This window comes from Bifidobacterium callitrichos DSM 23973 (assembly GCF_000741175.1).
In the GTDB taxonomy this organism is placed as follows: Bacteria; Actinomycetota; Actinomycetes; order Actinomycetales; family Bifidobacteriaceae; genus Bifidobacterium; species Bifidobacterium callitrichos.
Window position 1 is genome coordinate 1 of record NZ_JGYS01000017.1, and the last position, 57,671, is coordinate 57,671.

At 64.7% G+C, this 57,671-nt stretch carries 41 protein-coding genes, 1 tRNA gene and 2 pseudogenes (1 of these 44 running past the window's edge); 23 read left to right on the forward strand and 21 right to left on the reverse strand.

Annotated features, from left to right (window positions below; all coding sequences use genetic code 11):
- Both BCAL_RS09035 and BCAL_RS09040 read left to right on the forward strand, forming a co-directional pair.
- A partial coding sequence (locus tag BCAL_RS09035) for a thioredoxin family protein (RefSeq protein WP_043260082.1) occupies window positions 1-890 on the forward strand: 890 nt, incomplete at its 5' end.
- A gap of 313 nt (window positions 891-1,203) precedes the next feature.
- Window positions 1,204-1,821, forward strand: coding sequence for a hypothetical protein (locus BCAL_RS09040; protein WP_043260084.1), 618 nt, complete (start codon window positions 1,204-1,206; stop codon window positions 1,819-1,821).
- Here the strand turns inward: BCAL_RS09040 and BCAL_RS09045 are convergent.
- Window positions 1,769-3,061 carry an OFA family MFS transporter gene (locus tag BCAL_RS09045; protein ID WP_043166657.1) on the reverse strand — a complete coding sequence of 431 codons (1,293 nt, stop codon included), beginning with the start codon at window positions 3,059-3,061 and terminating at the stop codon, window positions 1,769-1,771. The genes BCAL_RS09040 and BCAL_RS09045 overlap by 53 nt on opposite strands.
- 431 nt (window positions 3,062-3,492) lie before the next feature.
- A complete protein-coding gene (locus BCAL_RS09050) occupies window positions 3,493-6,249 on the reverse strand; it encodes a phosphoenolpyruvate carboxylase (RefSeq protein ID WP_043166655.1) in 2,757 nt (918 codons plus the stop codon).
- A 533-nt stretch (window positions 6,250-6,782) separates the two neighbouring features.
- On the opposite strand from BCAL_RS09050, the gene BCAL_RS13805 reads away from it, so the two are divergent.
- Together BCAL_RS13805 and BCAL_RS09060 are read left to right on the forward strand one after the other, a co-directional pair.
- Window positions 6,783-8,921 carry a threonine/serine exporter family protein gene (locus BCAL_RS13805; RefSeq protein WP_238549680.1) on the forward strand — a complete coding sequence of 713 codons (2,139 nt, stop codon included), beginning with the start codon at window positions 6,783-6,785 and terminating at the stop codon, window positions 8,919-8,921.
- A 177-nt stretch (window positions 8,922-9,098) separates the two neighbouring features.
- On the forward strand, window positions 9,099-10,760 hold the full coding sequence (locus tag BCAL_RS09060) for a sodium/proline symporter (protein WP_152600388.1): 1,662 nt from the start codon (window positions 9,099-9,101) through the stop codon (window positions 10,758-10,760).
- Between the two features lie 380 nt (window positions 10,761-11,140).
- Here BCAL_RS09060 and BCAL_RS09065 read toward each other — a convergent pair whose 3' ends face one another.
- Window positions 11,141-12,721 carry an amidohydrolase gene (locus BCAL_RS09065; RefSeq protein WP_052119235.1) on the reverse strand — a complete coding sequence of 527 codons (1,581 nt, stop codon included), beginning with the start codon at window positions 12,719-12,721 and terminating at the stop codon, window positions 11,141-11,143.
- Between the two features lie 309 nt (window positions 12,722-13,030).
- Between BCAL_RS09065 and BCAL_RS09070 the strand changes: the two genes are divergently transcribed.
- Window positions 13,031-14,080: a DUF559 domain-containing protein gene (locus BCAL_RS09070; protein ID WP_052119234.1), complete on the forward strand. Its 1,050-nt coding sequence runs from the start codon at window positions 13,031-13,033 to the stop codon at window positions 14,078-14,080.
- A gap of 317 nt (window positions 14,081-14,397) precedes the next feature.
- Here BCAL_RS09070 and trpS read toward each other — a convergent pair whose 3' ends face one another.
- A complete protein-coding gene (gene trpS, locus BCAL_RS09075) occupies window positions 14,398-15,498 on the reverse strand; it encodes a tryptophan--tRNA ligase (RefSeq protein ID WP_043166651.1) in 1,101 nt (366 codons plus the stop codon).
- A gap of 194 nt (window positions 15,499-15,692) precedes the next feature.
- Here trpS and BCAL_RS09080 point away from each other — a divergent pair, with 194 nt between their 5' ends.
- Window positions 15,693-16,118, forward strand: coding sequence for a DUF3073 domain-containing protein (locus tag BCAL_RS09080; protein ID WP_043166649.1), 426 nt, complete (start codon window positions 15,693-15,695; stop codon window positions 16,116-16,118).
- Here BCAL_RS09080 and BCAL_RS09085 read toward each other — a convergent pair.
- Window positions 16,099-16,542 carry a sterol carrier family protein gene (locus tag BCAL_RS09085; protein WP_043166647.1) on the reverse strand — a complete coding sequence of 148 codons (444 nt, stop codon included), beginning with the start codon at window positions 16,540-16,542 and terminating at the stop codon, window positions 16,099-16,101. The two genes, BCAL_RS09080 and BCAL_RS09085, sit on opposite strands and share 20 nt — an antisense overlap.
- A gap of 330 nt (window positions 16,543-16,872) precedes the next feature.
- Between BCAL_RS09085 and BCAL_RS09090 the strand changes: the two genes are divergently transcribed.
- Complete coding sequence (locus BCAL_RS09090; protein ID WP_043166645.1) at window positions 16,873-19,317, forward strand: glycogen/starch/alpha-glucan phosphorylase; 2,445 nt, start codon at window positions 16,873-16,875, stop codon at window positions 19,315-19,317.
- Window positions 19,318-19,532: 215 nt separating this feature from the next.
- Here the strand turns inward: BCAL_RS09090 and BCAL_RS09095 are convergent, their stop codons facing one another.
- Complete coding sequence (locus tag BCAL_RS09095; RefSeq protein WP_043166644.1) at window positions 19,533-19,778, reverse strand: hypothetical protein; 246 nt, start codon at window positions 19,776-19,778, stop codon at window positions 19,533-19,535.
- 128 nt (window positions 19,779-19,906) lie between these two features.
- Between BCAL_RS09095 and BCAL_RS09100 the strand changes: the two genes are divergently transcribed.
- Window positions 19,907-20,632 (forward strand): rhomboid family intramembrane serine protease, encoded by a 726-nt coding sequence (locus tag BCAL_RS09100; RefSeq protein ID WP_043166643.1) that lies wholly within the window; start codon window positions 19,907-19,909, stop codon window positions 20,630-20,632.
- Window positions 20,633-21,353: 721 nt separating this feature from the next.
- Here BCAL_RS09100 and crgA read toward each other — a convergent pair.
- Entirely contained in the window at window positions 21,354-21,758 is a 405-nt protein-coding gene (crgA, locus tag BCAL_RS09105) for a cell division protein CrgA (RefSeq protein ID WP_043166641.1), read from the reverse strand.
- A gap of 195 nt (window positions 21,759-21,953) precedes the next feature.
- Between crgA and BCAL_RS09110 the strand changes: the two genes are divergently transcribed.
- The 3 genes from BCAL_RS09110 (at window position 21,954) to BCAL_RS09120 (ending at window position 24,734) form a co-directional block, all read left to right on the forward strand.
- Window positions 21,954-22,784: a DUF881 domain-containing protein gene (locus BCAL_RS09110; RefSeq protein ID WP_052119233.1), complete on the forward strand. Its 831-nt coding sequence runs from the start codon at window positions 21,954-21,956 to the stop codon at window positions 22,782-22,784.
- 72 nt (window positions 22,785-22,856) lie between these two features.
- A complete protein-coding gene (locus tag BCAL_RS09115; RefSeq protein ID WP_238549676.1) occupies window positions 22,857-24,032 on the forward strand; it encodes a class E sortase in 1,176 nt (391 codons plus the stop codon).
- Window positions 24,033-24,089: 57 nt separating this feature from the next.
- Entirely contained in the window at window positions 24,090-24,734 is a 645-nt protein-coding gene (locus BCAL_RS09120) for an anthranilate synthase component II (RefSeq protein ID WP_043166639.1), read from the forward strand.
- 295 nt (window positions 24,735-25,029) lie between these two features.
- Here BCAL_RS09120 and pknB read toward each other — a convergent pair whose 3' ends face one another.
- The 7 genes and pseudogenes from pknB to BCAL_RS09155 all read right to left on the reverse strand — a co-directional run bounded on the left by pknB (window position 25,030) and on the right by BCAL_RS09155 (window position 34,489).
- Window positions 25,030-27,216, reverse strand: coding sequence for a Stk1 family PASTA domain-containing Ser/Thr kinase (pknB, locus tag BCAL_RS09125; RefSeq protein ID WP_081887399.1), 2,187 nt, complete (start codon window positions 27,214-27,216; stop codon window positions 25,030-25,032).
- A pseudogene (locus BCAL_RS09130) lies at window positions 27,209-28,257 on the reverse strand (serine/threonine-protein kinase). The gene pknB and the pseudogene BCAL_RS09130 overlap by 8 nt, the downstream one beginning before the upstream one ends.
- On the reverse strand, window positions 28,254-29,723 hold the full coding sequence (locus tag BCAL_RS09135) for a peptidoglycan D,D-transpeptidase FtsI family protein (protein ID WP_043166699.1): 1,470 nt from the start codon (window positions 29,721-29,723) through the stop codon (window positions 28,254-28,256). Before BCAL_RS09135 ends, BCAL_RS09130 begins: the two are co-directional and overlap by 4 nt.
- A gap of 5 nt (window positions 29,724-29,728) precedes the next feature.
- On the reverse strand, window positions 29,729-31,261 hold the full coding sequence (locus BCAL_RS09140; RefSeq protein WP_043166637.1) for an FtsW/RodA/SpoVE family cell cycle protein: 1,533 nt from the start codon (window positions 31,259-31,261) through the stop codon (window positions 29,729-29,731).
- Window positions 31,258-33,156 carry a PP2C family protein-serine/threonine phosphatase gene (locus BCAL_RS09145; protein WP_081887400.1) on the reverse strand — a complete coding sequence of 633 codons (1,899 nt, stop codon included), beginning with the start codon at window positions 33,154-33,156 and terminating at the stop codon, window positions 31,258-31,260. Before BCAL_RS09145 ends, BCAL_RS09140 begins: the two co-directional genes overlap by 4 nt.
- Before the next feature lie 7 nt (window positions 33,157-33,163).
- The gene (locus tag BCAL_RS09150) at window positions 33,164-33,748 is read right to left on the reverse strand and encodes an FHA domain-containing protein FhaB/FipA (RefSeq protein ID WP_043166636.1); all 585 of its coding nucleotides are present in this window, start codon (window positions 33,746-33,748) and stop codon (window positions 33,164-33,166) included.
- Between the two features lie 39 nt (window positions 33,749-33,787).
- Window positions 33,788-34,489: an FhaA domain-containing protein gene (locus BCAL_RS09155; protein ID WP_043166634.1), complete on the reverse strand. Its 702-nt coding sequence runs from the start codon at window positions 34,487-34,489 to the stop codon at window positions 33,788-33,790.
- Window positions 34,490-34,751: 262 nt separating this feature from the next.
- On the opposite strand from BCAL_RS09155, the gene BCAL_RS09160 reads away from it, so the two are divergent.
- The 6 genes from BCAL_RS09160 (at window position 34,752) to BCAL_RS09185 (ending at window position 43,358) form a co-directional block, all read left to right on the forward strand.
- Entirely contained in the window at window positions 34,752-37,286 is a 2,535-nt protein-coding gene (locus BCAL_RS09160; RefSeq protein ID WP_043166632.1) for a prolyl oligopeptidase family serine peptidase, read from the forward strand.
- 52 nt (window positions 37,287-37,338) lie between these two features.
- Window positions 37,339-38,403 carry an alpha/beta fold hydrolase gene (locus BCAL_RS09165; RefSeq protein ID WP_043166696.1) on the forward strand — a complete coding sequence of 355 codons (1,065 nt, stop codon included), beginning with the start codon at window positions 37,339-37,341 and terminating at the stop codon, window positions 38,401-38,403.
- Window positions 38,404-38,523: 120 nt separating this feature from the next.
- Window positions 38,524-40,284 (forward strand): vWA domain-containing protein, encoded by a 1,761-nt coding sequence (locus BCAL_RS13410; protein ID WP_043166630.1) that lies wholly within the window; start codon window positions 38,524-38,526, stop codon window positions 40,282-40,284.
- Window positions 40,284-41,024 (forward strand): hypothetical protein, encoded by a 741-nt coding sequence (locus BCAL_RS09175; protein ID WP_238549677.1) that lies wholly within the window; start codon window positions 40,284-40,286, stop codon window positions 41,022-41,024. The genes BCAL_RS13410 and BCAL_RS09175 overlap by 1 nt, the downstream gene beginning before the upstream one ends.
- Before the next feature lie 2 nt (window positions 41,025-41,026).
- On the forward strand, window positions 41,027-42,136 hold the full coding sequence (locus tag BCAL_RS13415) for a hypothetical protein (protein ID WP_043166629.1): 1,110 nt from the start codon (window positions 41,027-41,029) through the stop codon (window positions 42,134-42,136).
- 40 nt (window positions 42,137-42,176) lie between these two features.
- Window positions 42,177-43,358, forward strand: a complete 1,182-nt coding sequence (locus BCAL_RS09185) for a toxic anion resistance protein (protein WP_238549678.1) — start codon at window positions 42,177-42,179, stop codon at window positions 43,356-43,358.
- Between the two features lie 6 nt (window positions 43,359-43,364).
- Here BCAL_RS09185 and BCAL_RS09190 read toward each other — a convergent pair whose 3' ends face one another.
- Window positions 43,365-43,622, reverse strand: a complete 258-nt coding sequence (locus tag BCAL_RS09190; protein WP_043166691.1) for a hypothetical protein — start codon at window positions 43,620-43,622, stop codon at window positions 43,365-43,367.
- Between the two features lie 119 nt (window positions 43,623-43,741).
- Between BCAL_RS09190 and BCAL_RS09195 the strand changes: the two genes are divergently transcribed.
- The 5 genes and pseudogenes from BCAL_RS09195 (at window position 43,742) to BCAL_RS09215 (ending at window position 50,639) form a co-directional block, all read left to right on the forward strand.
- Window positions 43,742-44,665: a DMT family transporter gene (locus BCAL_RS09195; protein WP_043166627.1), complete on the forward strand. Its 924-nt coding sequence runs from the start codon at window positions 43,742-43,744 to the stop codon at window positions 44,663-44,665.
- 494 nt (window positions 44,666-45,159) lie between these two features.
- Complete coding sequence (locus tag BCAL_RS09200; RefSeq protein WP_420796827.1) at window positions 45,160-46,614, forward strand: alpha/beta hydrolase-fold protein; 1,455 nt, start codon at window positions 45,160-45,162, stop codon at window positions 46,612-46,614.
- 8 nt (window positions 46,615-46,622) lie between these two features.
- On the forward strand, window positions 46,623-49,271 hold the full coding sequence (locus tag BCAL_RS09205; RefSeq protein WP_081887405.1) for a bifunctional lysylphosphatidylglycerol flippase/synthetase MprF: 2,649 nt from the start codon (window positions 46,623-46,625) through the stop codon (window positions 49,269-49,271).
- A gap of 9 nt (window positions 49,272-49,280) precedes the next feature.
- A pseudogene (msrB, locus tag BCAL_RS09210) lies at window positions 49,281-50,248 on the forward strand (peptide-methionine (R)-S-oxide reductase MsrB).
- A 58-nt stretch (window positions 50,249-50,306) separates the two neighbouring features.
- A complete protein-coding gene (locus BCAL_RS09215; RefSeq protein ID WP_043166621.1) occupies window positions 50,307-50,639 on the forward strand; it encodes a putative heavy metal-binding protein in 333 nt (110 codons plus the stop codon).
- Between the two features lie 39 nt (window positions 50,640-50,678).
- Here the strand turns inward: BCAL_RS09215 and BCAL_RS09220 are convergent, their stop codons facing one another.
- The 5 genes from BCAL_RS09220 to tgt all read right to left on the reverse strand — a co-directional run bounded on the left by BCAL_RS09220 (window position 50,679) and on the right by tgt (window position 54,404).
- Entirely contained in the window at window positions 50,679-51,059 is a 381-nt protein-coding gene (locus BCAL_RS09220) for a type II toxin-antitoxin system PemK/MazF family toxin (RefSeq protein WP_043166619.1), read from the reverse strand.
- On the reverse strand, window positions 51,056-51,316 hold the full coding sequence (locus BCAL_RS09225; RefSeq protein WP_043166617.1) for an AbrB/MazE/SpoVT family DNA-binding domain-containing protein: 261 nt from the start codon (window positions 51,314-51,316) through the stop codon (window positions 51,056-51,058). The genes BCAL_RS09220 and BCAL_RS09225 overlap by 4 nt, the downstream gene beginning before the upstream one ends.
- 253 nt (window positions 51,317-51,569) lie before the next feature.
- A tRNA-Leu gene (locus BCAL_RS09230) sits at window positions 51,570-51,655 on the reverse strand.
- 401 nt (window positions 51,656-52,056) lie between these two features.
- On the reverse strand, window positions 52,057-52,983 hold the full coding sequence (locus tag BCAL_RS12370) for a nitroreductase family protein (RefSeq protein ID WP_052119230.1): 927 nt from the start codon (window positions 52,981-52,983) through the stop codon (window positions 52,057-52,059).
- Between the two features lie 47 nt (window positions 52,984-53,030).
- The gene (gene tgt, locus BCAL_RS09245) at window positions 53,031-54,404 is read right to left on the reverse strand and encodes a tRNA guanosine(34) transglycosylase Tgt (protein ID WP_238549679.1); all 1,374 of its coding nucleotides are present in this window, start codon (window positions 54,402-54,404) and stop codon (window positions 53,031-53,033) included.
- 540 nt (window positions 54,405-54,944) lie between these two features.
- Between tgt and BCAL_RS09250 the strand changes: the two genes are divergently transcribed.
- Window positions 54,945-56,960: a S1C family serine protease gene (locus BCAL_RS09250; protein WP_043166615.1), complete on the forward strand. Its 2,016-nt coding sequence runs from the start codon at window positions 54,945-54,947 to the stop codon at window positions 56,958-56,960.
- Window positions 56,961-57,188: 228 nt separating this feature from the next.
- Here the strand turns inward: BCAL_RS09250 and BCAL_RS09255 are convergent, their stop codons facing one another.
- Window positions 57,189-57,671, reverse strand: the 3' portion of a protein-coding gene (locus BCAL_RS09255) for a GNAT family N-acetyltransferase (protein WP_043166613.1). 81 nt of this gene lie beyond the right edge of the window; the window shows 483 of its 564 coding nt (coding positions 82-564); its start codon lies beyond the right edge, outside the window; it ends in the stop codon at window positions 57,189-57,191.

Sequence of the window (57,671 nt, forward strand, 5' to 3'; positions counted from 1 at the left end):
CCCCCGCGCCGGTCAAGCGCAGCGCCGATGCGGCGGCGGCCGCGTCCGCCTCGCGCAAGCCCGGCGAGCTGTTCTCCGACGCGATCAAGCAGCAGCTCGGCGTCGTCTTCGGACGCATGAGCCGTCCGGTCACGCTCGCGCTGGAGCTGGATGACACCCCGCTTTCGGCGGAATTGCAGGGATTCGTCGGTGAGATGGTCGCGCTGTCCAATGGCAAGTTGAACTCCGTGGCGATCGATGCGGCCGGACTTGTCACGGCGGTCGACGGTTCGTCCGCGCCGGAATCGCTGGTCGTCGGCGAACCGGCTCAGATCGTGCTGCCGGCGGAGGCCGATGGCGATGCCTCTGTGCTGCCGACGTACGGCACGCTGGACGACACCGGCCGCGCCGAGTTCGACGCGGCGGGACTGCTGCCCGGCGCTCGTCCGGCCGCGCGCCTGTGCGTCGCCGGTGATGACGGGCGACTGGTGTTCACCGGCCTCGCGTTCCATGGCGTGCCCTCCGGCCACGAGTTCAACTCGTTCGTGCTGGGCCTGTACAACGCGGCCGGCCCCGGCCAGCCTCTGGACGACGATCTGCGCTCGCGCGCGGAGGCGATCGACAAGCCGACCGATGTGATGATCCTCGTGTCGCTCACCTGCACGATGTGCCCGGAGACGGTACTCGCCTCCCAGCGCATCGCCTCGCTCAACCCGAACGTACGCGCCGAGGCCTACGACATCTCGCACTTCCCGGAGCTCAAGGACCAGTACGGTGCGATGAGCGTGCCCTGCATCGTCATCAATCGTGGCGCTGGAGCCGGCGCGGATGGCGCTGCGGCCGCAGGTGAGCAGAAGGTCGAGTTCGGCAAGAAGAGCATTCCCCAGATGCTCGCCCTGCTCGGCGCGTAGCCTGCGCTCCGCGAGTCACGCCCGGTCGCCGGCGGTTCGGATTCCGGCGACCGGGCGTTTCCGGCTGCCAACTGCGTTTGCAGGGGTGGATCTTCCCGCCTCCGGATATCCATCTTGCTTAGGAGGGGTGCTCATTCAGCGTAGACATGCCCTTATCGGGGCGGAATGTGCCGTTTGTTCGCAGGATACGCCCCGTCGGCAACCCCTTGTAACGTCGATGGATGTCGGCAGGGCGGCGGATGTACCCCTGCGAACCAGGATTGCGGATGCCATGGTGTGTATCAATGGCGAAGGCTCGGCGAAGGAGCTTCACATGCGCGACGATGCGATGGGTGGTGCAGCAGGTTCTCCCGACATGCGCGGTCGGGAGCATGGACGGGATTGGATTCACATCGGATGTGTGGTGGCCGTGTGCGTCCTGTACATGCTGTTGCTGATGTGTGTTGCGATGGGCGAATTGCCTTGGGCCGACTACGAGACGCGCGGCGCATTCTCCATGGGCACCGCATTGATGATCAACTTCCTGTTCCCGCCCGTGCTGTTGGGCGTGGGCATGATATACGGGCTGAGACCGCAATCGCTGCCGGAACCGGAATCAGAGCCGCTGCCGAATCCACAATCCGGGGCGTCGCATCGCGTGGCCGACTGGGCGACGGTCCGCGGTGCCTTGCGTGCGTTCCTGTTCCCCCTGATCTCCGCGCTTCCCGCGTTCCCGCTGATATTCATGCTTGCCGTGGCGAGTGATTTCTGCGCGGTAAACTCCGTGTGCACGCAGGTCGGACCGTGGATACTGAACTGGATCAGTCTGGGGCAGGTGTGGTGGTTCATGGAGCTGTTCGCCGCTTCCGGTTGCATCGGCCTCGCCGCGACCCTGCTGGTCAGGCTCGCGGCGCGTCTGGTTCGTGGCCTGCGTGCTTGCCGGCGACTGTGACGAGCGTCGCGCACAGCAGCGCCACTGTGAACAGCACGGCGAGCACCGGAATCAGTGCGGAGTAACGATGCGTCTGGTCGGGGGAGTGGGTGACCACGAACGAGGCGAGCTGGTTGCCGGACAGGCCGGCGAACGCCCACGCGCTCAACGTCAGCCCATGCGTGGTGGAGACGGTTTTCGTACCGAAATGCTGGTCGAGCAGCACCGGCAGCGTGGAGAATCCGCCGCCGTAGCCCGCGTTGATGAGGAACAGCATGGCTAGCACCGCCCACAGCAGCGCGTTGCCGATGCTGTTGAGCGCGACCTGCAGCAGACATACCAGAATCGACATGATGAAGATCACCTGATACACGGTCTCACGGCGCTTGAGGTGATCGGACAGCGTTGAGAAGCCCATACGTCCGGCCGTGTTGAACACGGAGTCGATGGCGAGCACCAGCCCGATGACGCCTGCAGTGGCGGCGGCGAAATCGGACGGAGCCAACGCGGCATACTGCGGGAGGGCGGCCAGCACGTCGTGCAGGATGTCCTTCTCCTGGCTGATGAGCGCCAGGCCGCAGGTGATGTTGAGATAGAAGGCGATCCAGATGCCCCAGAACACCGGCTTCTTCAAGATCGAGACGCGGCTGACGTGCGAGGTGGCCGGATCGTAGGTCCAGCCGGCCGGACGGCGGATGAGCAGGAATCCGACCAGCATCATGACCGCGTAGACCGCGGCGAGCACGAAGAACATGCTCACCAGACCGACCGTGCCGATCAGGTATTCCATCAGCGGACTGGCTATGGCCTTGGCGAGTCCGAACCCGGCGACCGCGATGCCAGTGGCGAGGCCCTTGTTGTCGGAGAACCACAGCATCAGGTTCTTGACCGGGGTGAGGTAGCCCACGCCAAGTCCGACGCCCATGATCGCGCCGTAGCAGATGAACACGCCCGGCAGGAATCCGGCGGCGATGCTCACGCCCGTGCCGGCGAAGCCGACCACGAAGCAGACCATGGAGACGAAGGCGGACCGCTTGATGTTCCTCTCCACCATCGGGCCCGCGAACGCGGCGGACATGCCGAGGAAGAAGATGGCGAGGGAGAACGCCCACTCCACCGAGGCGGGCGCGGCGTGGAGACGGTCGGCGATGAGCTGTTTGAAGACGCTCCAACAGTAGACCGTGCCGATTGGAATGTGGATGAGAAGAGCCGGGATGATCGCGCTGGTCCAGCGGTTCCCGGCGGAAGCGATTCGTGCCATAGGCGGATGTCCCCTTTCACTGCCGATGCCGGTTGCCCGACGATTCCGCAAGAGACGCCTCACCCGAATCCGCACCAACCTACGTGGCACATGACGGTACTGCCCGCACATGCGAACATCGTTGGTGTAAGGTTCATCGGCGCTACTGGCTCTCGTCGATGCCGACAATGCAGCATTCTAGCAGGGTGGCGTTTCGGTACCCGCGGCTGGGATGGGGGATTTCGGTGAGATGGTTCACATCGGACGGTTGGATGGGAGGCGGAGTGCGGGATTGCACCGGTCGGGCGGACGGGAAACGACAAACTCTGCAAGGTCCGGAGGTCTTTTTCGCGTTACGGGGGTTTCGCGCGCCAAGACGTGCTAAACGGGGGAGCCCCGCAACCTGACAGAGGTTGCGGGGCTCCCCGATGATTCGACGGCGCGGACCGGAATCAGCCCGTGTTCTGCAGGCCTGCGGCGACGCCGGAGACCGTGCAGAGGATGAGATAGATGAACCCGGCCTGCTGGCTCTTGGAGAGCTCTTCCTTGTCCACCTTCTTACGCAGCGAACGCAGCGCCAGCACCTGGGTGACGGACAGCGCGTCCACGTACGGGGAGCGGATTCGGATGGCCTGGCCGAGCACGTGACGGTGCTGCAGCGGCCACTTGTCGCCGACGATGTCGAGCACCCACTTGCGGGTGAGCTCCATCTCGTGCATGACCTTCTCCGGCAGATCCGTGCGATCGTCGAGCGCCAGATACATCTTGGCGATGCGCTCGTCGGTCTTGGCCAGCGACATCTCGATGTTGTCGATGAACGTGGAGAACAGCGGCCATTCCTCGTAGGCCTGACGCATCGTCTCCAGATCGCCGAACTGCTCGCATGCGGTGCCGAGGCCGTACCATGCGGCCAGGTTGATGCGCGCCTGAGCCCAGGAGAAGATCCACGGGATCGTACGCAGATCGTCGAGCGACTTCGCGCCGAGGCCACGCTTGGCCGGACGGGAGCCGATCGGCAGCAGGCCGATCTCCGTCAGCGGCGTCACGGTGGAGAACCACTGCGCGAAATCGGGCGTGTGCAGCAGGTCGAGGAAGCGGTTGTGCGCGGCCTCGTCGAGCTCGTGCGCCATCTCGGCGTACTTGGCGGTCATGTCCGTGTTGCGCTTCTCGACGCTCGGCGCGGACTGGAGCAGGGTCGCCGCCGCAACGGACTCGACGTGGCGGATGGCCAGCACCGGGTTGCCGTAGCGGGCGAAGATGACCTCGCCCTGTTCGGTGAGCTTGAAGCGGCACTTGACCGATCCGACCGGCTGGGCAAGCACCGCGCGGTTGGCGGGGCCGCCACCACGACCGACGGCACCGCCGCGGCCATGGAACAGGGTCAGGTCGATGTCGTGCGATTCGGCCCACTTGGCGATGCGCTCCTGCGCGGAGTGCAGGGCCAGCGTGGCGGAGGTCGGGCCGGCGTCCTTCGAGGAGTCGGAGTAGCCGAGCATGACCTCGAGCTTGTTGCCGGTGGCCTTCAGACGAGCCTGCACCTCGGGGATCTTGATCATTTCCTCGAGCACGTCCACCGAGTTCTGCAGATCCTCGAGCTGCTCGAACAGCGGGATCACGTCGATGGTCGGCACGTCCTCCGGATGCGCGAAGGCGAGACGGTTGAGCTCGTAGACATCCTTGATGTTCTGCGCGCTCTTCGTGAACGAGATGATGTAGCGGCGTGCGGCCTTGAGTCCGTTGCGCTTCTGGATCGAGCCGAGGGCGCGGAAGGTGTCGAGCACCTCCTGAGTCATCGGCTGCAGCTCGCCGCGCTCGCCGTGCAGGCCGTGCTCGCGGATATCCGCGAGGGCGCGGGAGTGCACGACCGAGTGCTGACGGAACTCCATCTCGACCATGTGGAAGCCGAAGGTCTCGGCCTGCCAGATCAGGTCCTGCAGCGGGCCGTAGGCGGAGCGCTTGGCGCCCGCGTCGGCCAGCGACTGCTGCACGGTCTTGAGATCGGCGATGAAGTCGTCGCAGGTGTGGTACATCAGGTCGGCGTCGCGCAGGATCGTGTAGTGCAGGCGATCGGCGATCACCAGCATGACGGCGCGGTGCAGCTCCTTGGTGGAGATCAGCGCGGCCTTGTCGGTGAGCCTCTCGCTCATCTCCTTCTGGTGGCTCCACAGCACCTTGAGCGCAGCGCTCGGCGGCGTGGTCTCGGCCTCCATCGTCAGGTTCTTGCCGACGGTGCGGGTGGCCTCCTCGAGGGCGGCCAGCACATGGTCGGAGAACTTGCGCGCGACCTGACGGCTGACCTTCGCGGTGACGTTCGGGTTGCCGTCGCGGTCGGAGCCGATCCAGCTGCCCGGGTGGAAGAACGCGGGGCAGACGGGCTCGACGAGTCCGGCCTTGTCGCCCAGGATCCAGTCGTCGAAGCGACGGTAGACCTTGGGGATCGTGTGGAAGAGCGTGTTGTCGAAGATGTCGAGAATCGTGTCCGCCTCTTCGACCGGGGTCGGCTTCTTGAGCGCGATCGGCGAGGTGCGGAACAGCGCGTCGATCTCGTTGTAGAGACGGCGCAGGTTCTCCTTCTTGTCGGAGCCGCCCAGCAGCTTGTTGGCCGTCAGCAGCTCGGAGATGCGGCGGATCTTGCCTTCGACCGCCTTACGGCGGGCCTCGGTGGGGTGCGCGGTGAACACCGGGTGGAACTCGAGTTGGTCGAGCAGCTCCTTGGCTTTCGCCGGGCCCATCTCGTTGATGAGCTGGTGGTAGGCGACGGTGAGCTCGTTGATCGGGTCCACGGCGCTGTCGTCGCTCACCTTGGCCTCACGTGCGTGCAGCACGGAGACGCGGTAGTCCTCCTCGCACAGGTTGGCGAGGTGGAAGTAGGTGGCGAATGCGCGGGCCAGAAGCTGGGCGTCGTGAAGCTTCATGGCGTCGATGACTTCCACGGCCTTCTTGAGACCATCGTGATCCGGATCGGGATCGACCATCACGCCTTCGAAATGCTCGGCGCTGGCCTCGACGGCGTACTTGCGTACTTCGTCGAACGTGGAAAGCAATTTGGGATCGAATTCGCCGAGTACATCACGCAGGATGTGCAGACACAGATCCATGTCGTTGGCGAGTGATTCGGGCAGAGCACGCTCTTCGGGACCCTTGGTTCCCGTACCGGTCGAGACTATCGTCGCGTCGGCTGGCGTGATCTGCTGATCGTTATCTGTCATCAGACCTCCTTCTGCCGTACCTCAGGTTGCCCGGTCTGACGGTCGCCCGCGGCTCCTCCGCGGTTGTTGAGGCCGTCCGTTGCGAGCCCACAGCCCGTATACGGCGTTTGGTTGTGGTCAGCATTCTATCGTCGCGAAATCGCCATCTATGTTACGAAGTTCGATTATCGGGCGATTATGTGGATATTCGGGGGTGGTCGGTTTTCCGTGCGATGGTCGTGTGATGATCGTGTGATGACCGTGGAACAAACGTGGGACGATCATATGGCGACCACCGATTGTCCGAAAGGTGGACACGAAAGTGAACGCGGCGATGTTCGGGGAAGGGCGCGGGGTAGCGTACGATCTCGGGAAATTTGCGGGGATTCCATCGCAATTCGTCGGATTTCTTTCATCAGAATCGAATACACATGCAACAGCAGACGGACCATACCGACACACAGAACGGGCGCCGCACCGATACCAAGGAACCGCCCAAGGAGCACGGTGCGATCGCCGTATCGCACTACCACACGCACTCCATTCCGCTGGACATGGAGGACATCGAACGCGACTGGGACAAGCCGATCACCGAGGCGGGCATCGCCGCCAAGGCGAGCGTCATCGTGCGCGTCGGACTGCTTGACCTGTCCGCCGGAACCGGATCGTTCCGCGTGCGCGAGATGATGCATCGCATCGCCTACCCGCTCGGCGTGCACGTGCGCGCCGACGTGAACCTGACCGACATCGAGGCCGCGTGCACCGACGGCAAGGACCGCATCACCGAGGTCATCGACCTGCCCACCACCGGCGTCAACACCGAACGCATCTGGCTGCTCGAGCACTTCGCCGACTGGTTCAGCGTGAACCTCGGCGAGGAGAGCATGTACCACACGCGCCCCGAGGTGTCCAAGGGCCTCATGCAGCACCTCGACGAGAAGGACGCCTCGCAGATGTCCGCCAAGCTCGCCAAGGAGCTGCGCGAGGAGGAGAAGGAGGAACGGGAGCGTCAGGCCGAGGCGCAGGAGGCGCGAGGTGCGACGGGAGCCGGTACGGTCGCGACATGGGTGAATCGCCTCGCCGGCCGCGGCCATGACGTCAAGTCGGGTCAGTCGGGTCAGTTGGACCAGTCGGGTCAGTTGGGTCATGACGGCAAGTCCGGTCAGGTTGAACAGGATGGGCAGGACGCCGTCCTCGACGCTCTCGAGGCAGCAAGTCAGCACACCGATCCCGGCCAGCCGCTCGCCGAACCGCTGGACGTGCATGAGAGCGACTGGTCCAAGTCGGCGATGACCGAATCGCTCGCCGAACGCGCCGAACTCGCCAAGCAAGAGGAGCGCGAACGGCAGGAGCGGCATCGTCGCCGCGGCGTCAACGGATCCGGTCACGCCGACTCCGAGGTGATGGGGCCCGACTTCGAGGACATGAGGGACAGGATGGCCGATCGTAAGCCGTCACGCGAGCGCCTCGTCGATCGTGAGTTCCGTGAGGTCCGTGACGCGCATGAGGGCCGAGGCCGTCATGGCGTGGCACCGGAAGAAGGCTTCGTCGGCAACGGCGGCGGCACCAACGGCGGTGCCAAGGGCGCCAAGGCCGCCAACGGCACTGCGGGATCCTCCTCTCGCAAACGTGATCACAAGCCGCCGAAGGGCGAATACGCCGAACACTTCGACCACGTCGGCAAGACACCCGTGGCCGGCCGCCCCGGCATCACCGTGCGGCAGGCGCACAAGCGACTCGACATGATCGAGCACCGCAAGCCGCTCTACTCCCCCGCGTTCGCCGGACTCGCCTCCGCCATCGCCTGCGCATCCTTCGTGTTCCTTCTGGGCGGCGGCCCGTATGACATGGTCGGCGCGTTCGTCGGCGCCGGACTCGGCCACTGGCTGCGCCGCCGGCTCTTCGCCCACCACCTGAACCAGTTCTTCGTCACCTTCGTGTGCGTGGCCGTCGCCGCGCTCGCCTGCACCGGCACGCTGCGACTGATCGGCCTGTTCGACCCGATCGCCCTGCAGCACGACACCGCGTACATCGGCGCGATGCTCTTCGTCATCCCCGGCTTCCCGCTCATCACCAGCGGACTGGACATGGCGAAGATCGACTTCCCCTCGGGCATCCAACGTCTCGCCTACTTCCTGTGCATCGTGCTCATGGCCACGCTCGCAGGCTGGATGATCGCCACGATCGTGCACCTCAACCCCACCGGATTCGAGCCGCTCGGGTTGAACCCGTGGGTCAACGCGCTGCTGCGCGCCGTGTTCGCGTTCCTCGGAGTCTGGGGCTTCTCGATCATGTTCAACTCGCCGCAGCGCATGTGCCTGACCGCCGCCGTCATCGGCATGATCACCGACACCCTGCGTCTCGAGATCGTCGACGCCGGCGTGCCCGCCGAAGCGGGCGCATTCATCGGCGCCCTGCTCGCCGGCCTGCTCGCCTCCGCATGGCGATCCTCGGTACGCAAGGGCTGGCTGCCCCCGCACCTTGGCTATCCGCGCATCTGCCTGACCGTGCCGTCGATCGTGATCATGGTCCCCGGCATGTATATGTACCGCGCGATGTGGTACCTCGGCAGCTTCCAGACGATCCACGCACTCGACTGGGCGTTCCGCGCGTTCATGGTGATCGTCTGCCTGCCGATCGGGCTGGCGATGGCCCGCGTCATCACGGACAAGTCCTGGCGCTACGACATCTGATCGGCGCTTGATCGGCAGGCTAACCGACCTTCGCGCCGCGGCCGAACGCGCCCATACTCTGAGACGGTTTCGTGGCGTTTTCGGCGGATTGTCCGCACTGTCGGGGAACGTCGAGCGATATCGGGGAACGAGCATACAAGACAAGAGCGGAACGAGAGAAAGTAAGGCGGCCTTATCGTGGCGAACGATTTCTGGATCCTACTGGCCATGGTCATCTATTTCACGGCCATGCTGTCCATCGGATTCATCTACTCCAAACGATCGAACTCCTCATCGAAGGAGTACTTCGCCGGCGGCCGTGGCGTCGGGCCATGGCTGACGGCCCTGTCCGCCGAAGCGTCCGACATGTCCGGATGGCTGCTCATGGGCCTGCCGGGCCTCGCCTACTTCACCGGCGCCGCCGACCCGATGTGGACCTCCATCGGACTGGCGCTCGGCACATACCTCAACTGGAAGCTCGTCGCCCGGCGACTGCGCCGCTACTCGGTCGTTGCCGGCGACGCGATCACCATCCCCGACTTCTTCGCCAAGCGCTTCCATGACCATCGCGGCGTGATCTCGACCATCGCGGCGCTCATCATCCTCGTGTTCTTCTGCGTGTACGTGGGCAGCTGCTTCGTGACCGTCGGCAAGCTGTTCCACGCGCTCTTCGGATTCGACTATCACCTCATGATGATCATCGGCGCGCTGGTCGTGTTCGTATACACCATCGTCGGCGGATACCTGTCGGTCGTGATGACCGACTTCATCCAGGGAGTGCTCATGTTCTCCGCGCTCGCCGTCGTGTTCATCGGCACGGTGGCCTCCGCGGGTGGCATCGGCAATACGGTCGCGTTCCTGCGCGCCATCCCGGGCTTCATCTCCGGCACGCAGGTGGCGGTGCCGCAGCTCGACCCGACGTCCGGTCAGCAACTCGTCGAGGCAGGCAAGGCGGTGTTCGGCGCACCTGCCGACTACGGCATCATCACCATCGTCTCGATGCTCGCCTGGGGTCTCGGCTACTTCGGCATGCCGCAGGTGCTTGTGCGATTCCTGTCGATTCGCAGCGTCGAGGAGGTGCGCAAATCGCGGATCATCGCCACCTCATGGTGCGTGCTATCGCTCGCCAGCGCGGTGTGCATCGGCTTGGTCGGGCGCGCGATGATGCCGACGCATCTGCTCACCTCGGGTGACGCGGAGACCATCTTCATCGTGCTCGCGCAGACGTTGCTGCCGAGCTTCATCTGCGGTGTGGTCGTCTCCGGCATCTTCGCCGCCTCGATGAGCTCGAGCTCGTCGTACATGATCATCGGCGCCTCCGCGATGGGCGAGAACATCTTCCGCGGGCTGCTGCACCGCAAGGCCACGGACAGGCAGGTCATGATCGTGGCGCGTCTGACGCTGATCGTCATGTTCCTGTTCGGCATCCTCGTGGCCTACGACCAGAACTCGTCGATCTTCCAGGTCGTCTCCTACGCGTGGGCCGGTCTGGGTGCCTCGTTCGGCCCGCTGATGCTGTGCGCGCTGTACTGGCGCCGCGCCAACAAGGCGGGTGCGGTGGCCGGCATGATCTCCGGCACCGCCGCGGTGCTCGTGTGGCATAATCTCATCAAGCCGTTGGGAGGCGTGTTCGCGATCTACGAGCTGCTGCCGGCGTTCCTCATCTCGCTGGCGTGCATCATCGTGGTCTCGCTGCTCACGGCCCGCCCGAGCGATCGCATGCTCTACGAATTCGATCACTACATGGATGATCCGCTGCCCGGCACCCTGCCCTCCGGCACGCTTCTGGTCGACGAGCCGATGCAGGCCATGGAATCCGAGGTCAATCCGCGGCGCGGTGATACCGCCCACGATGCGTGATGCGGGGGCGTGGGTTGCAGAATGCGCGCGCAGCACGTCCCTGATTGCAGGATGAGCCGGTCTAGCACAAGGTGGGCATGAGATAGTCGATTCATTAATGAATCGACGGCGCAGGATACTGGTTTTCTGCTGGGTTTCTGCGTTACAAGGGGTACTTTCGGCCTGTTGCGGACATCTATCTCGCTTACGTGGGGTACTTATGTCAGGTATACGGGACCGAAAACGGCCTGATTGCAACGAGGTCAAGCCGTTTTCAGGCCTTGATACTTCGGACAAGTACCCCTCGTAAGCGAGATAGATGTCCGCAAACGCCGTAATGTACCCCTTGTAACGCAGATAGCTTGTCTAGTACCTCACCGCACTGTTCATCACCGTGCCGTTCAGAAGATGCGCCTCCCGCCGACGAACGTCATCGACACGTGCTGCGGCATGGCGCGCATCTCCTCCGGGGTCCGGGCCTCGTACGGGTCGGTGTCCAAGAGCACAAGATCGGCGGGGTCGCCGGCTTCGAGATGGTCGCGCCCGGCCGCCGTGGATGCGGCCAATGCCACGTCCACAGGCAGGCACTGCTCAGGCTGGAACGGCTCTCGATCGGAGTTCTCCGTGCCGAACACCGCCGCGGAGATGGCCATCCACGGGTCAAGCGGCGCAACCGGGGCATCCGACCCCATGCGCAGCCGCGTGCCGGCGTCGTACAGCGACCGGAATGCATAGGGGATGCCGGCCGGATGCGCCCAGAAGCGGGTGATCACATCGCGGTCGTCCATCGCATGCTGCGGCTGGATGCTCGCGTCGAGCCCAAGCTTCGCAAGGCGCGGAATATCGGAGCGCTTGAGCATCTGAGCATGCTCGATCGACCCATGGGCGCGCGTGCGCTCGGCCGCATCCAACACGATGGTGTTCGCCTCGTCGCCGATCGCATGGCAGGCGATCTCGAAGCCATGCTCGGTGGCGAGCCGCATGTACTCCTCGATCTGCTGCGGCGTGTAGCTCAGCGTGCCGTAGGTCGGCGGTTCGATGCCGGAATACGGGGTCGAGCAGTAGGCGGAACGGGTGTTGAGCGAACCATCCGAGATGAGCTTCATCGCGCCGACCGTGCCGAGCCCCTGCGATCCGGGCAGCTCCTTTCCGGTACGCCAGCCGTCGTCGATGGCCTGCTGCAGGCGTTCCGGATAGACGCCGGCAGCGACGCGCAGACGATCGATGCCGGAAGCGAAACGACGGATCCACGTGGCGATGTTCTCGGCCATTTCGTAGTCGCGAATGCCGACCACGCCCTTGCCGGCCGCATCCCGCTCGGCCTCACGAAGCAGACGGTCGGTCTCCTCGGCAGCCCCCGGCGCCTTGTCGAACTGAGTGTAGGCGTCGAACCATTCGAGCTCGCCGACGAGCCCGGTCTTCTCATCCACATGGACGCCAAGTCGTCGGGCCGCCGCCGAATTCACCCATCCGCAGTGCATGTCGGCGCTGGAAAGCGCGACCGGCTGCTCGCCGGTCACCGCATCGATCGCAGCCAACGTGGGCTGTTGATCGTCGGACCACAGCGAGTGACGGAACCGCATGCCCACCACGAACGCATTCGGGTCGAGTGTGCCTGCGGCGCGGCGTTCGTCAAGATGCGCACGAAGCATCGCCATCGCCTCGTCGGCCGACCGAGCGCTGATCAGATCAAGGCGACCGAGGGTTTTCGACCACTGCGTGAAATGCGTATGGCAGTCCCACAGTCCGGGGATGACCCACAGACCGTCGGCGTCGATGGTGTCGGCCGTGTCGGTGTCGGCCGTGTCGGAAGCCGAGACTGACGTCGTTGACAAAGATGGCGTCACGGAGACGATGCGTCCTGCGCGGATGCTGAGGTCCACGCGTGTATCCGTGCCTACATCGCTGCCGGGAATGCGCGCATTGATGATATTGAGATCGCGGTCGTTCGGATCGCCGCTCGTGCTATTGCCGTTGTCCATACCGCTATGGTGCCACTGTCGGATGAGGGAGAGAGGCGTCCTTTCGACCGTTGAGCCGAATGATTGTGTCGAATGGTTAAGTCTCCTGTGCCGTCTCCTGTGCCGTCCCCGCCCGGCGGTGTCCGACAGCGCGATGGCCCGGTTATCCACAAACGCCCGCATCTATGCACGGCTTATTCTTCGATCAAGGTGCGATTCCCCAATACCGCATAATCTGGGTTAAGCCGGATGCCTGCATCTCGCAGTCCTCGAAGAAAGGGATTGCACGGTTGTGCCGGGCAAGGAAAGCAGAGGATCGAGGAGGATCTGATGGGCGATTCGATGGCATTGACTGAGCTTACGGAACTGAAATATCGTCGTATGGAGGTGTGCGCTGCGATTCAACGGCGCACGGATTGGCGTCCGCCATATGCTTTATCGACCGCTTTGGAGCTGATGGCGATCGAGTTGCCTCGCATGCCTGCGTTGCCGTCGCGTCGGCGAATGCGGTACCGGAAGCGTAGTCGAACCAGTGAAGACGTGGTGGTGGCGGTTCCTCATCTCAATCGCCGATACCGGGTCAAGGGAGTCAATGCGGTGGTGTGGCGGTTCCCGATGGACACCGTCACGGTCGAACGGCAGTTCGCATGCACGTCACCGCCTTGCACGTGGGCAATGTTCGCCCCATATGTGGGTTTGGAGGAGCTTATCGTGCTGGGGGATTCCATGACCCGGCGTGATGGGCGTCTGCGTCGGTCGACGGTGGAGGAACTGGGCCTGTACCTCGATGGTGCCGAGGAGTATGCGCGGCAGGAGCGTGAGGCGGGGCGCCAATGTCGGATGTTCAGAGGATATGCCGATTGTCGTCGTGCGCTGCCGATGATTCGCGAGGGCACGGATTCCTCGATGGAGACGCGCACTCGATTGGCGTTGATGAAATACGGATTGGATTGTCCTCGAGTGAACTACCCCGTGTTCATCGGACATGGAGAGAAGACCCTGTATTTGGACCTTGCGTATCCCGAGTTCAAAATCTGTGTCGAATATGACGGCTCTCATCATGCCGGTCAATGGCTAACCGATGTCAAAAGGCGGCAGATACTCGAGGACGCAGGATGGAAGTATGTCCAAGTGACGACAATGGATATTGGTGATGACTCCTCTGAAGCGGCCTTGGCCGGCAGGGTTGCAGAGAGAATATACGAGGTAACGGGTTCGATCACACCACTGACCGAGAGAAAGACCATTCGTCAGATCTGCGATGGCAGAAGTCGGTATCGCAAGCCGATGCACCTGCGACTTGGATTCACCCCATTGTTGAATTCTGGTGTCGGTGATGGTGAGGCGCTGGTCGATGTCATCGGTGACTGTGACCCGTGAGGATGGTGGTTCTCCAGACTAGGACACTGCCTATCTGCGTCTGCTATCTGCGTTATGAGGGGTACTTTCAGCCTTGTGCGGACATCTATCTCGCTTGCGAGGGGTACTCGCCTTGGGTATAAGGGCCGGAAAACGGCTTGATGCCGTTGGGGCTAAGCCATTTTCCGGCCCTTATACTTCGGCTTGGTACCCCATGTAAGCGAGATAGATGTCCGCACGATGCCGAAAGTACCTCATGTAACGCAGATAGGGGGAACGAACGTCCTTATCAGGCTGCTTTCGGTACTGCTTCGGTACTGCTTCGGTACTACTGAATATCAGTACTTCATGCCCATGGCCTCGCGCACCTCGTCGAGGGTGGCCTCGGCGATCTCGTTGGCGCGCTTGTTGCCGTCGTGCAGGACGTCGCGCACGTAGTCCATGTCCTTGGCCAGCTCGGCGCGACGCTCGCGGTGCGGGGCGAGGAAGTTGTTCACCGATTCGATGACGTACGCCTTGAGCGCGCCTGCGCCCGCGGCACCGATCTCATCGGCGATCTCCTTCGGGTCGCGGCCGGTGACAAGGCCCGCGGTGGTGAGCAGCGCGGAGACCTGCGGACGGTTGATCGGATCGAACGTGATGGTGCGCTCGGAGTCGGTCGGGCTCTTCTTGATGAGCTTGGCGGTCTCCTCGGCGGTGGCGCCCAGCATGATCGAGTTGCCGTACGACTTGCTCATCTTGCGGCCGTCGAGGCCCGGGATCTCCGGCGCGTCGGACAGGATCGCGGCCGGCTCGGGGAACACCGGGTGCTTCTTCGCGTAGCGCTCGTTGAAGCGTCGGGCGATGGTGCGCGTGATCTCGATGTGCGGCAGGTTGTCCTTGCCGATCGGCACGACGTTCGCCTTGCAGAACAGGATGTCGCACGCCTGATGCACCGGGTAGGTGAGCAGCAGGCCGGTCAGCGCGTGGCCGGAGGCCTCCATCTCGGACTTGACGGTCGGGTTGCGGTGCAGTTCGGCCTCGGTGACGAGGGAGAGGAACGGCAGCAGCAGCTGGTTCTCGGCCGGCACGGCGGAGTGCGCGTAGATCATGGTCTTCTTCGGGTCGATGCCGGCGGCCATGTAGTCGAGCACGAGGTTGAGGACGTTGTCCTGGATGTGCTCGGTGGTGTCGCGATCGGTGATGACCTGGTAGTCGGCGATGATGATGTTGGAGTGCACGCCCTTGTTCTGCATGGCCACGCGCTCCTTGATGGAGCCGAAGTAGTGGCCGAGGTGCAGACGGCCGGTCGGGCGGTCGCCGGTGAGCATCGTGAACTTGCCCGGCTCGGCTTCGAGCTTGGCCAGTGTCGCGTCCGAGCGCTTCTTCGCGGCCAGGAAGCTGGCGCTCATTTCGTTGCCGGCGGCCGTGATCTGCGGCTCCTGCGTTTCTTCCGTCATACGTATCGTCCTTTTCGGTGGTTTCGGTGATCCGTCTGATCAGGTGACTGGTCAGTGTGGTGATCAGGTTGTGTCAAAACCGTGCAAAATATCGCTTTTATCGTAAAAGCGCGAGCCGACAAGCCCAATGAATCAGACAAGTGGTACTCTTCTATGTTGATGAATTGATAGCAAGCATTATCTCAGGGGGTCACATGGGCCGCGGACGTCAGAAAGCCAAGCAGCAGAAGATAGCTCGTAAGCTCAAATATCTGACTACCGACACCGATTATGATGAGCTTGCCAAGGAACTGAGCGGTCAGGAGCCGGGAACCGGCTCGGTTGACCCGTTTGCCGACGTCGAGGATCAGTATTCTTCTCACTATGCGGACGAGACTTCGGACGCCGCCGTTGCGGCGGATTCGATTGTTTCCGCTGATGCCGATGACGCTGATCGCGTCAGCGGTGCCAGCGCGCAGGGCGATGACGATCTGGACGAGTACGCCAAGTGGGCCGCCGAGGCGGCCGCGAAGGCCACCAGCGGCGAATTTCCCAAGGCAAGCAAGACCAGCGCGAAGCCGGTGCCGCACAAGCCCATCCCGATGCCGATGCCGAGCGCACTCAAGCCGCATAAGGCCTGAGCGGCAGCAGCCACCCCAGATCGTCGCGTTCGCCGACCGCGCTGATATGCCCGGCCTCCTTCTCCTCGTTCCATGAGGTGATCCCGGCCGCAAGGCGCAGCCATACCTGCGGATCCAGTTCGATGACGTCCGGCGGCGTGAGATTATGCGGGTCGGAGGCCGGTCCGTCGAGGATCTTGATCGCGCCCCACGGGGCCACGCGTACCTCCACACCGGGGCCGGGTGCCTTGCGTTCAAGCAGGAACAGCGAGTAGCGTACGGCCATCGCCATGACCGGGCGCGGCAGTTTCGGCGCGATGGCGAGGCGCGCGGGGATCGCCGCGGTTGGCGCGCCAATGCGTGCGGCTTCAGCGCGCGCCGCCTCGCACCATTGCTTGAGTGCCACGCGTCCGCGTTCCAAATCCTTTTCCAGAATCACAGCCATACCGTCATTGTGTCACGTCCGTGGACGGCATGACGGATTTGACGGTTGTGTGGCTGAGCGTGGATGGCTGAACGTTTCGTCATCGCTGCGGGTGCGGAACTCGCCTCCCAGCGAAGCGATCGATTCGCGACGCACCCCCGACCGGCTCGTGAACATCGTCTCCCGATTCGATGGCCATACTACGTAGTATGGTGATGATCAAGAGCTATGACAACGTATGCACGAAGTGGTGCGGAATGTAACGCACTGTTCATGTATGGGTTGAAGCGCGGCCAATATCGCGCCTTATCATGGTCAGGGAAGTTCCATCCCGGAAGGACAAAAAGAAACATGACCGAGATCACTGCACCGAAGTCTCCCGTCACGGCTGAGCAGTTCGCCGACGAGATTCGTGAACAGCTGAAGTACACCCAGGGCGTCACCCCCGAGCAGGCGACCGCCGCCGACGTCTACGTCGCCGCCTCCAAGGCCGTCCGCAACCACCTCGCGGACTCTTGGTTCAAGACTCAGGCTGATATGGTCAACGGCAACACCAAGGCCGTCGGCTACTTCTCCGCCGAGTTCCTCATGGGCAAGCAGCTTGAGAACGCCCTGCTCAACGCTGGCCTGACCGATCAGTTCGACTCCGCCGTCGAGGCCCTCGGCTTCCAGCCGAAGGACATCGTCGACGCCGAGTACGAGCCGGGCCTCGGCAACGGCGGCCTCGGCCGTCTCGCCGCCTGCTACGTCGACTCCCTCGCCTCCCTTGGCGTGCCGGCCTTCGGCTACGGCATCCAGTACCGCTACGGCATCTTCAAGCAGACGTTCGACGAGAACGGCAAGCAGGTTGAGACCCCGGACTACTGGCTGAACAACGAGGAGCCGTGGGGCCACATCGACTACAACCGTGACCAGAAGGTCTCCTTCGGCGGCGAGGTCGTCGAGGAGAACGGCAAGAAGGTCTGGAAGCCGGCCTGGTCCGTGCGCGCCGTCCCGGTCGACTACCTCGTGCCGGGCTACAAGTCCCAGCGTGTGAACACCCTGCGCCTGTGGACCGCCAAGTCCTACGACGAGTTCGACCTGCTCACCTTCAACAAGAGCGAGTACCTCGACGCCGTCAAGCCGCAGGTCAAGGCCGAGGACATCTCCAAGGTCCTGTACCCGGAGGATTCCACCAAGGTCGGCAAGGAGCTGCGCCTCGAGCAGCAGTACTTCTTCGTCGCCGCCTCCCTGCACGACGCCATCCGCGTCTTCTACCCGGGCCAGGACAAGCCGGATCTGACCACCTTCCCGAACAAGATCACGTTCCAGCTCAACGACACCCACCCGGTCATCGGCATCCCGGAGCTCATGCGCATCCTCATCGATGAGTACGACTACGACTGGGACACCGCGTGGGACATCACGGTGAAGACCTTCAACTACACCTGCCACACCCTGCTGCCGGAGGCCCTCGAGGTCTGGTCCGCCGACCTCATCGGCGAGCTGCTGCCGCGTCACCTCGAGATCATCGAGAAGATCAACGAGCAGTTCGAGGACGAGCTCAAGGGCAAGGGCGTCGACGACGAGACCATCGAGCGCATGCGCATCTACACCGGCGACTCCGTCCGCATGGCCTACCTCGCCACCTACGGCGGCTCCCACGTCAACGGCGTGGCCGCTCTGCACTCCCAGCTCCTCAAGGACGTCACCCTCAAGGACTTCTCCGACGTCTACCCGGACAAGTTCACCAACGTCACCAACGGCGTCACCCCGCGTCGCTTCATCAAGCTCGCCAACCCGGGTCTGTCCGACCTCATCACCGAGGGCCTCGGCACCGACAAGTGGCTGTCCGACCTTGAGCTGCTGCAGGGCCTCGTCCCGCTGGCCAAGGACGACGAGTTCGTCAAGAAGTTCGCCGCCGTCAAGCAGGCCAACAAGCACTCCTTCGTCGGCTTCGCCAAGCAGCACTACGGCATCGACGTCGACGAGAACACCCTGTTCAACACGATGGTCAAGCGTCTGCACGAGTACAAGCGCCAGAGCCTGAAGATCCTGGCCACCATCTCCCAGTACGCCGCCATCAAGAACGGCTCCGCCTCCGTCGAGGACCTGCAGCCGCGCACCGTGTTCTTCGGTGCGAAGGCCGCCCCGGGCTACTACCTGGCCAAGATGACCATCGAGCTGATCAACAACGTCTCCCGTGTCATCAACAACGACCCGGACCTCAAGGGCAAGCTCGCCGTCTACATGCTCCCGAACTACAACATCGAGATGGCCCAGAACCTCATCCCGGCCACCGAGCTCGACGAGCAGATCTCCCAGGCCGGTAAGGAGGCCTCCGGCACCGGTAACATGAAGTTCGCCCTCAACGGCGCTCTGACCGTCGGCACCCTCGATGGTGCGAACGTCGAGATCCGTGAGCGCGTCGGCGCCGAGAACTTCTTCCTCTTCGGCATGACCGTCGACGAGGTCGAGGAGCAGTACGCCAACGACTACGATCCGGCCAAGTACTACGAGGCCGATCCTCGCCTGAAGCACGCCATTGACCTCGTCGCCAACGGCACCTTCTCCAACGGTGACCGCAACGCCTACGCGCCGCTCGTCGCCGACTGGCTGACCAAGGACTGGTTCATGACCCTCGCCGACTTCACCTCCTACGTCGACATCCAGTCCGAGATCGAGAAGCTCTACCAGGATCAGCTCGAGTGGAACCGCAAGGCCCTGCTCAACGTTGCGAACTCCGGCTTCTTCAGCTCCGACCGTTCGATCGAGGATTACCTCAAGGACATCTGGCACACCGGCCCGCTCGCGTGATTATGGAGTGTCCTCGTCGGCGCAGAGGGTTCGACGTACCTTTGTACGCCTTCACCCTCTGCGCCTAGAGGCCACACGCATAATCACCCGCTCGCGCGTGACGTGAGTTAGGAGCTAGGAGATAGCGACTGAGTGATAACGAAAAGGTCCCGCAATCCATTTGAGATTGCGGGACCTTTTCGTATATCCGTAATATTGCGCTGTGGCGGTGCTGATCAGGCTTCGGCGGGAGCGGCCTCGGGAGCGTCGTCGGCCGGGGCGGCCTCGTCCTTGGCCTTGTCGGCCTTCTCGGCCTTGTCGAGACCCAGGTCAACCGGCGAGGAGCTGTTCTCCCACGGCTCCTCCCACGGATCGTAATCCGGGTTCTGCTGCTTGTAGATGTACAGGCCCACCACGCCGGCGAGCAGCGCACCAAACAGCAACGCAAAGAACTTCCAACCGTTCGAGGACTTGTTCTCCATGACGGCTCCTTTCCCATTCTCGTCGCCCTGTTCGTTCAGTGACGACCTTGCTTCCCCATCATAGGCACGTTTTTGTGAGGATCGGGTGTGAACGCGCCCAAGGCATCTCCTCCCGATAGACTGATCCCATGCGCATGAATCTACCGAAATTCCCTACGAGACAGCAGATCGCCTACGAGTGGAGGAACAACGGCCCGGTGGTCACCAAGGCGCTGGTCGCCGTGTGCGTGGCGGTGTGGCTTGTCGAGATACTGCTGCGACTGCTCTCGCCCGCCCTGTTCAACGAGTTCATCGGCTCCGGCATGGTGATGCCGTTCACGCTGTTCTCCCGTCCGTGGACGTGGTTCACGTCGATGTTCCTGCATGCGCCGAACATCATGCACATTCTGTTCAACATGATCGCACTGTATTCGGTCGGCCCTGAGCTGGAACGCATGATGGGCCACTGGAAGTATCTCGTGCTCTACCTGATCTCCGGATTCGGCGGCGCGGTGGGCCTCGTCGTGTGGGCCCGCGTGACCGGCAATTGGATGATGGCCGCGTATGGTGCGTCGGGCGCGCTGTTCGGCCTGTTCGCCGCGATTCTGGTCGTCTATCGCCGCATCGGGGCCGATATCAATTCGATGCTGGTGTGGATGGCGGTCAACTTCCTGTTGCCGTTCGTGGTCGGAGGCATCGCCTGGCAGTCGCACGTCGGCGGATTCGTGACCGGCGGCGTGCTCACGTGGCTGCTGGTCGCTGGGATTCCCGCATTGCGCCGCCGTTCGTTCAACCAGCGCATGTGGATCTATGGGGGAGCGGTGGTCGTCGCGCTCGTCGCGATCGCGATGGTGTGCCTGATGTCGATCGCGTGATCGCGTCGCTAGGGGGGGGGTGTCACCTGTGTGTAGTGGCGGGCGATGGGGCTCGCCACTACATGTAGTGTGAATTACAACCGTGTGGTTTTCCACAATCTGTGGAAAAGAGTGTGGATAACTTGGGGATAACGGCGGGCATATGGTGGAAAACAGGTGTGCATAACCCCATTTTGAGTGCCAAATCGGCGGAATTTCAACGATTGTGAATTGTGGATATGTGCACAACAGGTTATCCACAATTGCACATTCGGGGTGCTTGGGGGGTATATAGGGGGTGTCTGGGGGTGTACAGGTGGATAACTCGGGCCGTCGAAAGGCTGTCCGGAGGCTGTATATGCCGCAAATCGTGTGCATAACGCGCCTCGATTGTGGATAACTCCACGATATCCAGTGGCTAGTTTGGGGATAACCACTACGTATCAGTGGAAAAGCAGTGCACAATCAGTGGATAAGTGGTGGATAACTTGTGGATAATGATCCACAATCGCTGGAATTTCAACGATTATCACTGTGGATAACCTGTGGATTACTCATTATGCATATGTGCACATATCCACATACTCACCTGTGCGGGGGTACAGCGGAGAGGAAGAGGAAGCATCGGAACGCTGCAGGTACGACAAGGGGCCGGAACCGTTGATAACGGTCCAGCCCCTTGCCTGATACCTGTTCAATACTGCCGGCGATTATTATCGCACCGGCTGAAAGATCGACGGGCTCAGCGCCACCACATCGTCATGATGAAGCCGATCATGATGATCACGAAGCCGATGAGCAGGTTCCAGGCACCGATGTTCGGAATCGGGTAGTTGGAGGTCAGGTAGTAGGTGACGACCCAGATCAGGCCGATCACCATCAGGATGCAGAACAGCGGCACGAACCAGCGCGGGTTCGACTTGGTGCCCTTGATCGTCTCCTCGACGCGGCGGGTGTTCTCCTCCTGGCGCGCCATCATGCGCTGCATCTGAGGGGTCATCGAGGACTTGTCGGCGGTGGCGTTGAGGACGGCCTCGACCTTGTCCATGTCGACGAGACCCGCGGTATCCGCGTCCGTCGTCTTCTCCGTATCGGACTGCCAGTCCTTCTGTCCATTCGAGTTGTTGTCCAGCTCTTCGTCAGCCATCAGCGTAGTCTCCATTCAAGTTCTATAGGCTAGAAGTCATAATAGTGGTTACACTCGAACGCGGCGAACAATCCCGAATAATGGTGATCATACTGTACAACGCGGGGCCGTATGCATAGATAGGCCGCGGATGCACTGGGATGATGGACTGGGATTGATGGATCGGGATTCCGGCGTGAAGGAAAGGCGGCGGCCATGGCCAGACACAGAGGTGGACGGCACAGTGTGAAGCGCTCCTTCGCGGGCGGCATCGCGGTTATGCTCGTCGTCGCGCTCACCGGATACCTGTTCATGACGAATCTGCGATTCAATCGCACCGCCACCGTCAACTCGGACACCGCCGGGCTCATCGAACAGCGTGTGGACGAGGTCAACAAGCTCAACGCGGAAGTCGAAAAGCTCAGTGCGGACGTGAGCACGATGACCGATCTCGTCGCGAAGAACGGCAGCGACGCCACCGCCGACGACGCCGGTTCCGGCGCGACCCTGCCCGCGGTGGACGGTGCGGGCGTCGCCGTCACGCTCGACGATTCGCCGATGTGGGAGCAGGCGATCGACTCCTCCGGTTCCAGCGAGGACATCGACAAGTACGTGATTCACCAGCAGGACATCGAATCGGTGATCAACGCGCTATGGGCGGGCGGCGCCACGTCGATGTCGTTCATGGACCAGCGCATGCTGTTCAACTCCGCCGTGATCTGCTCGGGCAACGTCGTCTCGCTGCACGGCAAGAAATACTCGCCGCCGTTCACGATCTACGCGATCGGCGATCAGGACAGCCTGATCAAGGCGTTGGACGATTCGCCCGCGATCGGCATCTATAAGCAGTACGTCAGCGCGTTCGGCCTCGGTTGGAAGGTCGAACGGAAGAAGAATCTGCATTTCGACGAGACGGCGTCGCTGCTGCAGCCGCTCACCTACGCCTCGGTGCTGGGTGATGCGTCGGGCACGTCGGGCGATGATACGGCCGGAACAAGTGGCGCGTCCGGCACGAACGGCACAGACACGGGCACGCAGGGGGAGTAGGCATCGATGAAGCACAGCGCGAACAGGGCGGCGAACAGGAACGTACGTGGCGGCAGGCGGTCATCGGATGACATGACCACTCGCATGACCGCCGGTGCGGCCTCGGGCTCCCGCCGCAATCCCGTATGGCAGATGATCGGCATCATCGCGGAGATCCTCATCACGATGGCCGTGGTCTGCGCGCTGTATATCGTGTGGCAGATGTGGTGGACCGGCGTCATATCGGAACGCACGCAGGTCGAGACGCGCGAGCAGGTGTCGTGGGCGACCCCCGGCACGTCGACCGCGGGCAGCACGGGCAGCACGGACGGTGCGGCAGGCAACGCGGACAGCACGACCACCATCGCCAAGGCGCAGTCCGGTGACGCCCCCGTACAGCCGAGCAGCGCCAGCTACGGCGATCTGGTCGCCGAAGTGTACATCCCGCGATTCGGCGAGGGATGGCAGCGCAACATCGTCGAAGGCACCGATGCGGAACAGCTCGCCCGCCACGGGCTCGGCCACTACCAGAGCACGCAGATGCCCGGTGAGATCGGCAACTTCGCGATTGCCGGCCATCGCTCCGGCTACGGCGAGCCGCTCGGCGACATCGACAAGCTCCAGACCGGCGATCCGATCATCATCCGCACGCAGGACTACTGGTACGTGTACACGTACACGAAATACCAGATCGTCGTCCCGACCGACGTGTGGGTGGTCGCGCCGAACCCGACACCCGATTCGTCGGATCCGAACGCGAAACCGACCAAGCGCATGATCACCCTGACCACGTGCGAACCGAAATACACGACCGCCACGCACCGCTGGATCGCATGGGGCGAACTCAAATACTGGGCGAAGGTGTCCGACGGCATCCCGCAGGAGCTCGCCTCCACCGACTCGGCCGGCAAGATCAGGTTCGCAAGCACGAACACCACCACCATGTCGTTGCCCGCCCGCCTCGGCTCGCTCACGCCGTACGTGTTCGGCTCGCTGGTGATCTGGGCGGTGCTCGCGATCGCGGCGGCCGTCGCCTGGCAGTGGCCGCTGATCGCCGACATCCGTTCGGGTCGTCGCCGCAGGCCGGACGCGAGCATCTACGGTCTGCTCTGGCGACTCCAGCCCGGCATCCTGCCGATCCGCGTGGTCCTCACCGTGCTGCTCGCCGCGGCCGCGGTCGGCGCGCTGTTCCAGTGGACGTTCCCCTGGGCCGCCGCCAACATCCCGATGCTGCAGCAGATGAGCAACTACGTGGCCGTCCAGCAGTAGCCGCATTACACTCGCAGTAGACTTTGGGCAGCAGACGCAATTCATGAAGGAGCCATCGTGACCGATTCCGCGCACATCCTTGTGGTCGACAACTACGATTCGTTCGTCTATACGATCGTCGGATACCTGAAAACGCTCGGTGCCACCGTCGACGTGGTGCGCAACGACGCCGTCGACCCGTCCGACGAGCACGTGACCGACGGCTACGACGGCGTGCTGATCTCCCCCGGCCCGGGAGCTCCGGCCGAATCCGGCGCCAGCGAGGACATGATCCGCCTGTGCGCCCGCCAGAACAAGCCGATGTTCGGCGTGTGCCTCGGTCTGCAGGCGCTCGCCGAAGTGTACGGCTGCACGGTCGATCACGCGCCGACGATCATGCACGGCAAGACCAGCCTCGTCGAGCACGTCGATGACGAGATCTTCGCCGGAGTCGCCAACCCGATGACCGCCACCCGCTACCACTCGCTCGCCGTCGAGCCCGATTCCGTGCCGGACACGCTCGAAGTGACCGCGTGGACGCAGGGCGATCACATCGTGCAGGGCATCCGCGTCAAGGGCAAGCCGATGTACGCCGTCCAGTTCCACCCCGAATCCGTGATGACCCAGGACGGCTACCGTCTCCTGGCCAACTGGCTCGCCGTGTGCGGCCAGACCACCGCCGTAGCCAACTCCGCCGGCCTCCAGCCCAAGGTGAACAAGTAGATCAGCCTCGCCCCAAAAGGGCTTTTTCATTGCCGGAACGGTGGTATTTCAACGATTCCAATCCGTTTCGTCAATCCAGCCGCCCTCCATTACGATATGTCTCGGCCGTCCGCGCGGGACTCAGCGCGGACGAGACCGATTCCGGCTCTGAATCCCGCGAACTCGGGGGATTCAACGTTAACCACCCCGGTTTCTCGCACTGAATCCTCCGGGAACTTCCACGCACCGTCGCGGGAACCTAACACCTCCCCTCCCACGTTCCCTTGGAAGTTTTGGTTAAGTCCCCAGATTAGAGTCAGCGCTTCGCGCCTGAGGTGGTGGTTCCGGTGCCGGACCCGGTGCCGGAACCGGACGACCCGGATCCGTTCGAGCCGGAGCCGCCTTCCGTGGTGCCGCCATTGCCGGTGCCGCCGGTTCCTGAGCCGTTACCGGTTTCACCGCCGGTCGTGCCGCCGCCGGATCCGTTCGTTCCAGGCCCGGGGGTGGGCGTGGCGACCGTGGTCAGGGTGATCGTATCGCCCTTCTGCGCGGTGGAGCCGCTGTTCGAGCTCTGCGTGATCACGCGGTCGGTGGATCCGGTGGATCCGGTCTGGCTCACGGTCAGGCCGAGCGCCTCAAGCTGCGCCTTGGCGCTTTCGTAGGTCTCGCCGATGACGTTCGGCACGGTCACCGGCATCGAGCCCTTGGATACGATGAGGCTCACGGACGTGCCCTGCGTCACGGACATGCCGGACGACGGGTTGACGGCGATCACATTGCCCGAAGCCACGGAATCGCTGTACTCCTCGGTGATCGTCACGCCGGTGAAGCCCGCGTTCTTCAGCGCCTCGACCGCGGCGTCCTTCGACTGGCCGACCAGTCCGTCGGGCACCTTGGCCATGCCGGAGGAGACGTAGAGCATCACGACGGTGCCCTTCGGCTCGGACTTGCCGGCCGCCGGGTTGGTGCGCGTGACCTTGTCGCGTGCGATCGAGGCGCTGTCCTCGGTCTGCACGCTCGTGCCGACCTTGAATCCGGCCGATTCGAGCGCTGCGCGGGCCTCGGACTGGGTCATGTCGGTCACGTCGGGGACCTTCGTGTTCTGCGGTCCGGTGGAGAACCAGACGCGCACGGTCGAACCGCGTGCGGCCTTGGCGCCGCCCTGCGGATCCTGCTTGGTGAACGTGCCTTCGGGCTCGGTCGAATCGTTGTCGTCGACGGCCTTGAACTTGAATCCGGCCGCCTCGATCTTCGCCTCGGCCATGTCCTTGGTCATCGACGAGGTGATCGTCGGCACGGTGGCCATCTGCTCGGTGGCCGCCTCGTTGCCCGAGATCAGGAACCATGCGCCGAGGCCGATCAGCATCGCCACGGCCAGGGCGATGAGCGATCCGATGACGATGCGCTTGCGCTTGCGGGCCTTGAGGGCCGCCGCGCGCTGGGCCGCGCGGGTCTGCGCCATCGTGGAGCTCGCCGCCGGACGCACCTGCTCGAACTGTCCGGTGACCGGGTTGAACGCCTGCGTGGACGAACCGTTCGCATCCGGGTTGAGCGGCACGGTGGCCGCATCCTGCTCGGCCTGCTTGCGGGCCTTCATGTTCGCCAGATCGGTGAGCGGGTTGAACGCGGCCGCGACCGGCACGCCGCCGTTCATGAACGTCAGAATGTCGTTCTTGAACTCGGCGGCCGTCGCGTAGCGGTTCTGACGATCCTTGGCCATCGCCTTGGCGCAGATCGAATCCCACATCTTCGGCAGTCCGGGCACGACCGCGGACGGCGGGGTCGCGACCTCGGAGACATGCTGGTAGGCGATCGCCACGGCGGAGTCGCCGGTGAACGGCGGACGTCCGGTGAGCATCTCGTAGAGCACGCAGCCGGCCGAGTACAGGTCGGAGCGCATGTCGACGGTCTCGCCGCGCGCCTGCTCGGGGGAGAGGTACTGCGCGGTGCCGACGACGCCCTGCGACTGGGTCATCGTCGCGGCCGAGTCGTCGAGCGCGCGGGCGATGCCGAAGTCCATGACCTTGACCATGCCCTGGTCGGAGATCATGATGTTGCCGGGCTTGATGTCGCGGTGGATGATGCCCATCCGATGCGAGTATTCGAGCGCGTTGAGCACGCCGAGCATCACCTGTTCGGCGTCGCGCTGGGAGAGCGGGCCGTTGGCACGGATGATGTCGCGCAGGGTCTGACCCTTGACGTACTCCATCACGAGGTACGGCAGACGTTCGGGCTGGCCGTTCTCGCCGGTGATGATCTCCTCGCCCGAATCGTAGATGTTGACGATGTTCGGGTTGTTCATCTGCGCGACGGAGTGCGCCTCGCGGCGGAATCGCGCGAGGAAGATCTCGTCGTTGGCAAGGTCGGAGCGCATGATCTTGATGGCGACGGTGCGTCCGAGACGCGTGTCCATCGCCACATGCACTTCGGCCATACCACCGCGGCCGATGAGCTGGCCGAGCTGGTAACGGCCGTCGGCGAGTGCAGAGGGCATGCTACTCATTGCTGCTCCTTCCAAACATGCGTCGGCTCGAATCGTTCTGTGTGTGCTGTTCGCCGGTGATCGGCGTTGCGTCCGGCACCGTGCCGCTGACGCCCGGCGTGGTGACCGTCACGCGTGCGTTGGCCAGCGGGATATGCGGCATGCTGGTGATCCTGCGCGGCAATCGGCCGCCGCTGCGGGCCATGATGCGCGTGGAGTCGTTGAGCTCGGTCTGCTGGTCGAGGAGTCGACGTTCGATGCGGGCCAGCGTGCGGGAGACGACGAGCGCGTCCTTGGGGCGGTCAAGCGGATCCTTGGCGAGCATCGACATGATGAACTCGCGCAGCTGCACGTCGACGCTCGCCGGCAGCGGAGGCACGGGGTCGTTGACGTGCGCGGCGGCGATGTCGACCGGGGTGGCGCCGGTGAACGGGCGATGCCCGCACAGGCCCTCGTATGCGACGACGCCGAGCGAGTAGATGTCCGACTGGGGCGTGGCCTGCTGGCCCTGCGCCTGCTCGGGGGAGATGTACTGGGCGGTGCCGACGACCATGCCGTCCTGCGTGATCTGCTCCTGGTTGGTGGAGTAGGAGACGCCGAAGTCGGTGATCTTCACCTCGCCGGTGTCGGAGACCATGATGTTGGCGGGTTTGACGTCGCGATGGATCACCCCGTGGGAGTGGGCGACGAACAGGCCGCGCGCGGTCTGGATGAGGATCGGCAGCAGCGTGAGCGGGTCCATCGCCCCCTGCTCGTGGAACAGGTCGGCGAGCGACTTCGACGGCACGTACTCCATGATGAGGAAGCCGATGCCGTCGTGTTCGTAGTATTCGAACAGCGCCGCGATGTTCGGATGCGCGAGATTGGCGGAATTGTGCGCCTCCGCGCGCAGTCGGCGCAGCTTGGCCTCCGCGTTCGAGAGGTCGGAGCGCAGCGCTTGATGGCGACGGGGCGGTTGAGCTGGATGTCCCAGCCCTTCCAGACCTCGCCCATGCCGCCCTTGGCGATCCGCGAGTCGAGGCGGTAACGGCGATGGATGAGCTGTCCTTCGATCAGTTTCATTGCTTGAGCGCCTCCTGGATGACGGTTCTGAAGATGGGTCCGGCCGACTGATAACCATAGCCGGTGGTGTTGTGCACGACGACGGCGACCGCGATCTGCGGGTCGTCGGCCGGGGCGAAGCCCATCACCCAGCCGTCGTTCGTGGCGTTGGTGGCACCGATCTGCGCGGTGCCGGTCTTGGCGGCGACCTTCACGCCGCTCACGCCGATTGTCGGAGCGTCCTTGGTGACGACCGACTCCATCATCTGCGTGAGCTTGTTGGCGGTGTCGGCGCTGAACGGCTCGCTCATCTCGCTCGCCTTGGTCTCGCTGAACACGGACAGGTCGCTGGCGCGCACGCGGTCGACGATCGTGGGGCGCATGAGCTTGCCGTCGTTCGCGATCGCGGAGGCGACCAGTGCGTTCTGCATGACCGTTTCGGTGACGTCGCCCTGGCCGATCGAGGCCAGCGCGAGCTTGTCGGCGGTCATCGTCGTGGTCGGGTAGTGCGAGGCGACGGCCTTCATCGGCGAGCCGGTCACGTCGGTGCCGTCGATGAGGATCGAGCTGCCGAAGCCGAGCTTCGAGGCCATGTCGGCGATCTTGTCCTGACCCAAGGCCACGCCCAGCTGGGCGAACGCGGTGTTCGACGAGTAGGTGAGCGCGTCCTCAAGGGTCATCGCTCCGTTCGAGCCGTTGGCGGCCGCGCTCGAGTTGGTCAGCGCGGTCACGGTGCCGGGCAGGATATAGCTCGCGCCGGCGGGAATCGACGTGGTGGTGTCGTATTTGCCGGTTTCGAGCGCGGTGGCCGCGACGATCGTCTTGAACGTCGATCCCGGCGGGAACAGCTGGCTCGTCGCGTTGTTGAGCATCGGATTGGCCGGGTCGCTCGTCAGGTTCTTGTAGTTCTCGGTGATCGTCTTGCCGTCGTGCGAGGCGAGCAGGTTCGGATCGTATGACGGCGTCGACACCATCGCGAGGATGCGTCCGGTCTTCGGCTCCATCGCGATGACGGCGCCGGTCTGGCCCTGCAGCGCGTTGTACGCGGCCTGCTGGAGCTTCGTGTCGATCGACGTCTCGATGTTGGCGCCCTTGTTCTCGCTGCCGGTCAGCGTCGATTTGACGCGCTGCCAGAACATCGTGTCCGACTGTCCGGAGAGCAGCAGGTTGCGCGACGCCTCGATGCCGCGGTCCGCGCGCTGGCTGATCGAGAAGAAGCCGGTGATCGGCGCGTACAGGGCGCCGTTCGTGTAGCCGCGCTGGTATTTGAACGCGTCGTTCGTGGCGGTCGACTGCGCGAGCACCGTGCCGTCGGCGGCGAGGATCGCGCCGCGCGGCGCGCCGAACTCGTGGTAGAGCGATCGCGAGTTGCGCGTATCCGCATTGAGCGAGGTGGAGCGGATCGCGGTGATGATCGTCGTGGACAGGCCGAGGATGGTGAACAGGACGACGACCGCGGTGAACAGCTGGCGCAGCATCTTGTTCATGAAGTTCATCGTGCGCCTCCCGTCAGGATGCGGCCGCCGGGGGTGCCCTGCTGGATCGCCTCGGTCTCCATAGCGTCGGAGGTGGCGGGCAGCGGCTCGACCCCGACCTCTTCGGCTTCGGCCTCCTCCGCCTTGGCGGCGGCCTTCTCCTGCTTGGCGACCTCAGCTTCGCGTTCCTTGAGCTCGTGATCGCGCAGCACGGCCAGCGCCTCGTACTGGAACGTGTCGGTGGACACCTCCGGCGCGGGCTTGTTGGCCGCGTTCGAGATGATGATGAGCAGCGTCGAGAGCAGATAGTTCGCGATCAGCGACGAACCGCCGGCCGCCATATACGGCATCGTGAGGCCCGTCAGCGGGATCACCAGCGTGATGCCGCCGACCACGGTGAAGATCTGGAACGCCATCGTGAACACGAGCCCGGAGGCGAGCAGCTTGCCGAAACCGTCCTTGACCTTCATCGCGGTGACGAATCCGGAGGCGATGATGATCATGTACAGCACGAGCACGGCCATGCAGCCGACGAGTCCGAGCTCCTCGCCGATGGACGCGTAGATGAAATCGGAATTGCCGAACGGCGTGAGGTTCGGCATGCCCTGGCCGAGACCGGTGCCGAGCAGTCCTCCCGCGGCGAGGCCGAACAGGCCGTTGACGATCTGGTAGGAGCCGCCCACGCGGTTGTAGAGCTGCGGGTCGAACGGGTGCAGCCACACCTCGACGCGTGCGCCGACGTGTCCGAAGATGCTGGCCGCCGCGACCGCGCCGACCGCGAATCCGATGAAGCCGATCACCAGCCAGCTGAGCCGGCCGGTGGACACGTAGAGCATGCCGACGAACATCGCGAAGAACATGAGCGAGGTGCCGAGGTCGTGCTGAAGCACGAGCACGCCCATCGAGGCGAACCACACGATGATGATCGGGCCCAGATCCTTGATGCGCGGCAATTGCAGGCCGAGCACCTTCTTGCCGCCGACGGCCAGATGGTCGCGGTGGTCGAACAGGTACGCGGCGAAGAAGAACGCGAGGAACAGCTTGGCGAACTCGCCCGGCTGGATCTGGCCGATGCCGGGAAGCTTGATCCAGATGCGCGCGCCGTTGATCTCCTGGCCGAGCACCGGCAGCATCGGGGAGAGCAGCAGCACCAGACCGACGACCATGCTCACGTAGGAGAATCGCCGCAGCAGACGGTAGTCGCGCAGGAACACGACAAGCAGCGAGCACAGGACGATCGCGATGCACACGAACTCCAGCTGGCGCTGCGCGACGGTCGTGCCCTTCTCATGATCGATGCGCGCGATCATCACCGCGCCGATGCCGGTGAGCATCACCACGCACGGCTGGAGCACCTGGCTCGCGTACGGCTGGAAGTGGTTGACCAGCGCCCAGAAGATCAGCGACAGCACGCCGCAGATCGTCAGCAGCGTGACGAACTTGGAGGGGACGGACCCTTCGGTCCGATAGAACATCTGATAGAACGCCATACCGCACAGCAGGAATGAGGCGAGCAGCAGTGCGATCTGGCGTAGGCGTAGGGCGATCATTGCTGAGCCCCGCCTTCCTGCGTCTGCGTCTGGGGTTGCGTCTGGGGTTGCGTCTGTGGCGTGGCAGATGAATCAGTCGACGCGCCGGAATCGCCGGATGCGCCGTCCGCCGACGTGCCGTCCGATGCCGTGCCGTCCGATGCCGTGCCGTCCGATGCCGCGGCCGCGGCCTCGTCCCTCTTCGCCTGCGCCTTCTGTAGCGAGGCGAGTTCGTCGCGGATCAGCTCGACGTGCGATTCGGCCTCCGAGTAGTTGTCGCGCACGATGCCCTGCTCCAGCTCCTTATGCCAGCTCGCCGGCAGCGCGCTCACCTTGATCGCGGTGCGCTTGACCTCGTGCGAGAGCGTGAGATTCGCGATGCTGGTGGGCACGCCCTGATAGATCGCGACATACCCGTCGGCCGTGCCGACGTAGTACTTCGACTGGCTGTAGCGGTACACGCCGAACAATGCTCCGGCGATCGCGGCCAGCACGAGCACGATGATCGCGATGATCGCCATGCGCCTGCGACGCCGACGCGCGCGATTCGTCTTGTGCAGCTTGACCTGCTCGGCACGGATGGCCTGCGCCACCTCCGGATCGTTCGGATCGGTGCTGATGCGCCCGTTGCTCTTCGTGACCACCGGGATCTCGCCGGTGTCCGGGTTCTTCGGGCGATCGCCGTTCTCCTCGCGCACCAGCGACGGCTGGACGACGCGCGGGGCCTCGTCCTTGCCCTGACCGGCCTGACCGCTCTGGCTGCCATGGCCCGCCTGACCCGACTCGTCGCCGGATGCGCCGGAGGTCGCAGCGGAATCCCCGCCGTCATGCGCATCACGCGCATCGTGCGCGTTGCGGGCGTCGTGCTGCGGCTTCTCGGCCGCGGCCAGAGCGGCCGCACGCTGGGCGGGGGAGTCGTCGTCGCGCAGCGCCGGAGCGGTGGCGATCGGCTCGTTGACGATGTCGGCGATCGGCTCGAGGCTCGCGCTCGCCGCGCCGCCCACCAGCGGCGTCTGATGCGGCAGATCGAAGGCGTGCGCGTCCAGCGTCATCGTGGCGTCGCCGATCACGGCGGTCACGTTGTCGGTGCTGCCGGCGCGCAGGGCCATGCTCACGAGCCGCTGCGCGCAATCGCCCGGATTGGAGACCTCGGTCATCGTCTCGGCGATCGTGGAATCCTCCAGCACGCCGCACAGGCCGTCGGAGCACAGCATCCAGCGGTCGGCCGCGTGCGCCTTGAACATGGCGATGTCCGGATGCGGGTCGATGTCGAAATCGCCCAGCACGCGCATCACGACGTTGCGCTGCGGATGGTTCTTGGCCTCCGCCTCGGTGATGCGCCCGGTGTTGATGAGATGCTGCACGTAGCTGTGATCCTGCGTCGCGCGGCTCAGCACGCCGTCGCGCAGCAGGTAGGCGCGCGAATCGCCGATATGCGCGAGCACCCAGTATCCGGCGACGAGCGCCACGGCCGTCACGGTCGTGCCCATGCCGGAGAGCTTGCGTTCGCGACGGGCCTTGCCGACGATCGCGTCGTGCGCGGCCATCACGGAGGTCTCCATCATCGAGGCGATCTCGGCGACGTCGTCGGTCACGTCGTCGCGTTCGATGTGCGCGAGCGAGCGGATCGCGATCGTCGAGGCGGTGTCGCCGCCGGCATGACCGCCCATGCCGTCGCAGATCGCGATGAGATGGGCGCCGGCGAACGACGAATCCTGATTGTTCGCACGCACCGTGCCTACGTCGGAAACGGTGGTGGAGCACAGGAACAGCTGCTGTGGATCGGTGGCGGCGGAGGAGTGCTGCGTCAACGGAAGGGTCTCGGCGGCATCCTGCGCATCCTGCGCGATGTGCCGGGGCAGCGATTGGGTCTGTTCGTTCTGTTCGTTGTGTGACTGGTCGGAGGAGGCGGACATACGGCTATCACCTCAACTCGAATGTCGTGGCGCCGATGCGTACGGGTACGCGGGCGGGAAGTACGGTGGGCACGGCCAGACGCTGGCCGTTGACGACGGTGCCGTTCGTCGAATTCAGATCCTCGATGGCCCACTGGCCGGAACGCGGATCGGGGTACAGGCGGGCGTGATGCGACGAGGCGAACTCGTCGTCGAGCACCACGGTGTTCGACGCGGCGCGGCCGATCGTGATCGCGTCGCCGGTCAGCGGCACGGAGGAGCCGGCCAGCGGTCCGTCGATGATCACCAGCAGCGACGGGGATGACACGCCGCCGGAAGACGTCGAACCCGACATGCCGGACGAGGCGGAACGGGACGGCGTGGCGCGCATCGCATCGGACGACGGCGCGACGACGGGCGTACCGGAGGCGACGGCCACGGCAGGAGCGTTGGCTCTACGGGAGGCGTGACGCTCCTTGCGACGGCGCGAGCGCGACGGGCGCGGGCTGAAGGACGAGATGTCCTGATGCAAGGAACGCACGGCGAGCCATACGAATACCCAGAGCAGGACGAGGAATCCATACTTGAGCAGTGCGAATGTCAGTTCGGTCATGCGATTCGACCTTTACCGTAACGGTAACGCCGTGCGGCGCTACTCCTGATCCTGGGAGGACGCCCAATACAGGATGCGGGTGCGGCCGATGGTGATGGTGTTGCCGTCCAGAAGCGTGGCGGCGGGCACCTGATGACCCTCCACGTACGTGCCGTTCGTGGAGCCCAGATCGCGGGCGATCACGCCGTTGGGGGTGATGTCGATCTCGAGATGCTTGCGGGAGATGCCCGGATCGTCGATGACGATGTCGCAGCCGGAGCCGCGGCCGATGATCGTCTTCTCCTTGGTGAGCAGGTACTGGCTGCCGTTGATCTCCAGCAGCGGGCTGTCCTGATTCTGATCGTCGGTGGTGACCGGAACCGCGTTGCCCTGCACCGAGGCGGAGGTGAGCTTGAAGCTGCCCTTGGTGAGCTCCAGATCCTCCTCGAAGATCACGACCACCGGGCCCACGAACGCGTAGTGCTGGCTACGCGCGTAGTTCGTGAGGTTGTCGGCCAGCTCGTCGGCGAGCGTCTCGCTGCCCCACTGTTCAATGCGGTCGAAATCGGGGGTGCTCAGCTTGAAGCGGTACTCGTTCGGGGCGACCGTGCGGTCGCGGCCCACCGGCATGGCCTCGTTGTCGATCTCGCGCTCCAGGGCGCTGGACAGGTCGACTGGCTGCAGATCCTTGGAGCCGAACTTCGAGAACACTCCGTTCACTGCGCCTTCGACGCTTTTCTCAAAACGGTCGAGAACGCTCATAGTCATCCCTTTCTATCCTTGACCAGTGTACGCATGGGTCGGAACGCGCCATATATTCGTGGTCAATACTTGCAAAAGCCACAAATCACCCCCGGTTGCCCCTGAAACCGCCATCGGAGCGCCATCCATTCACCCCCGGCGGCCTCGTAGCCCCGAAATCGCGGCGTATTTTAGGGATGAAGCGCCACCGTCGTCGATTTTCCGAATTTCTCACGCTGACCGGTTCCCCCGGGGGTTGGCTCCCGCGTGTAGCGTGGGGTGCATGGACGAAAACACTGCGATTGACGCAATCGAGAAGTTCCCACGCGCGAAGGCGCGCACGCTGCGATTCACCAGTGGCGCCCCGCGCTCCGCAAAGGCTCTGGGCGACGGCTCCATGGCCCTGTTCCTACGCTCCGACGGCCCCGAGGACCTCGCCACCTCCCTGTGGCTGAGCTGGTTCGACGCCGACGGCGACCACTATGAGACCAAGCTCGCCGACCCGCGCGAGCTGCTCGGCGCGAAGGCCGACAGCGAGGACGTGCCCGCCGAGGAGCGTGCCCGCCGCGAGCGCGCCCGCGAGGGCGGCACCGGCATCGTCGGCTATTCGGTCGATGCGGACGGCGATCGCGTGGTCTTCACGATCAACGGCCGACTGTTCCTCACCGAGATCGGCGACCCCGAGGATGCCGACAACGACGGCGATCTCGAGGTGCGCACGCGCGAACTGGCCGGCTCGTGGCTCGACGAGGATCCGGACCTGTACACCCCGGTCCTGAACCCGCGCATCAGCCCGGACGGCTGGCACGTGCTGTACACCACCGGCGAACACCTGATGCTCGTCGACATCGGCGACTGGCCGGGCGACGAGGACATCGACGAGGACGGCGACGCCGCCGAGGACGACGGCGAGCCGTTCGACGACCGCATCACCGCGATCTACGGCGTGTCCGTCGAGGACGAGGACGGCGAGCCGGCCGAGAACACGTGGAAGATCGGCCTGGCGGAGTTCGTCGCCGGCGAGGAGATGGATCGCTACGACGGCTTCTGGTGGGCGCCCGACTCGCGCCACGTGCTCTTCGAATCCTTCGACACCGCCGACGAGCCGATCTGGCACATCGCCGATCCGGCCGACCCGGAGAAGCCGGCCGCGCCCCGCCGCTACCCGCGCGCACTGACCCGCAACGCCGACGTGTATCTGACCGTCCTCGCCCTCGACTTCGACGAGGACGAACGCTACGCCGGCATCACCGGCAACGCCGACGTCGAATGGGATCGCGACACGTACGAATACGTCGCGGCCGTGAGCTGGACGAAGGGCCACGACCCGCTCGTGCTCGTGCAGAACCGCCGTCAGACCCGCGATCAGGTACTTGAGGTCGCGGTGAGCGAGGACGATCCGCTCGGCTCGACCCGCGTGCTCGAGGAGCACGCCAACGACCAGTGGATCGACCTCGTCTCCGGCACGCCGGCCCTGACGCCCGACGGCCGTCTCGTCTCGGCCCTCAACGACATGGAGGCGGACACGAACCGCCTCACCGTCGACGGCCATCCGTTCACGCCCGCCGGCTGGCAGGTGCGTCACGTGCTCGACGTGACCGACGACGACGTGCTCGCCGTCGTCCAGCGCACGCCCGAACTCGCGCCCGACGTGCCGGTCGAATGGCGACTCGCGACCGACGCCTCGGCGGTTTCCGGCGACGCCGCGCACATCGGCGATCACGACGCGCGCAGCTTCGACGTGGTGAGCTTCGGCTACGACGGGTCGATCACCCCGCTGACCGTGACGCCCGGCCTGTGGACCGCCAGCCGCGCCGGCGACGGATACGTGCTCACCGGACGCGACATGACCTCGCCCGACGTGCGCATGTCCCACTGCCTGACGGTCGTCGACGGCATCGAACCGGACGACCCGGAGGATGCGGACACGAACGCCGATCCGACCGACGACACGGCGCTCACCATCCTCACCGCGCCCATCGCCAGCCGTGCCGCACGCCCCGGCTTCACGCCGAACGTCACGTTCACGCGCCTCGGCGAACACGGCCTGTACACCGCGATCATCGCGCCGAGCCCCTCCAGCCCCTACTACGGCTTCGGACAGCTGCCCGTGCTCATGAAGCCCTACGGCGGCCCCGGATTCCAGCAGGTCATCGCCGCGCAGTCCTACTACTGGGAGGCGCAGTGGTGGGCCGATCAGGGCTTCCTCGTCGTCACCGCCGACGGACGCGGCACCACCGGCCGCGGACCGAAGTGGGATCGCGAGATCTTCGAGAACATGAAGGACGTGACGCTCGCCGACCAGATCGAAGCCGTCAACGCCCTGCCCGAGGCCATCGCGACGATCAACGACACGCGCGCGGACGAGACCGACGCCGACCGCGTCATCCCCGCGCCCGACCTCGACAGGGTCGTCATGATCGGCTGGTCCTACGGCGGATTCCTCTCCGCGCTCGCCGTCCTCGACGCGCCCGACGTGTTCCGCGCCGCCTGCGCCGGCGCCCCGCCCACCGACTGGACGCTCTACGACACGCACTACACCGAGCGCTACCTGGGACTCGACCCCGAGGTCTACCGGCGCAACGGCATCGTGCAGGACGCGCCCAGGCTCACCCGCCCGCTCATGCTCATCCACGGGTTCGCCGACGACAACGTGACCATCGCCCACAGCCTGCGCCTCTCCCAGGCGCTCATGGCCGCCGGACGCCCGCACACGTTCCTGCCGCTCACCGGCATCACCCACATGACCAACGACGAGACGGTCGCCGAGAACCTGCTCATCCTCCAGCGCGACTTCCTCAGGGACGCGTTGGCCTGAGCCGGTTGCGTCGCCGGGTCGATGGGTCGGCCGGGTCGTTAAGATGGGCCGTATGCAGCTCAATCTGATCGACGAGAGCGCCTACGCGCAGACGATGACGAAACTGGTGCGTCCGGCGCTCGCCGGCTGCCGCGACGAAGGCTGGTTCAACCCGGCGCAGGCCGAGCGCGAGGCCGGGCTCACGCCTCGCGGCGGCGGCCTGCACTACCTGTGCTACGACGCCACCAAGTTCGACTACGAGCGTGAGGACGGCGCCACGGCCGTGTTCCGTGGCGCCATCGTCATCAGCCACGGCTTCACCGAGTTCGCCGAGAAATACGACGAACTCGTCTGGTACTTCCTCAAATCCGGCTACTCCGTGTGCGTGATGGATCATCGCGGACACGGCAAGTCGGCGCGCGACGTCGACAATCCGTCACTCGTGTGGATCGACGACTGGCATCGCTATGTGGCTGATCTGGCCGGATTCGCGCGCACGATCGGCCAGCAGTACGCGGCCGGCGAGCCGATCAACCTGTTCTGCCATTCGATGGGCGGCGGCATCGGCGCGGCCGCGCTCGAACAGTATCCGAGCCTGTTCGACCGCGCCGTGCTCTCCTGCCCGATGATCGCGCCGCAGACCGGCATGCCGATGTGGCTCACGCGCGCGCTCGTCGACGTGCTGTGCGCGTGCGGCATGGGCCGTCATCGCGTCTTCGGCCAGAAGGACTTCGACGGCGTGCTCGATCTGGGCCCCTACCAGCTGTCGAGCGAGCCGCGTGAACGCTGGTATCATCAGCTGCGCTGCGACACCCGCGAGTACCAGACCTACTGCGCGTCGTTCGAATGGGTGCGTCAGGCGATGCGCATGAACCGCGCGATCCTCAAGCCCAGCGCGTGCGCCGAGATCGAGACGCCGATCCTGCTGTTCCAGGCGGGGCATGACATCTGGGTGCGCAACAAGCCGCAGAACGTGTTCGTCAACCGCGTGGTCGATGGCGGTGGTCAGGCGCGGCTGGTGCACATCGCCGACTCCGAGCACGAGATCTTCTCGATGCCGAACGCGGTGTTCGGACCGTATCTGGAGCAGGTGCTGGCGTTCTTCAGCGCGCCGATGATCGTGGCGTCGGAGGGGTAACGCCGGAAAGCGGCGGAAACTACATATTCTACGTAGTCGGGTGTTGCTTTTCATTCAGAGTTCACTTTGACGTCATGTGGCGGTCTTGAGGGCGTAAGTCCGCGGTTCGACAATGGAAGTATGGGTATAGAAGCCGTATTTCGCCGTCGAATCGCCGCCTGCGCCGCGCTTGTCGCCGCCACCGCGATGCTGCTGGCCGGGTGCGCCCAGACCAGCGACAACGGTAAGACCAACGTCGGTACAGCGAACGGATCGAACGATTCCTCCAACTCCTACAACGGGCCGACCGGCACGTCGACCACCAGCAAGGACGGTAGCGAGCAGCAGTTCACGCCCGGCTCCGGCAAGCCCGATCAGACGATCACTATCGCGTCCGGCTCCGAGAACAAGGAGGTCGCCGACGCGGTCCAGCGCGCGGTCGACGAGTCGAACGTCGCCGTGACCATGAAATACATGGGCTCGCTCGACATCATGAAGGTCCTCTCCTCCGGCGCCGAAGGGTATGACGCCGTGTGGCCCGCCTCCTCGATGTGGATCTCGATGGGAGACACCAAGCACCTCGTCAAGGACCAGCAGAGCACATCCACCACGCCGATCGTGTTCGGCATCGCCAAATCGAAGGCCGTCAAACTCGGCTGGGCCGACTCCAGCGGCAAGACGAAGACCGTCTCCACCGCCGACATCCTCGCCAAGGTGACGTCCGGCGACCTCAAGTTCTCGATGACTTCGGCCACGCAGTCGAACTCCGGCGCCTCCGCGTTCCTCGCGTTCATGACCGCCCTGCGCGGCGGCTCCGGCCCGCTGACCGACGCCGACCTCAGCAACTCCGCACTCAAGGGCTCGGTCGCGCAGCTCCTGCGCGGCGTCGACCGCTCGTCCGGCTCGTCCGACTGGCTCAAGGACATGGTCGTCGCGAACCCGGATCGCTTCGACTCGATGGTCAACTACGAGTCGCTCGTCATCCAGGCCGACAAGACGCTCACGAAGAACGGCAAGGATCCGCTGCTCGCGATCTACCCGTCCGACGGCATCGCCGTGTCCGACTCGCCGCTCGGCTACGTCGACCGCTCGCAGAGCTCCGACATCAAACAGGCCTACCAGAAGTTCGCCAAGGCGCTGACCACGAAGAACGCGAAGCTCGAATTCGAACGCGCCGGCCGCCGCACCGGACTGGGCGGCACGCTCACCTACGCCTCCGACAAGCAGGTCAAGGAGGCGTTCCGCGCCGAATGGGGCCTCAACACCGACGCGAGCGTGCTCAAGACCATCGCCCTGCCGGCCGCGGCCACCATCACCAAGGCGCTCGACGTCTACCAGACCGCGCTGAGGAAGCCCAGCTGGACCGTATGGGTGGTCGACTACTCCGGCTCGATGCGCGGCGAGGGCAAGACCGGCGTCGTGAACGGCCTCAACGCGGCGCTCGACCCGGCCAAGGCCGCACAGGCGCACATCCAGCCCGGCGACGGCGACGTGAACATCCTCATCCCGTTCGAAAGCGTCCCGCACACGTCGGTGCGCGCCGACGGCTCCAACACCGGAGACCTGCTGCGCATCGCCGACGCGACCCCGGCCTCCGGCGGCACCGACATCTACCGTGGCCTCGAGGCCGCCTACCAGCAGCTGCCCGACGCCTCCCAGGCCGGCAACTACACCACCGCGATCGTGCTCATGACCGACGGACAGTCCGAAACCGCCCAACAGCAGGCCGCATTCGACCAGTACAAGGGCCTCGGCCGTGACATTCCGATCTTCTCGATCATGTTCGCCGAAGCCGACCCGACCCAGCTCAACCAGATCGCGCAGCTGTCCAACGCGAAGGTGTTCGACGGTCGCTCCGGCGACCTCGCCGACGTGTTCCGTACCGTCAAGGGATTCAACTGATGCTCCAAGTGATCTGCGGCTTCATCGCCGGCCTCGCCCTCGCCGGAGTCGGCTTCTGGCTGACCGGCGGAGGCCTGCTCGGACTCGGCGTCTCGGTCGCGCTCGCCGCACTCGGCTACATCGCCGGATCGACGCTGACCGAGCCGGAACGCCGCATCGGACACATGCTCGTCTCCGCACTGCCCAACGGGCAGAAGGCCGCCGACGCGATCGACGCCGCCAACGTGCGCCTCAACGCCATCGGCATGCTCGCCGGGCAGGTGCGCGACCCGATGGTCAAGAAGGAGGCCGGCGACTTCATCGCCGCGACGCGCTCGCTGACCGACTACGTGGCGCGCGACACCTCCGCCTACCCGACGCTGCGGCACTACATCAACGTGTACGGCGAACAGACCGAGAAGCTGCTGCGCTCGTACGTGGACGTCGAATCGTCCGGCGCGCGCGACCAGATGACCAAGGCGCGCGGCGAGACCATCGAGGCGCTGCAGGTCCTCGAGCGGACCGCCGCCGGCGAACTGAGCCGGGCCGTCAGCTCCAAGACCCTCGGCATCGCCGCCGACTCCGACGCCATCCAACGCCTGGCCCAAATGGACGGCTACGACGTCACGGACTCGACCCCCTCTGACGGCCCGAGCCTCCCTTCTCCGGCCCCCTCTGAGGAGGGGGCTGTCAGCGGAGCTGACTGGGGGAGAGACAAAGCCACCAGCAACCAGTCACCCGACGAACAGAGGAAGCACTAACCATGTCCAAATCGAAGATCATCGGACTCATCGCGCTGCTCGCGGTCGTCGCGATCCTCGGCGGCGCGCTCGTCTGGCGTCAGATCGGCCCGAAGCCGGCCGCCCCGCCCGCGCCCGTCAAGACCGAAAGCGTGACCGGCTACCTCGGCGGCGAGAAGATCAGCCTGTTCGACGATCCCGACTTCCTCAAGGCCGCCGCCGCGCAGGGCCTCGACGTCGACTACCGCAAGGCCGGCAGCCTTGCGATGATGGACTCCGACGCCAAGGGCATGGACTACCTGTTCCCGTCCTCGCGCGCCGCCGTCGAATACGGCAAGGCGAAGGGCGTCAAGGCCACGCAGAGCGACATCGTGTTCAACTCGCCGATCGTCCTGTACACGCACAAGGCCGTGGCCGACGGGCTCGTCGCCGGCGGACTCATGACCAAGAACGCCGACGGCGTCTACTCGATGGACATGGCCAAGGCCGTCGACGCGATGATCGCCAACAAGACGTGGGCCGACGTCGGCTACAAGGCCGGCTACGGCCAGTTCCGCATCGACTCGACCGACCCCGTCCAGTCGAACTCCGGCAACGAGTACGCGGCGCTCGTCGCCACCGTCCTCAACGGCGGGCAGCCCGCCACCACCCAGTCGGTGGCCCGCGATGGCGAGAAGATCAAGGCGATCTTCGCGAAATCGGGCTGGATGGAGACCTCCTCCGAGGACTCGTTCAACCAGTTCCTCACCCTCGGTGTCGGGTCGAAGCCGATGATGGTCGGCTACGAATCGCAGATCCTCGACCTCGCCGCCAACCAGCCGGACGCATTCAAGCAGATCAAGGACGACGTCGTCATCGTCTACCCGACGCCGACCGTGTGGAGCACGCACACGCTCATGGCGCTCGACGCCAAGGGGGAGAAGCTGCTCAAGGTGCTCACCTCGCCCGAAATCCAGAAGCTCGCATGGACCAAGCACGGCTTCCGCGCCGCCAACTTCTCCGGCACCGACTCGATCAAACGGTTCAAGGTCAACGGCGCGCTCGATCAGATATCCGCCGTCTCCGAACTGCCCGGCAACGATGCGATGCAGGCGCTGATCACCACGCTGCAGGGCGTACAGCCCACCAACTGAGCACGATTGAGGTCAACTGTCAACTGAAAGGACACACACCATGGCCAAGCAAATCTCACTCGCCGATCTGGCCGGCGGCACCAACGCCGTCACCAATCCCACGCTCGAAGGCGCCGTGGGCGCGCAGGCCGGTGATCTCGTCCCCACCGCCGCGCAGGCCACCGCCGACGCCGCGACCCTCACGCCGGACCAGCAGATCGCGAAACTGCCCGCCGCGGACCAGCAGACCGTCAACCAGCTGGCCGATCAGATCGACTTCACGCGCGAGGGCATCGAATCCAGCTACGGCAAGGACGCGCAACGCGCCACCTCGAGCTTCGCCGACGAGATCCTGTCCGAAACCCGCTCCAAGGACACCGGCGAGGCCGGCGAGCTGCTCAACACGATGCTCGTGACGATCGACGAGGCCGAACTCGGCGGATTCCGCAAGATCCCGATCCTGGGCCAGGTGGCCGTCTCCATCGACAAGCTGCGCCGCCGCTACCAGAAGGTCGACTCGCAGATCGACGAGATCATCACCAAGCTCGAGGCCGCGCAGGCGCGACTCGTCGCCGACATCTCCATGTACAACACGATGTACGAGCAGAACGCGCAGCAGTACCGCGAGCTCAAGATCACCGTGCTCGCCGGCAAGAAGGCGCTCACCGACTTCCGTGCGCAGCAGCTGCCCGCCCTCGAGGCACAGGCCGAGCAGAGCGGCGATCCGATGCAGGCGCAGATCCTCAAGGACTTCAAGTCGAAGCTCGACCGCTTCGAGAAGCGACTCGACGACCTCGACCGCATCAGCGTGGTCACGCTGCAAACCGCCCCGCAGATCAAGATCATCCAGAACGCCGACCAGACCATCGTCGACAAGATCGACACGACGATCTCCACGACGATCCCGGTGTGGAAGTCGCAGATGGTGATCGCCCTCGGCCTGTCCAACCAGAAGAAGGCGCTCGACCTGCAGAACAAGGCCGACGACGTGACCAACAAGCTGCTGCAGCGCAACGCCGCCGCCATGCACAAGGGCGCTGTCGCCGCCGAGAAGGCCAACCAGCGTTCCGTGGTCGAGATCGAGACGCTGGAGAAGATCAACTCCGAGCTCATCGCCACGCTCAAGGAGACCGTGCAGATCCAGAAGCAGGGCAAGGCGAACCGCGAGGCCGCCCAGGTCAAGATGCGTCAGATCGAATCCGACCTCAAGAGCGCCCTCATCGAATCCGCCCAGACGATGTGAGCCGGGTTATTTTCGGGAATGATCGCGCCTGCCGGTGAGCGGGTCGAGCAGCGTGTTCGGATCGGAGATGCCGAGCATGCTGCGCCCGCCCGTCCTCTCCGGATGGCGGGCGATGATCGCCACCGAGATGGCGCCCGGAATCATGATGATCGCGAAGATCGCGGCCAGCCCCCAGCTCACCGCGAACCCCAGCACGAGGAAGATCACGACCGCGGCGGCGACGGTGCCGACCACGGTCCACAGGGTCTTGTTGTTATGCGTCATGTCATCAAGCATATCCGCCTGAAACTGAAAGTTCGCCATCACTTTGACTACCCCTCAGGCCTGCAAAGCAGGCCAGCTCCCCTGACAAGGGGAGCCGATGGGGGAGCTATGCTGTTTGCATGAGTGAGAAGAGCAGGGACGGGCGCGCTCCCACATTCGAACGCACGCCGAAGGACCTGCTGGTCGGTGCCGCGCTGGTGCTGGTCGGCGGCGTCATGTGGGGCTGCAACGCCACGGTCTCCAAGGAGCTGATGGGCAGCTACCACGTCGATCCGATGTGGCTCGCCTGCGTGCGCGGCCTGCTGGCCGGCATCCTCTACCTCGCCGTGGCCGCCGTGCGCACGCCGCAGCTTCTCACCGGCGCGTTGCGCGAGCGTCGCGACTGGCCCCGGTTCCTCGCCTGCACACTGGTGTGCGTGCTGCTGGTGCAGGTCGCCTACCTGTCCACGATCGACTGGACCAACGCGGGCACGGCCACCGTGCTCCAGGCGCTGAACCTGCTGTTCGTACTGGCGTTCATGTGCATCCGCGACCGTCGATGGCCGGGCCTGCGCGAGGGAATCGGCGTGGCGCTCGCCTTCATCGGCACCACGCTGATCGCCACCGGCGGCGATCTCTCCACATTAAAGCTGCCGGCCATGGGCCTGGTCTGGGGACTGCTCAACGCGGCAGCAACCGCTGCGATGGGCATCATGCCCGTCCGCATCATCGCCCGCTGGGGCAACATGGTCGTCAACGGCGTGACGTTCACCCTCTCCGGCACGATACTGCTGTTCGTCGTCCACCCGTGGGCCCACGTGCCCTCGTTCGACGCGTTCGGCCTGCTGCTCATGTCGTACACGGTGCTGTTCGGCACGTTCGGTGCGTTCGGCCTGTATCTGGCTGGCGTGATGCGCATCGGCGCCATGCGTGCGACGATGCTCGGCACCGTCGAGCCGGTCGCCGCCACCGTCTCCTCGGCCCTGTTCCTCGGCGCGATCTTCACCCCGACCGATCTGGTTGGTTTCGTGATGATCCTCGTGATGGTCTTCCTCATCCGCTAGCCGCGTGTGCGCGATGTCCGCGTGTCCGTGACGCCCGTACACCCGCGATGCCCGTACATCCCCGGTGTCCGCGCATCGAATGATCGATGACCATGGATTGGTCTCATCTTCCGTATTCATCAACGTAGCGACTATGGTCGGGGGTGCCGGTCGGTCGGCTGTATGTGCCGTCCGGCAAACGGAGGTACGCCAATTGGTTTCCTGTCGCCAATCCGTGCCCCCATAGGGCCGGGCTGGCGATCTGGAACCCGCCAATCCGCTATTTCAGGGGCGAGGCGCTGTGCACATTGTGCGCTTCGTCCCTGTTATTATTCTTGCGACTCCATGCCCCCTTACGCAGGCCCTCAATGATGCAGGATCAATCGCAGGGATGATATTCACATAACTTCGAGTTATGTAAACTTGCCGTGAAGGTCACGGGATTTCCCCTGATTTCTCGAATCGCGCGTTAGGCTACCGTGCGCGTAAGGAACGTACGGGGGAGAGGACTGGTCATGGGTATCGGTATGCGTGCCGCTGCGGCGGCATCATTGCTGCCGTCAGGGCTGATGCAGACATCTCTGGTCCGAGGCGCCCTGCCGATGACGGTGTTCTCCCTGACCGCGCTCGCCGGCGTCGCGATGGTCGGCATGCTGATCGCCACCGCAGTCCGCCGCGCCGCCCCCGCGCCGATCGTCGTCCCGTTGCTTGCAACCATCGCCTCCGGCGTCGTCGGGCTCATCGCCGCATGGCTCGTCTCCGACGTGTTCATGGTGTTCGGCGTCTCGCTCGGCTGGCCGGTCATCATCACCATCGCCTGCGGCATCGCCGGACTCGGCTTCCTCATCGCCGCGATCGTCGTCGCGAACCGCCGTCGCGTGCCCTGCACTGTCGCGCGTCGCATGATGCGCGCGCTCGCCGCCGTTCTCGTGCCGCTCGCGCTCGTCTCGACCGGGCTGCGCGTCGACGCGATCTACGGCGAATACCAGACCGTCGGCAGTCTCGTCGGCTACAGCCCGTACGCGTCGATCGACAGCATCACCGTCCACCGCGCGTCCATGACCGTCGCGCAATGGCGGTCCCGTGCGCGTGCGCATCGACTGCCGTCCATGCCGGACGCGACCGCCGGCAGAGTCGTCACGGCCGACATCCCGAACACGCGTTCGCAGTTCCACGCCCGCCGCGCGATGGTCTACCTGCCGCCGGCGGCACTCTCCCCGACACCGCCGCGACTGCCGGTGATGGAACTGCTTGCCGGACAGCCGGGATCGCCGGGGCGTCTCGTCGCGGCATCCGGAATCGCCTCGATGATGAACGCCTACGCCGCCGCACACGACGGCCTCGCGCCCATCGTCGTGGTGCCCGACCAGAACGGCGCGGACTCGCACAACAGCCTGTGCGCCGACACCTCGCAGGGCAACGCCGAAACGTATCTCACGCGCGACGTCGTCGATTGGGCGGAACGTCGCCTTCCGGTCGCGAAGACCCCGCGCATGTGGGCGATCGGCGGCTTCTCGCAAGGCGGCACGTGCACGACGCAGCTCGCGCCGCGTCACCCTGACCTGTACGGCGCGATGCTGCCCGTCGACGGCGAACTCAAACCCACCAACGGTTCCGTCGCCGACATGGTGAGGAACTACTTCCGCGGGCGGCGCGCCGACTACGACGCGCAGGTGCCGGTCAACGCGCTCGCCGCGCTCGACCCGGGCGAGGCGCACGGACTCGCCCTGTTCGCGGGCGCGGGCGAGCGGGACGCCGAATCGGTGCGCAACATGCGCACGATCGCCGCCGCCGCGCGCAAGGCGGGCGTCGACGAGATAACCGAGATCGTCGTGCCCGGCACCGGCCACGACTGGCATGCGGTCACGGCCGTGTGGCATCCGGGCATCGACTGGTTCGGGGCGCGCACGGGACTCGGCGACATGACGAAGGAACTCAAGGATTATCCGCAAGTGGAGGTGCAGGAATGACGGAGGCTATGAAGACATCACATACCTCGCTCGCGTGGCACGCGCTCATCGGCGACGCCCGCCGGTGGAACGCCGCGCATCGTTTCGCGGTCGGCGCGACCCTCGCGTTCGTGGCCGTGAACATCGTGGCGTGGATCGTGGCGGCGATCACGGGCTTCGATTTCCCGCTGCGACTGCGCACTAGCATGGCCGAATTCGACTACGGCAAGCTGCTGTGTTCGCTGTTCCTCACGCGAGGCGTCGTCCAGCTCGTCATCGACGCGATGCTGTGGCTCATCATGCTGTCCATCGCCGAACGATGGCTCGGCCGCGCGCGCACCATCCGCATCGCCGTCGCGTGCGCGATCGGCGGCGTGATCGTCGGCATGGCGATGTGCTGTGCGACCGGTGCGCTGCTGCACGACACGCACATCGTCGAACGCATCCGATTCGCGCTGAGCCCGCTCACCCTGCCCGTCGGCGCGCTGATGGCCGCCAGCGCGTACTGCACGCATCTGTGGCGTCAGCGCATCCGACTCGTCGGCTACGTGGCGATCGCCGTCACGCTCCTGTACAGCGGCAATCCCGGCGACTACTGCATCCTCGCCGCCGCGATCATCGGACACGCGGTCGGCGTGGTCATCCGCCAGCGCGAACGCCGCCTCCACGCGTTCGACGCCGTCGAGACCGTCAGAACAGCCGATACCGTCGAAACCACCGAAACCACCGAAACCGTATCCGACGGCGACACAGTCGAAACGCACTGGCACTGGCTGCGCGGCACCTCATACGAGGCGCGACGCCTGTACGCGGCCATCGCCGTCGTACTCGCGCTCGGCCCGGTCATCGCCATCACCTCGCACAGCCATGCCGGCCCGCTCAGCACGCTGGGACTCATCATGAGCCCGGTCGCGGCCGACAACGCCACGCTCGCCCGATGCATCGCCGGCAGTACACGCGCCGACTGCTTCTTCCAATTCGACCTGCTGCGCACGTCGATGCCCGGCGCGGTGCTGCGCTCGCTGCTGCCCACCGCCGTCACGCTGGTGCTCGCGTGGGGACTGTACCGCGGCCGCCGGTTCGCCGCGCTGCTGTCCATCGCGGTCAATCTCGTCACTGCGGCCATCGCCGTCGCCTACTACGTCGTCGTGCCGCTGGGCGTCGCGCCGGACGGTCTCGTCTCGCTCGTCGACCACGGCGCGCTCGCCGCATGCGTCGCGAACGTGCTGCCGCCGTGCGTGTTCGCCATCGCGCTGGCCGTCGGACTGAAGCATTTCCCCGTGCGCGTGGGATGGCGGCGACTGGCTGGCGGCGTCGGCACGATCGCGATCGCCCTGCTCGCGTGCGTCGCCGTGTATCTGCTGTACGGCCTCGCGCGGCCGGCCGATTTCGCGCCGCACGCGACGGCCGCGGCGCTCCTCGCCGAACTGCCCGGCCGCTTCCTGCCGATCGGGTTCCTCAGCCACGTGCGACTCGCGTTCGTGCCGGTCACGCCGCTCGCGTCCGTCGTGTATCAGGGCGTGGGACTCGTGTTCTGGATCGTCGTGCTCACCGTCGTCGCGCGATGGATGGGTGACGTGACGGCGGTCGACGAGCGCGCCCGCGCCCGCGCGGAACGGCTCGTCGAGGCCGGCGGCGAGTCGATGAGCTTCATGACCACGTGGGAGGGCAACGAGTACTGGACGTCGGATTCCGGCAGATCGGCCGTCGCCTACCGCGTGTGGGGCGGTGTGGCGCTCACCTGCACCGGCCCGTTCGGCGATCCGCGCGAATGGGACGACGATCTGGTCGCCTTCTCGCGCTACTGCGCCGAACGGTCGCTGACCCCCGCGTTCTACGCGGTGCATCGCACGCAACGCGACCGACTGCTCGCGATGGGATGGCATTCCATCGAAGTCGGCGGCGAAATGGTCGTCGACCCGCGGCAGTGGAAGACGACCGGCAAGAAATGGCAGGACATCCGCACCGCCATCAACAAGGCGAAACGACAGGGCGTGACCGACGTGTGCTCCACGTTCCTCGAGGCGCCGCTCGACGTGCGCGAACAGATCGAGGACATCTCCGAGGAGTGGGCGCAGGGCAAGGCGCTGCCGGAGATGAAATTCACGCTGGGCGGCGTCGAGGAGCTGCGCGACCCGCGCGTGCGACTCCTGTACGCCGTCGACCCGGACGGCATCGTGCTCGGCGTGACCAGCTGGCTGCCCACCTGGCGCGACGGGCGGATCGTCGGATGGACGCTCGACTTCATGCGTCATCGCCCGGACAGTCCGAACGGCGTGATGGAGTTCCTCATCGCACGCATGGCCGAACGACTGCGCGACGAAGGGGAGGCGGCGCCGGAGACGGCCGTCGAGTTCATGAGCCTGTCCGCCGCGCCGCTGGCCGGCATGAACCCGGAACGCGACAACACGCTCCCCGGCGACGACACGCGCATGGACGAGGGCATCAAGGTGCTGCAGCACGCACTCCAGCTCGTGGCCGACTGGATGGAACCCGCCTACGGATTCCACTCGCTGTTCAACTTCAAACGCAAGTTCCAGCCGAGCGAGGAACCCGTGTACGTGTGCTATCCGGACGCGGCGAAACTCGCGCAGATCGGCCTGGCCGTGACGCACGCGTACGTGCCGTCCGTCACGCCCGGCGAGATAGCCGGCATGCTCAGGACGCTGCGCCAGTAGTCTGGGCGTATGACTGATACAACGACTGATACGAACATCGCATACTTCGCCGGAGGCTGCTTCTGGGGCCTCGAACGCTACTTCCAGAACGTCGACGGCGTCATCGACACGACGGTCGGCTACGCGCAGTCGACCGTCGCCGACCCCACCTACGAGCAGGTCTGCTCCGGCGCGACCGACGCGGCCGAAACCGTGCAGGTCACGTTCGACCCCGCGCGCGTGACCCTGCGCACGCTCTCCCTGCTGTTCCTCGAGGTGATCGACCCGTTCTCCGTCGACCGCCAGGGCAATGACACCGGCCGCCAGTACCGCACCGGCATGTTCTTCACCTCCGAGGAGCAGCGGCACGTCTACATCGCCGCGATCGAGCAGCTCATCGATCGCCAGCCGCAGCGTCCGGCCGTGCTCATTGAGCCGCTGCGCAACTTCTACCCGGCCGAGGCGAACCATCAGGATTATCTCATCCACAACCCCGGCGGCTACTGTCACATCCCGCTCGCCGCGATCGCGAACGTGAAGCGACGCCAGAAGTACGTCGACCGCATCTGGGACCTGACGCTAGAACAGTTCGCCGTCACGCAGAACGCCGCCACCGAACGCCCGTTCGTCAACGAATACGACCACACGTTCGAGCCCGGCATCTACGTGGATATCGTCAGTGGCGAGCCGCTGTTCTCCTCGCGCGACAAGTTCGACTCCGGTTGCGGCTGGCCCGCGTTCTCGCGTCCGCTGCGCGCCGACCTCGTCACCGAGCACGAGGACGATCGCGTGCCCGGCCGTCCGCGCATCGAAATCCGCACCGCCGACACGCAGATCCACCTGGGTCACGTGTTCGAGGACGGCCCGGCCGATCGCGGCGGCCTGCGCTACTGCATGAACAGCGCCTCCCTGCGCTTCGTGCCGCGCTCGCGCATGGCCGAGGAGGCTACGCCGACTGGATCCCCGCCGTCGACGGTGGTGAGGGGGATGCGGACTAGACTTGGAATCGTGGTATGCGGCAAATAAACGGCAAGTCAAAGGCAAGGAGGCCCAATCATGATTCTCGTCACCACTACGCCGTCGATCGACGGATACGTCATCACCAACTATCGGGGCATCGTGTTCGGCGAGGTCGTCGCCGGCGTGAACATGTTCAAGGACATCGGCGCAAGCTTCCGCAACATGTTCGGCGGGCGCAGCCAGGGCTATGAGGAGGAGCTGACGAACGCGCGCAACGAGGCGATCGCCGAGATGCAGCAGCGTGCGGAGGCGCTCGGTGCGCAGGCAGTCGTCGGAGTCGACGTCGACTACGAGGTCCTCGGCACCGACGGATCGATGCTGATGGTCACCGCCTCCGGCACCGCCGTCAACATCGCCCGCCAGGGGTGAGCCGGAAGTTCCTATCGCTCGTCCTTACTCTTTACTCTGCTACGCATAATTCGGGATGATCATCATTTCGGGTTGGATATAGCAGCTGATGAGGGTCCCGGTGATCTGATCCATGTCATCCTCTTTGAGGTGGCCGATTTTGACGGGATTACGTTCTTCAAGGTCAAGGGCGCGGATCTGCTCGACTTGCGCGTAGCCGTCAATCCATCCGTCCCCATCCTCTCTCCGAACGGCGGCGATGGGCAGATGAAGTTCGAAATCGCCGCGTCCATGTGAGATTGCGATGACGACGGTGAGGCTGCAATTGCGGTTGAAATCATCGTTGCTCACCACGACCACGGGGCGGCGCTTCTTTTGCTCATGGCCCTTTGACGGGTCGAGATCGGCCAGGAGAACGTCCCCGTATTTCCAAGCGGTCATAGAGCTTCCTCGCCTACGGCCGGCCCTGCGAGTTCCTCCGTGGCCTTGTACTCCTCGGTGCGGTTGCGAAATACGTCGGCAAGGCGTGGAACCCGAATGATCCTTACGTCCGTGCGAATCGGGCGAAGCACGATGGCACCGTCCTTGACGGTCGCTTCAACGCGGGATCCGTCGGGCATGCCCACTTGTTCGCGCATATCCTTGGGCAGGCGCACTCCTTGGGCGTTGCCCCACTTGCTGAGTGTGAGTGTGGTCATTGCGCATCACCTCCTACAACGATGATATGTATATCCTAGTATATACATCGAGATGATGATCCCCATGCGCTACGGCACCGGCATCGACTGGAACGACTTCCGCACCCGAACTGAGTGGCAGTTAAACGACTGAACCCTCAGACACACAATTTGGCCTATAACCCCTATAACCCCTATAACCCTTCTATTACCGCGGCGCTGCTTTTCGAGAAAGCAAAAGGGCTGGAACCTTGCGGTTCCAGCCCTTACTTGCTGGTGCGAGTGGGGGGAGTTGAACCCCCACGAGCATACACTCACTGCCACCTGAAGACAGCGCGTCTACCATTCCGCCACACTCGCGAACAAGCAGATAACTTAGCACCACTCCGTCACCAAACGCAAATCCACAGCCCCATCGGCGTGTCGCGTCCATTGTGGCGGGAAACTGACGCGGAACACTGGCGGTTTCTCACAAAGTACGGTTATCCCGACCTCCCTCCGACGGGACGTTGCCGCATGACAAACAGCAGAGCTGTTTACAGGCAACGTGCGAGCCGACAGGCAAGCCAGCAACTGCGCGCACGGCGCGCCCATAATTACAGGACGGGCTGTCCGCGAAGCTGACTATCGCCATGGTGTCCGTCTCGGCCCCCTCTGATGAGGGGGCTGTCAGCGAAGCTGACTGGGGGAGAGACAGGGACTGCGGGCTGCAACGGTTCAATCAATGATCAGTTGAACGATTGAGCAATCCCGAGTCACCCCTAGCGCCACTTGACCTTATGCGGGGTGGCGCCGATCTCGAAGTGGTACTTGGCGCATCCGAGACCGACGTGGGCGAACAGGCCCTCCAGCGCTTCGGCGGAGACCTCACCGCCATCGGGATCGTCATCAGGACCACCGAGATGCAGCGTGAAATGGAACGGCTGCTGACTAAGTGACGTCGGCGCCTTCATGGCCGCCTCCATGCCGGCAAGGAACCAGCCCGGCGCCTCGGCAACGGCATCGGCCGGGCCATCGGCGGCCGAGATGCCATCACCCACCACGCTCGCCAACTCCTCGAGCGGCTTCGTGCGGCGACGGCCGCCTAGGCGCGCGCCATGACCGAACGCGATCACCCACACCACCGATTCGCCATCACCGAGCCTCCACCACGCCTCGGCCGGATCGACGCTCTCCGCACCATCCAGCACGGCCCATGACGTCTCCAATCCGAGCTGTACGGCGCGCAGCACGAGGCGCTCGCCGTAGTAGCCGACGCGCTCCTGCAGATCCGCGGCCTCGGGCGACACCGGCGTCCCCTCCGCATCCTTGAACGACTGCAGAGTGGTCAACGCAGCGGGCGTGGCGGCTGCGATGGCCGCTGCGTCACGGTTGACTTGGGAGTTGACTCGGGAGTCGGCCTCCGCCGAGGCTTCTGCCGCAACCTCACCGTCATTGCCATTGGTGCTGCCACCCGCTACCGCGCCGATCAACGCGATCGCGTTGTGCACGCCCTTGAATCGCCCGTAATGCGTCTTGAGCCCGAGAAACGCGTCGTCCAACCCCGCAACCATCTGGATATGCAGCCCCGACTCGGCGTTGCATGCGTCGATCTCGGCCTGCAGCTGCGCCAGCGTGTCCGGCGCGACCGGCTCATCGGTGTACGCGCGGATCGCATGCCGCGCATCGATCGCTTCAAGAAGATTCATCGTTACTCCTGCTCCTTCAGCTTCTTCGTCTCAACCGATCCGACCGATCATTTGCCGTAGAAGTGGGCCAGCGACTCATCGCGGAACTCCTCGAAGTACCCGCCGTCGATCGCATCGCGGATATCGTCGAGCAGCTTCACGAAGAACCGCTCGTTGTGGATCGTGGCGAGCGTGAACCCGGTGAACTCGCGCGCCCGCAGCAGATGGTCCACGTACGCGCGCGAATAATTGCGGCACGTGTAGCAGTCGCAGCCCTCCTCGAGCGGGCCGAAATCGAACTTGTGCTGCGCGCGCTTGATGTTGTAGCGGCCGTGACGCGTGTAGATCGCGCCGTTGCGGCCGCATCGCGCCGGCGCCACGCAGTCGAACGTGTCACCGCCGTTCTCGACGCACGCGAAGATGTCATCCATCTCCGCGATGCCGAGCACGTGGCGCGGGCGGCTTTCCGGCATCGCGTCGCAGATCCACGCGCACGTCTCGCCGATGATGCGCTTCTCGATCGCACCGCCGATACCCACGCCGTCGAAGTCGAGCGACGCGATCTGCTCGGCAGCGTGACGACGCAGATCCTCGTAGTTTGCACCCTGCACCACGCCATACAGCGCCTGATACGGCTTGCCGAGGCGCTCGGCGGTCAGGCGCTCGTGCTCGGCGACGCATCGCTTCGCCCAGCGGAACGTGCGCTCGACCGATTCCTCCTGGTACGAGCGCGTGTTCATCAGCGTGGTCAGTTCGTCGAACGCGAACATGATGTCCGCGCCGATCTTGTGCTGGATGCCCATCGAGATCTCGGCGGAGAAGCGGTGCTGGTCGCCGTTGAGCGGCGACTTGAACGTGACGCCGTCCTCGTCGACCCACGCCATGCGCTCCTTGCCCTTGGCGATCACGTCGTCCGACTTCATGCCGGTCACGTCCATCGCGAGCGTCTTCTTGAAGCCGACGCCCAGCGACATGACCTGGAAGCCGCCCGAATCGGTGAAGGTCGGGCCGTGCCAGTTCATGAATCGCCCGAGTCCGCCGGCCTGATCGAGCACGTCCTCGCCGGGGCGCTCGAACAGGTGGAACGCGTTGGACAGCAGGCACTGCGCGCCGAGATCCTTCATCGACTCGGGCAGGACGGCCTTCATCGCGGCCTGCGTGGCGACCGGCACGAACGCGGGCGTGCGGATGTCGCCGTGTGGGGTGTGGATGATGCCGGTGCGGCCGTAGCGCGCGCCGCCCTTGCCCTTGCCGTCGGCGGCGTCGGACAGGCGCGTGATGGTTTCGAAGTGGAACGCGGATCGGTCGCCGGGTTTGCCGGGGGCGGCGCCGAGCGGGTGCAGGTTGAGGTCAGGGGCGGCGGTGCCGTTGCTGGTGGTGCTGACGCTGCTGGCGCCGTTGTTGGCCTCGGCGGCGGTGATGTTCGTGGAAATGTCGGTCATAGCTTCACTTTAGGCGAACAAGCGGATTGGGGTTGCTGGCCTGTTGGGCCGTCGGTTCCCGCCTGTTGTGCGTGGTTATGTGGGGTATGAGGAGGCAGGGCGTTGATAAGAGTGCGGTGAGGTGTCTGCTGGGGTGGGGGAATGGCCGAAAAGCATGCAATCTGAGAGCGGTTGAAGGTATCTGCGTTACGAGAGGTACTTTGGGCTTGTTGCAGACATCTATCTCGCTTACGTGGGGTACCTGCCCCAGGTATACAACCTCACAAACGGCCAACCTTCGTGGCGATCAAGCCGTTTTTGGGCCCTCATACTCGGAGCGGGTACCCCACGTAAGCGAGATAGATGTCTGCAGGGGCGGCAAAGTACCTCTCGTAACGCAGATATGCGGAAAGTCGGGAGAAGATTCACTCATCACTTCCAACAAACGTTCAGGAAACTTCCAGAGCCGGAGCTTTTACTCTTACTTAGCAATACGAACCGGCGGCGAGATTGCTGAAGAGAAACCCCGAAGCCGCTGGTCATATGAAGGAGCACACGATTATGGCTGATGAGCAGAACAACTGGGCCCCGCAGGGCAACCAGAACGCGCAGCCGCAGCGCGACGCGCAGGAAACGCAGCACATCCCGACGCCGGCAGGCGCCGATTCCGTCAAGGCCGCGGGCGAGCAGCCCACCGAGACGATCTCCCCGGTTGCCGGAGGGCAGGGCGCGGCGGCGGCCGCCAACGGCGAGGTGAAGCCGGATTACGCCTCCGCTGCCGGCGAGCAGACCGTGGTTTCCTCCAAGCCGGTCTCGTCGTCGGCTCCGACCGCTTCGGCCGCCCAGCCGACCTCGACCTCGGCCGCCGCACAGCAGCCGTCGTACGGTCAGTACCGCCTCGCGCCGGAGTACGGCGCGTATGGCCCGGTCCCGACCCCGCAGCAGCAGGCCGGGCAGACCAGTCAGTCCAATGGCCAGGTCAACGGCCAGCCCGGTCCGTTCGGTGCCGCCGGCCAGAACGGCCAGAACCCGCAGGGTCAGCCGCAGTACGGCCAGCGTTCCGGTTCGATCTTCGGCGGCTCCAACCCCTTCGCGTCCAACAACCCGTTCGCCTCGCCGAACCCGGGCGCCGGTAACGGCGCCAATGGCGCTAACGGTGGCAACGGTTCCGGCAACCCGTTCGGCGGCTTCCCCCCGTTCGGCGGCAACGGCAACAACAACGGCGGCAACGGTAACGGTCAGCCCGGCGACCCGAACCAGCCGATCGACCCGAACCAGTTCAACCAGATCGGCGCCAAGTCTTCCAACGGCGTCGGCCGCTTGGTCGTCACCGGCGTGGTCGCCGCGCTCGTCTCCGCCGCCCTGTGCCTCGGCGTCGGCTACGCGGCCATCACCTCCGGCGCGGTTCGTGTCGCGACCACCAGCTCCCTGTCGAACGTCGACTCCAGCAAATCCTCCTCCGGCTCGGCCACCGCCAAGACCGGCGAGGCGCCCGACTGGCAGGCCGTCGCCAAGCAGGTCTCCGGCTCCGTGGTCGCCATCCAGACCCAGCTGTCGAACGGCTCCGCCAAGGGTTCCGGCGCGATCCTCGACAAGGACGGCCATATTGTGACCAACAACCACGTGATCTCCGGCGCGCAGAAGATCCAGGTGACGCTGTCCAACGGCCAGATGTACTCCGCGCAGATCGTCGGCACCGACACCACCACCGATCTGGCCGTGATCAAGCTCGACAACCCGCCGAGCGACTTGAAGACTGTCACGTTCGCCGATTCCGACGAGCTCGCGGTCGGCGAGAACATCATGGCCGTCGGCAACCCGCTCGGCTACGACGACACCGCCACCACCGGCATCGTCTCCGCGCTCAACCGCCCGGTGACCGTGATGGATGACAACAACAACGACATCGTCACCAACGCCGTGCAGATCGACGCGGCCATCAACCCCGGCAACTCCGGCGGCCCGACGTTCAACGCGGCCGGCCAGGTGATCGGCATCAACTCGTCGATCGCCTCCACGTCCAGCTCGTCGTCGTCCAGCTCGGCCGGTTCGATCGGCATCGGCTTCGCGATCCCGTCGAACCTCGTCAAGCGCGTCGCCGACGAGATCATCAAGAACGGTTCGGTCAAGCACGTGGCGCTCGGCATCACGATCACGTCCGACACGGTCGAGGCCGACGGCGTGACCCGCGCCGGCGCGAAGATCACCAAGGGCGCCTCCGGTTCCGCGGTCGTCTCCGGTTCCCCGGCCGACAAGGCCGGTCTCAAGGAGGGCGATACGATCGTCGCGTTCAACGGCAGCGCGGTGGGCAGCAACGCCTCCCTGCTTGGCTTCGTGCGTGCCGCCGCCCTCGGCGACAAGGCCACGCTGACCATCGTGCGCGACGGCAAGACGATGGACGTCGATGTGACGCTCGACCAGCAGGAGCAGTCCGTCAACGGCTCCAACCGTTCCGAGTCGAGCAACGGCAGCGGCAACAGCCAGAACAACGGCGGCAACGGCTACGGTAACGGCAGCGACGGCAGCGGCAACAGCGACGGCGGCAGCGACAGCTTCGGCTTCCCGTTCGGCTGGTGATAGCTGACATCATCCTCGGTGGCCGGCCCGCGGAAGCAGACGGTCCTGAGGAGTAGCCGACGGATGACGGGCGTATGACGGGTATGTCATCGCGATAAGCCTCTTGGCGGTGCATGTGCATGGTGCATGGCACCGCCAAGAGGCTTTCCGTTTGCCTCCCGGCATCCAGACCGCAGCTCCGGGTTCCTTGGAGCCGTGTGGGATTGGGCCCGGCGGGTGCGCCGGCGTCTACTCCTTCAACTTATGCAGCGCGTCAAGGTAGTCGCGCAGCTCCTTGTCGGTGATCGGCCGGTTGGCGAAGATCTGACGCGGGTACATGCCCGTCTTCGGGTCGAAGTCGTTGCGCACATTGCGGAATCCGAGTCTGTTCGCGATCAGTCGGGACGTGTAGTTGTCGCGCAGCATGGTGAGGAACACCGGCATCGTCTTGTCGAAATAGGCCGCGGCCTTGACGCCGGAGGTCGCTATGTAGGTGCCGTAGCCCTGATGCCAGTATTCGGGTTTGACGCAGTATTGCAGGTGCCAGGCGTTGCCGCATCGTCGCACGCCTCCCGTGCCGATGAAGGTATTCTGTTTGCACGCGACCCAGATGTCGAGCGCGTCGTACCGCCAGCCGCTGAGCCATTGCTCCAGCACCGCGTTGGTGTATTCCATGTTCGGATGTTCGTCGCCCGACTGGTTCCACCAGATGCGCGGGTCGGAGTACATCGC

Bases quoted from the DNA above. Each gene is read 5' to 3' on its own strand.
- BCAL_RS09150 (WP_043166636.1), bottom strand. From the start codon at position 33,748: ATGACCGAACTGACATTCGCACTGCTCAAGTATGGATTCCTCGTCCTG.
- BCAL_RS09070 (WP_052119234.1), top strand. From the start codon at position 13,031: ATGGGCGATTCGATGGCATTGACTGAGCTTACGGAACTGAAATATCGT.
- BCAL_RS09145 (WP_081887400.1), bottom strand. From the start codon at position 33,156: ATGTCCGCCTCCTCCGACCAGTCACACAACGAACAGAACGAACAGACC.
- tgt (WP_238549679.1), bottom strand. From the start codon at position 54,404: ATGACCGACATTTCCACGAACATCACCGCCGCCGAGGCCAACAACGGC.
- BCAL_RS13410 (WP_043166630.1), top strand. From the start codon at position 38,524: ATGGGTATAGAAGCCGTATTTCGCCGTCGAATCGCCGCCTGCGCCGCG.
- BCAL_RS09115 (WP_238549676.1), top strand. From the start codon at position 22,857: ATGACCACTCGCATGACCGCCGGTGCGGCCTCGGGCTCCCGCCGCAAT.
- BCAL_RS09250 (WP_043166615.1), top strand. From the start codon at position 54,945: ATGGCTGATGAGCAGAACAACTGGGCCCCGCAGGGCAACCAGAACGCG.
- BCAL_RS09040 (WP_043260084.1), top strand. From the start codon at position 1,204: ATGCGCGACGATGCGATGGGTGGTGCAGCAGGTTCTCCCGACATGCGC.
- BCAL_RS09165 (WP_043166696.1), top strand. From the start codon at position 37,339: ATGCAGCTCAATCTGATCGACGAGAGCGCCTACGCGCAGACGATGACG.
- BCAL_RS09080 (WP_043166649.1), top strand. From the start codon at position 15,693: ATGGGCCGCGGACGTCAGAAAGCCAAGCAGCAGAAGATAGCTCGTAAG.
- trpS (WP_043166651.1), bottom strand. From the start codon at position 15,498: ATGACGGAAGAAACGCAGGAGCCGCAGATCACGGCCGCCGGCAACGAA.
- BCAL_RS09205 (WP_081887405.1), top strand. From the start codon at position 46,623: ATGAAGACATCACATACCTCGCTCGCGTGGCACGCGCTCATCGGCGAC.
- crgA (WP_043166641.1), bottom strand. From the start codon at position 21,758: ATGGCTGACGAAGAGCTGGACAACAACTCGAATGGACAGAAGGACTGG.
- BCAL_RS09155 (WP_043166634.1), bottom strand. From the start codon at position 34,489: ATGAGCGTTCTCGACCGTTTTGAGAAAAGCGTCGAAGGCGCAGTGAAC.
- BCAL_RS09195 (WP_043166627.1), top strand. From the start codon at position 43,742: ATGAGTGAGAAGAGCAGGGACGGGCGCGCTCCCACATTCGAACGCACG.
- BCAL_RS09050 (WP_043166655.1), bottom strand. From the start codon at position 6,249: ATGACAGATAACGATCAGCAGATCACGCCAGCCGACGCGACGATAGTC.
- BCAL_RS09045 (WP_043166657.1), bottom strand. From the start codon at position 3,061: ATGGCACGAATCGCTTCCGCCGGGAACCGCTGGACCAGCGCGATCATC.
- BCAL_RS09200 (WP_420796827.1), top strand. From the start codon at position 45,160: ATGGGTATCGGTATGCGTGCCGCTGCGGCGGCATCATTGCTGCCGTCA.
- BCAL_RS09090 (WP_043166645.1), top strand. From the start codon at position 16,873: ATGACCGAGATCACTGCACCGAAGTCTCCCGTCACGGCTGAGCAGTTC.
- BCAL_RS09225 (WP_043166617.1), bottom strand. From the start codon at position 51,316: ATGACCACACTCACACTCAGCAAGTGGGGCAACGCCCAAGGAGTGCGC.
- BCAL_RS09110 (WP_052119233.1), top strand. From the start codon at position 21,954: ATGGCCAGACACAGAGGTGGACGGCACAGTGTGAAGCGCTCCTTCGCG.
- BCAL_RS09160 (WP_043166632.1), top strand. From the start codon at position 34,752: ATGGACGAAAACACTGCGATTGACGCAATCGAGAAGTTCCCACGCGCG.
- BCAL_RS09095 (WP_043166644.1), bottom strand. From the start codon at position 19,778: ATGGAGAACAAGTCCTCGAACGGTTGGAAGTTCTTTGCGTTGCTGTTT.
- BCAL_RS09175 (WP_238549677.1), top strand. From the start codon at position 40,284: ATGCTCCAAGTGATCTGCGGCTTCATCGCCGGCCTCGCCCTCGCCGGA.
- pknB (WP_081887399.1), bottom strand. From the start codon at position 27,216: ATGAGTAGCATGCCCTCTGCACTCGCCGACGGCCGTTACCAGCTCGGC.
- BCAL_RS09100 (WP_043166643.1), top strand. From the start codon at position 19,907: ATGCGCATGAATCTACCGAAATTCCCTACGAGACAGCAGATCGCCTAC.
- BCAL_RS09220 (WP_043166619.1), bottom strand. From the start codon at position 51,059: ATGACCGCTTGGAAATACGGGGACGTTCTCCTGGCCGATCTCGACCCG.
- BCAL_RS13415 (WP_043166629.1), top strand. From the start codon at position 41,027: ATGTCCAAATCGAAGATCATCGGACTCATCGCGCTGCTCGCGGTCGTC.
- BCAL_RS09215 (WP_043166621.1), top strand. From the start codon at position 50,307: ATGATTCTCGTCACCACTACGCCGTCGATCGACGGATACGTCATCACC.
- BCAL_RS13805 (WP_238549680.1), top strand. From the start codon at position 6,783: ATGGAGGACATCGAACGCGACTGGGACAAGCCGATCACCGAGGCGGGC.
- BCAL_RS09135 (WP_043166699.1), bottom strand. From the start codon at position 29,723: ATGAACAAGATGCTGCGCCAGCTGTTCACCGCGGTCGTCGTCCTGTTC.
- BCAL_RS09140 (WP_043166637.1), bottom strand. From the start codon at position 31,261: ATGATCGCCCTACGCCTACGCCAGATCGCACTGCTGCTCGCCTCATTC.
- BCAL_RS09065 (WP_052119235.1), bottom strand. From the start codon at position 12,721: ATGGACAACGGCAATAGCACGAGCGGCGATCCGAACGACCGCGATCTC.
- BCAL_RS09185 (WP_238549678.1), top strand. From the start codon at position 42,177: ATGGCCAAGCAAATCTCACTCGCCGATCTGGCCGGCGGCACCAACGCC.
- BCAL_RS09085 (WP_043166647.1), bottom strand. From the start codon at position 16,542: ATGGCTGTGATTCTGGAAAAGGATTTGGAACGCGGACGCGTGGCACTC.
- BCAL_RS12370 (WP_052119230.1), bottom strand. From the start codon at position 52,983: ATGAATCTTCTTGAAGCGATCGATGCGCGGCATGCGATCCGCGCGTAC.
- BCAL_RS09190 (WP_043166691.1), bottom strand. From the start codon at position 43,622: ATGACGCATAACAACAAGACCCTGTGGACCGTGGTCGGCACCGTCGCC.